The following is a 57671-nucleotide window of genomic DNA, read 5'->3' on the forward strand; positions in this document are numbered from 1 at the left end:
TGAAAAATGTCGGGGGACGGGCGGAGTAACCGCGGATAGCGGTTCGCATGTGTCTCATCGGCATGCGTCAACAATGATGAAATTATCGCTTCAGCGCCTTTTATATCTTATCGAATTTTTTCGAGTGGAGTCCGCCGTGTCACTTACGCTTTGGCAACAGTGTCTTGCCCGCCTGCAGGATGAGCTACCTGCCACAGAATTCAGCATGTGGATACGCCCGTTACAGGCCGAACTGAATGACAATACGCTGGCCTTGTATGCACCAAACCGTTTTGTACTCGATTGGGTTCGGGATAAATACCTGAATAATATCAACGCCTTGCTTAATGATTTTTGCGGGGTAAATGTACCGTTGCTGCGGTTTGAGGTGGGCAGTAAGCCCGTCGCGCAGACCATCAGCCAGCCGGTAATGGCCAGTGCTCATGCCAGCACACCGGGTATCATCAGCCGTCCTGCGCCTATGCGTCCCAGTTGGGACAATATGCCGGCACCGGCAGAGCTGTCTTATCGCTCGAATGTGAACACCAAGCATAATTTTGACAACTTCGTTGAGGGTAAATCGAATCAGCTGGCACGTGCGGCGGCACGTCAGGTCGCAGATAACCCCGGCGGAGCCTATAACCCCTTGTTCCTGTATGGCGGTACAGGCCTGGGTAAAACGCACCTGCTGCATGCGGTGGGTAACGGCATTATGGCGCGCAAGCCAAACGCGAAAGTGGTGTATATGCACTCTGAGCGTTTTGTGCAGGATATGGTAAAGGCGTTGCAGAACAACGCCATCGAAGAGTTTAAGCGTTACTATCGTTCGGTCGATGCGCTGCTGATCGATGATATTCAGTTCTTTGCCAATAAAGAGCGTTCGCAGGAAGAGTTTTTCCACACCTTTAATGCGCTGCTGGAAGGTAACCAGCAGATCATTTTGACCTCGGATCGTTATCCTAAAGAGATCAACGGGGTGGAGGATCGTCTGAAATCACGCTTCGGCTGGGGCCTGACGGTGGCGATCGAGCCGCCAGAGCTGGAAACCCGCGTGGCGATCCTGATGAAGAAAGCCGATGAAAATGACATTCGCCTGCCTGGCGAGGTCGCGTTCTTTATTGCCAAACGACTGCGTTCAAACGTACGTGAACTGGAAGGCGCGCTGAACCGCGTGATCGCCAACGCCAACTTTACCGGTCGTGCCATCACCATTGATTTTGTACGTGAAGCGCTACGCGATCTGCTGGCATTGCAGGAGAAGCTGGTCACTATTGATAATATTCAGAAGACGGTCGCTGAATATTATAAAATCAAAGTGGCCGATCTGCTGTCGAAGCGGCGTTCCCGCTCCGTCGCCCGTCCGCGCCAGATGGCGATGGCGATGGCCAAGGAACTGACCAACCACAGCCTGCCGGAAATCGGTGATGCTTTCGGGGGTCGTGACCACACCACGGTGCTACATGCCTGCCGTAAAATCGAGCAGTTGCGTGAAGAAAGTCACGACATTAAAGAAGATTTCTCTAATCTAATCAGAACATTATCTTCCTGACTATGAAATTTATTGTAGAACGTGAGCATTTACTCAAACCCTTACAGCAAGTGAGTAGCCCGTTAGGCGGGCGTCCGACGTTGCCCATTCTCGGTAACCTGCTGCTGCAGGTGACGGAGGGCACGCTGCTGCTGACCGGTACCGATTTAGAAATGGAAATGGTCGCCCGTGTTGCGCTGACGCAGGATCATGAACCGGGTGCCACCACCGTTCCCGCGCGTAAATTCTTTGATATCTGTCGTGGTCTGCCGGAAGGCGCAGAGATCACGGTGATCCTGGACGGTGAGAGAATGCTGGTGCGCTCCGGCCGCAGCCGCTTCTCGCTCTCCACGCTGCCCGCCAGCGACTTCCCGAACCTGGACGACTGGCAGAGCGAGGTGGAATTCACGTTGCCGCAGGCCACGATGAAGCGCCTGATCGAAGCGACACAGTTTTCCATGGCCCATCAGGATGTGCGGTACTACCTGAACGGCATGCTGTTTGAAACCGAAGGCGAAGAGCTGCGCACCGTGGCCACCGACGGTCACCGTCTGGCGGTATGTTCCATGCCGGTCGGACAATCGCTGCCCAGTCATTCGGTGATCGTGCCGCGTAAAGGGGTCATTGAACTGGTACGTCTGCTGGACGGCGGCGATACCCCGTTACAGGTGCAGATTGGCAGTAATAACATCCGGGCTCACGTGGGCGATTTTATCTTCACGTCCAAGCTCGTAGATGGCCGTTTCCCTGATTATCGCCGCGTGTTGCCGAAAAATCCCGATAAAACCCTCGATGCAGGCTGCGATCTGCTGAAACAGGCCTTTGCCCGTGCGGCGATCCTCTCAAATGAGAAGTTCCGCGGCGTTCGCCTCTATATCAGCGAAAATCAGCTGAAAATCACGGCGAATAACCCGGAGCAGGAAGAGGCTGAAGAAATTCTGGATGTCACCTACGGCGGCACCGACCTCGAAATCGGCTTTAACGTCAGCTACGTGCTGGATGTACTGAATGCACTGAAGTGCGAGAATGTGCGTCTGCTGCTGACGGACTCGGTGTCCAGCGTGCAGATCGAAGATGCGGCCAGCCAGTCAGCGGCCTACGTCGTCATGCCGATGAGATTGTAATTTATCGGGCTAACGTGCTTGCCATTCTGGGATGGGGCAGTGCTCAAAATCCTCACGTACTTTGTGTACGCTCCGGTTTTTGCGCGCTGGCCGCACCCAAACTGTCTGCGCCGTTGACGCCCTGTTTTATCGTCAAGAAAAGACATGGCGTGGTTATATCCTCGCCTGTTTTGGGATTTCGTCTGCTATGGCTTTAACCCGCCTGCTTATCAAAGACTTCCGTAATATTGAAAACGCGGACCTGACGCTGGCCCCCGGGTTTAACTTTCTGGTGGGGCCCAATGGCAGCGGTAAAACCAGCGTGCTGGAAGCCATTTATACCCTTGGTCACGGTCGGGCCTTCCGCAGCCTGCAGGCGGGCAGGGTGATCCGTCATGAGCAGGACGCTTTTGTGCTTCACGGGCGCATCGCCGGGAGTGAGCGCGAAGTATCAGTCGGCCTGACCAAAAACCGTGCCGGTGACAGCCGCGTGCGGGTGGACGGCAGCGACGGGCATAAGGTGGCCGAGCTGGCACAGATGCTGCCGATGCAGCTGATTACGCCAGAAGGGTTTACCCTGCTCAACGGTGGACCAAAATACCGTCGGGCCTATATCGACTGGGGGTGTTTTCATAACGAGCCCGGTTTTTTCAGTGCCTGGAGCAACCTTAAGCGGCTGCTCAAGCAGCGTAACGCGGCGCTGCGCCAGGTTTCACGCTATCAGCAAATTCGGGCATGGGATCAGGAACTGGCTCCGCTGGCCGAGCAGATAAGCCGCTGGCGGGCGGACTATAGCGCAGCGATTGCGGCCGACATTAATGCCACTTGTGCGCAGTTTCTGCCCGAGTTTCAACTCAGCTTCTCTTTCCAGCGTGGCTGGGATAAAGAGAGCGACTATGCCGAGCTGCTCGAACGTAACTTTGAGCGCGATCGTGCACTGACTTACACCGCCAGCGGCCCCCATAAAGCCGATTTCCGCATTCGTGCGGAGGGGACGCCGGTAGAAGATTTGCTGTCACGCGGCCAGTTAAAGCTGCTGATGTGCGCCCTGAGGCTGGCGCAGGGTGAGTTTCTCACCCGACAGAACGGGCGACGTTGCCTGTATCTGATAGATGATTTTGCCTCTGAGCTGGATGAAACGCGCCGCCACCTGCTGGCAGCGCGCTTAAAAGCCACTCAGGCCCAGGTTTTTGTCAGTGCCATTGCACCGGAGCATGTCTTCGATATGACTGACGAAAAGGGCAAGATGTTCAACGTAGAACAAGGTAAAATAGCGGTTCAACCTGAAGATTAAACGAGCGAGAAAAGTTGATGTCGAATTCTTATGACTCCTCCAGTATCAAAGTTCTGAAAGGGCTCGATGCTGTACGCAAACGCCCGGGTATGTATATCGGCGATACGGATGACGGTACCGGTCTGCATCACATGGTATTTGAGGTCGTGGATAACGCCATTGACGAAGCGCTCGCCGGTCACTGTTCCGATATTCTTGTCACTATTCATGCCGATAACTCTGTTTCCGTTGTGGATGATGGCCGTGGTATTCCGACCGGTATTCACGAAGAAGAAGGCATCTCAGCCGCTGAAGTGATCATGACCGTGCTACACGCCGGCGGTAAGTTCGACGATAACTCTTATAAAGTCTCCGGCGGCCTGCACGGCGTGGGCGTGTCAGTGGTGAACGCCCTGTCGGAAAAACTGGAGCTGACCATTCGTCGCGAAGGGAAAGTTCACCAGCAGACTTACGTCCACGGCGTGCCACAGGCCCCGCTGAGCGTGAGCGGTGAAACTGACCTGACGGGAACGCGCGTGCGTTTCTGGCCCAGCCATCAGACGTTCACTAATGTCGTGGAGTTCGAGTACGAAATCCTGGCAAAGCGCCTGCGTGAGCTGTCGTTCCTGAACTCCGGCGTTTCGATTAAGCTGGAAGATAAGCGCGACGGTAAAAGCGACCATTACCACTATGAAGGTGGTATCAAGGCGTTTGTTGAGTACCTCAACAAGAACAAAACCCCGATCCACCCGAATGTGTTCTATTTCTCAACCGAGAAAGACGGCATTGGTGTGGAAGTGGCGCTGCAGTGGAACGATGGTTTCCAGGAAAATATCTACTGCTTTACCAACAACATCCCACAGCGGGATGGGGGCACGCACCTCGTTGGTTTCCGTACCGCGATGACCCGTACCCTGAATGCCTACATGGATAAAGAAGGCTACAGCAAGAAAGCCAAAGTCAGCGCCACCGGTGACGACGCGCGTGAAGGCCTGATTGCTGTGGTGTCGGTGAAAGTGCCGGATCCGAAATTCTCTTCACAGACCAAAGATAAACTGGTCTCTTCTGAAGTGAAAACCGCCGTTGAGCAGCAGATGAACGAGCTGCTGGCAGAATACCTGCTGGAAAACCCGACCGATGCCAAAATCGTCGTCGGTAAAATCATTGATGCGGCCCGCGCCCGTGAAGCGGCCCGTCGTGCACGTGAAATGACCCGCCGTAAAGGCGCGCTGGATCTGGCAGGCCTGCCGGGCAAACTGGCGGACTGCCAGGAGCGTGATCCGGCTCTGTCCGAAATTTACCTGGTGGAAGGGGACTCTGCGGGCGGCTCTGCCAAGCAGGGGCGTAACCGTAAAAACCAGGCCATCCTGCCGCTGAAGGGTAAAATCCTCAACGTCGAGAAGGCGCGCTTTGACAAGATGCTCGCGTCGCAGGAAGTCGCTACGCTGATCACCGCGCTGGGCTGTGGTATCGGTCGTGATGAGTACAACCCCGACAAACTGCGCTATCACAGCATCATTATCATGACCGATGCCGACGTGGATGGCTCGCATATCCGTACCCTGCTGCTGACCTTCTTCTACCGTCAGATGCCAGAAATCATTGAGCGTGGTCATGTCTATATTGCCCAGCCACCGCTGTACAAGGTGAAAAAAGGCAAGCAGGAGCAGTATATTAAAGACGACGATGCGATGGATCAGTACCAGATCGCCATCGCGCTGGACGGTGCCACGCTGCATGCGAACGCCAGCGCCCCGGCCCTTGGCGGTAAGCCACTGGAAGATCTGGTGTCTGAGTTCAACAGCACGCGCAAGATGATCAAGCGCATGGAGCGCCGTTACCCGGTGGCCTTGCTGAATGCGCTGGTCTACAACCCGACCCTGAGCGATTTGACCGCCGAAGCGCCGGTACAGAGCTGGATGGATGTGCTGGTGAAGTATCTGAACGACAACGACCAGCACGGCAGCACCTACAGCGGTCTGGTACGCGAAAATCTGGAGCTGCATATCTTTGAGCCGGTACTGCGTATCAAAACCCACGGCGTGGATACCGATTATCCGCTCGACAGCGAGTTTATGCTCGGCGGCGAATACCGTAAGCTCTGCGCGCTGGGTGAGAAGCTGCGTGGCCTGATCGAAGAAGACGCGTTCATCGAACGTGGCGAGCGTCGTCAGCCGATTGCCAGCTTTGAGCAGGCGATGGAGTGGCTGGTTAAAGAGTCACGCCGTGGCCTGACGGTTCAGCGTTATAAAGGTCTGGGCGAGATGAACCCGGATCAGCTGTGGGAAACCACCATGGATCCGGACAGCCGCCGTATGCTGCGCGTGACCATCAAAGATGCCGTGGCCGCCGACCAGCTGTTCACCACCCTGATGGGGGATGCGGTAGAGCCCCGTCGTGCCTTTATTGAAGAGAACGCCCTGCGCGCGGCAAACATCGATATCTGATGCCAGGCGTGACCGCTTAACGGTCGTTCCACAGTAAATAGCAGACCTCCGGGTCTGCTTTTTTTTTGCTTTTTGGTTTCCCTTCCGTTTGCTTCCGTTTTTCCCCGCGTGCTATGACCGCTATCACTTTTAAACCTTTCATGCTCACTTAGTCTCTTAAACAGTAAGAGGTGACTATGTATCTGGAACAACGGCGTAACCACATCCTCGACTATCTCGACCAGTATGAAACCCTGAGTGTGGCCTGGCTGGCGGGGACGTTTTCCGTATCGAAAGAAACTATCCGTAGTGACCTGGCCGCGCTGGCTGTGCAGGGATTGATCCAACGCTGCCACGGCGGTGCGATGGTGATACGTCGCAATTTGCAGGCAAAACTGATTACGGAAACGGGCGGTAATTTTCAAGTGTTATTACAGCGCCTGGAGGAGCAGCGCTCAGCGCCACGTCACCCCCGAAGGACGCAGGGGCGAGTGTGTATTCTCGGTTCATTTAACGTTGATATTGTGGCCAAAGTGGCGCGTTTTCCCAAAGGCGGTGAGTCGCTGCTGGCGCTGGGCAGTACGCTAGGGCCGGGAGGCAAAGGAGCAAACCAGGCGATGGCCGCCAGCCGGGCTGGTGCCAGAGTGCACTTTGTCTCCAAGGTTGGCACGGACCAGTTCAGCCAGTTTGCTTTCGATCACCTGTCGGCATCGGATATTCATTCTTTCAGGTTGTACCAGAGTGATGTGGAGCCAACGGGTAACGCGATCATCTACGTCTCTCAGCAGGATGGTGAAAACATGATTGCCATCTATTCCGGTGCCAATAAGACCCTGACGGACGGGGAAGTGGCAGAGATGACCCATGAACTGGCAGGTTCTGACGTACTACTGGTGCAGTTAGAAAACAACTTTTCCGCGACGCTGAATGCGATGAAGCTGGCGAACACGCTGGGCGTGCGGGTGATTATGAATCCGGCGCCGTTCTCTGAAGATGCACTGGCCTGCCTGCAGTATGTGGACGTGTTGACCCCAAATGAAACTGAAGCCTCGTTGCTTTCAGGGGTGGAAGTCAGCGATCTCGACAGCGCCAAAGAAGCCGCGCAGGCGATTGTCCGGCAGGGGGCAAAGCGGGTAATTATCACCCTGAGTTCACGCGGGGCGCTGATCCTCGATAACGGTCAGTTTCAGCATATTGCTGCTTTTCCGGCACTCAGCGTGGATACCACCGGGGCTGGAGATGCCTTTAACGGGGCCTTCGCTGCGGCCGTGGCGAACGGGCAAACCATTGCGCAGGCGGCCACCTATGCCGCCGCGTTTGCTTCACTGGCGGTAGAGCGCGAAGGGGCATGCAATATGCCCGATCACCCACAAGTGGTCGCGCGTCTGGCGCAACGCTAAATACAACTGACTTTCATGCAGCCTTGCTGCCTCAGGAGAACCAAATGAAGAAGATAGAAGGCATTGTTCCGGTTATGTTGACGCCGTTTACCGATGACAACCAAATCGACTATCCCGGCCTGGAACGGCTGATTAACTGGTATCTGGCACAGGGTGTGGATGCGCTATTTGCCGTCTGCCAGTCCAGCGAGATGCAGTTCCTGACACTGAAAGAGCGCGTGGATTTGGCGAAGTTTGTCGTGGAGAACGTGCAGGGGCGCGTACCGGTTATTGCTTCCGGCCATATCAGTGATGCGCTGGATGCACAGATTGAAGAACTGAGCGCAATGGCGGATACCGGTATTGATGCTCTGGTGCTGGTGACTAACCACCTGGATCCGAAAAATGAAGGGAGCGACAGATTTTTCTCCACGCTGAACGCTCTGCTGGAAGTTCTGCCGGCCAGTATGCCGCTGGGGCTCTACGAGTGCCCGGCACCTTATCGCCGCCTGCTGACCGATGAAGAGTTCAGCTTCTGTGCCAACAGCGGACGTTTTGTGGTACTGAAAGATGTCAGCTGTGATTTGCCTACCGTACAGCGCCGCGTGAAGCTTGCAGAAGGCACCCCGTTCAACATTATCAATGCCAATGCCGCCATTGCCTGGCCTGCCATCCAGTCCGGTTCAAAGGGCTTCAGCGGTGTATTCACCAACTTTCATCCTGAGCTGTACCACTGGCTTTACCATCATGGTGCTGCGCAACCGGAAAAAGCGCAGGAGCTGTCGTTATTCCTGTCACTCTCTGCGGTAACCGAAACCCTCGGCTACCCGAAAAACGCCAAAATTTATCACCAGCAGCTCGGCACGTTCGACAGTGAATTCTGCCGGGTGAATAAAGATAACGTGCTGGAAAAATTCTGGGGCCTCGGCGTATTGCTGGATCAAATCCAGCAAGGCACTGCGCTGTGGCAAAAGAAAATCGCGGGCTAACCTTCGCGCCGGGCGGCCCTGTCAGGGGCTGCCCGCTGTACCCCACAACCCGCTAAACAAATAACAAAAACTCGTTCGATGCGAGTGAAAACGGGACGACAACCATGATTTTTTGCGATCGCAACGACTGGGCGAGGGAACGTCATACCCTGCATCCGGTCATTAACCAGGCTCTGGAATGGATTGCAGCAACGGATTTTTCCGCGCTGGAACCCGGTAAGTTCGACATCCTTCCTGAGAACAAAATGTTTTGTCTGTACCAGACGATGGACACCGTCCCGGCCAGCGATATGCGTGCCGAGTCGCATTTTCAGTACGTCGACATTCAGTATCTGCTCTCCGGTGAAGAGACGATCGGTGTGGCGCGTGCCCACCCGAGCCACAGGGTGGTAGAAGACCGTGCCGAACAACACGATATTGTGTTTTATCACCAGACCCATAATGAATCGATGATTGCGCTGGAAGCCGACACCTTTGTGGTGCTGTTTCCTCATGATGTTCATCGCCCCTGTTGCCAGACCCATGGCGTTTCCCACCTGCGAAAAGCGGTGATCAAAATCCACCTGAGTCTGTTTACTGACGAGAAAACATCATGAAAGACACCTCTGTAACTGCCTCTGGCGCGCAGCCACTCACCGCCAACCCGCCGCAGATCTCCCGTCTGCGCTGGGGCATTATTCTGATCCTGCTGCTGGCTGCGGTGGTGAATTACCTTGACCGTGCCAACCTCAGTATCGCCAATACCACTATTGCTGCCGAATTTGGCTTCTCGCAAACCGAGATGGGATTGCTGCTTTCCGCATTCCTCTGGCCTTATGCGCTGGCAAATCTCCCCGCTGGCTGGCTGGTGGATAAATTTGGCCCGAAACGCATGTTCTCCTGGGCGCTGGGGCTCTGGTCGGGCTTTACCTTCCTCGCTGCCTTTGTGAACAGCTATTCGGTGTTTTATGGCCTGCGTATGTTGCTGGGGATTTCAGAATCGCCGTTCTTCACCTCCGGCATCAAAATCACCCATCGCTGGTTTGGTGATAAAGAACGTGGCCTGCCCACCTCAATCATTAATACCGGCTCGCAGATTGCCAACGCCATTGCACCGCCCATCCTTACCGTGCTGCTGTTAAGCTTCGGCTGGCGCGGTATGTTTATGGCGATTGGGCTAATGGGCATTCCCCTGATGCTGGCCTGGTGGAAATTCTACCGTGACCCGGACGCACGAGAAGATGCGCTGATCCATGCTGGTCACCGTAGCGTCACGGCCGCGGGCGACGCTGCGGTGAAAACCAGCTGGGGGGCGTTGTTCAGGCACCGTACTACCTGGTTTATGGTGATCGGTAACTTTTCAATTATGTTCACTATCTGGGTTTATCTCACCTGGCTGCCAAGCTATCTGGAGAAATCACTCGGTTTCAGCCTGAAGCAGACTGGCTGGATCGCGTCGATTCCCTTTTTTGCGGGTATTCTCGGCGTGCTGGTGGGCGGAATGTTATCCGACAGGCTGGTGCGCCGCGGGATGAAAGCGATCCATGCGCGTAAAATCCCGATTGTGGCAGGTGCTGCGCTGGCGGCCTGCTTTGTGGCCCCCATCCCCTTTGTGGACAGCACGCCGCTGGCGATTGTGCTGCTGTCGCTGGGGTATTTCTGCTCGCAGATGCCGCAGGGGGCTATCTGGACGCTGGCCACCGATATTGCCCCGAAAGATCAGGTGGCATCGCTGGGGGCGATCCAGAACTTCGGCGGTTTCCTTGGGGCTGCGATGGCACCGATTGTCACCGGGGTGATCCTGGATATGACCGGTAAGTTTACCAACGTTTTCCTTCTCGGGGCCGGGTTGCTGATGCTGGGCGCGATCAGCTACGGCTTCTTTGTTAACAAACCGCTGGCGACACAACGCTGACCGGGGCGTGCCGCCGTTGATACCGTCATCAGACTGGTCATCGTTAGCTGAATCGCGCTAGCATGGGGACAAATGGTTAGCTAACGAGGATGGTATGGCGATTAAACTGATTGCGATTGATATGGACGGCACGTTGCTTAATCCGCAGCACGAAATTTCTCCGCGCGTGAAGCAGGCGATCCAGGCCGCACGTGATAACGGTGTCGCGGTGGTACTGGCGACGGGACGTCCGTTTATCGGTATCCAGCGCTACCTGGCGGAGCTGGGCTTACAGCAGGAAGGTCAGTACTGCATCAGCAATAATGGCGCGCTGGTACAAAAGGCCGACACCGGTGAATGTGTAGCAGAAGTGGCGGTCAGCTTTGACGACTATCTTTACTATGAGCAGATGGCGCGCGATCTCGGCGTGCATTTCCAGGCGCTGACACAGACCCATCTGTACACGGCGAATAAAGATATCAGCCGTTATACCATTCATGAAGCCAGTCTGACGGGGATTCCCTTGCGCTACCGCCCGGTAGAGGAGATGGACGCCGCCATGACCTTCCCGAAAATCATGATGATTGATGAGCCGGAGCTGCTGGATGCCGCCATCGCGCGCATTCCGGCGGAAGCCCGTGCGCGTAATACCCTGCTGAAAAGCTCGCCTTACTTCCTGGAAATTCTTAACAAAGAGGTCAACAAAGGCGCGGGCGTGAAAGCCCTGGCTGACCGTCTTGGGCTGCAGCGTGAGGAGGTGATGGCGCTGGGCGACCAGGAAAACGATCTGGCGATGCTGGAATTTGCCGGAACAGGGGTGGCGATGGGCAACGGCATTGACGCGGTTAAAGCCATCGCGCAGTTTGTGACCGCGTCTAACGCTGAAGATGGTGTGGCCGTGGCTATCGAGAAGTACGTTCTGTAATTTTTGCCCTGCCTCTCAGACGGCGGATACCCTTCGTCCGCCGAATGCATTACCCTTAACAAAACCGTGCTAAGGGTTCTCACGATGAAAGAAAAACAGCTCACTTTCGCTCCGCGCCATCACCAGTTGACCAATATTAACGTCTGGACCGCCGACAGCCAGTGGCTGGCCTATGATGTTCGTCCCAGCGGGGCGTCCTTTACGGGATTGACGATTGAGCGGGTTAATGCGCACAGCGGCGTGACGGAAGTGCTGTATCAGGCACGTGACGGTGCCCATGTCGGTGTCGTGACCGTCAGCCCGGATCTGCCTGCCCGTTACGTCTGCATTCACGGACCGGAACACCCCGACAGCCAGTGGAAGTATGATTTCCACCATCGCCGCGGCGTGATCGTTCAGTACGGCGTCGCGGAGAACCTGGATGCCTGCGATATCACGCCCCCTTATACCCCCGGTGCGCTGCGTGGAGGATCTCATGTACACGTTTTCAGCCCGGACGGTTCACGCCTGAGCTTTACCTATAACGATCATGTCATGCATGAGTGGGATGTGAGACAGGATTTGCGCAATGTGGGGGTGGCCGTGCCGCTGCACGCGGTGTGTCCACCCAGGCACCATCCCCGCGAATATGATGGCAGCCACTACTGTGTGCTGGTCAGCCGAACCACGGCCAGCCCACGGCCGGGCAGCGATGAGATTAACCGGGCCTACGAAGAGGGTTGGGTGGGTCAGCAGGGTTACCGGCGTGCCGACGGCAGCCAGCAGCGCTGGGCGCTGGCCTTTATGGGCGACACGCTGTCGGCTGGCGGGGAAAAAGTCACCGAGGTGTTTATCGTTGACCTGCCGGAAAGCAATGCGGCGTTTGCTATTGCAGGTGATGCGCCGCTGGAAGGCAGTGAAACCCGACTGCCGGCTCCGCCCCGGGGGGTGCAGCAGCGGCGTCTGACCTTTACCACCGATCGCCGTTTCCCAGGTCTGGCCGCCGCACCACGCCACTGGCTGCGGAGTTCACCGGATGGCAGCGTTATTGCCTTTCTGATGAAAGATGATGCCGGCGTGGTGCAGTTGTGGACAATCTCCCCTCTGGGCGGTGAACCGCGGCAGGTGACACGGGGCGACAGCGATATTCAGTCCGCCTTTAGCTGGCATCCTGACGGGCACCAGCTGGCGTTTGTGATGGACAATAGCATCACCCTCTGTGATGCCAGAAGTGGCGCGTTGCGACGCATCACCGCGCGCAGCGCTGTCGCTCCGGTGGCCGATGCAGTGGTGTTTTCTCCTGATGGCCGCTCGGTAGCGTATCTGCGTGACTGTGGCGAATTCCGACAGATATTTACGGCGCAGGCGAATTAGCCACGTCCGGAGCGATGGTCTGCCGCATAATCTCGTTGGTGTGATTCTTCTGCTCGCTGCGGCGCACGCGATCGCGCGGTGAGTCAGTATCCCCGGCGCGGTAATAGTCTACCGGCAGCAGTAACGTATCCAGTACGGCAGAAAAAGGCAGGTCGATCAGGGCCAGTGGCTTTATTACCCAACTACTTTCTTTGTTCGTCAGGACGCTGGCGCTGGCGCGCGTACCGGAGTAATAGCCTTCACTGGGGCCGCTGTGCGTCATCACGCTTGAGCAACCGCTGGCGCTGGCGAGGGAAACACAGGCAACCAACCCGGCAATATGGCACTTCTTCAAAGCTTTCATCTCGATAATCCCTTCAGTCATGGCAAGCCTGGCTGAGACTCATTGCCGGCGTGCAGGTCACTCTGTGGTGACTGACACGATGGCCCGGCGAACTCATCCCTGAGTGTATGTCATTACGTGCTTTCAGGTAGAAAAATCGTCATATACCCCTTGAAAGCATGGTGTCCATCACCATTTTATTTTTACGGTCAGTGAAACCTGTGCCGACAGGGCAGTCTTTTCTGATCCGGCGACCCGTCCATGATGGAGGGCCGTTAACATTGACTTATAACTCGCTGACAATCAGGAGCTTAACATGCGTAATTTCGACCTTGCCCCACTTTACCGTTCATCCATTGGTTTTGACCGCCTGATCAACCTGCTGGAATCCAGTCAGAGCCAGAGCAACAACAACGGCGGCTATCCTCCGTATAATGTTGAGCTGGTGGGTGAAAATAACTACCGCATTACGATTGCTGTTGCCGGTTTTGCTGAAAATGAGTTGGAGATCACCTCCCACGATAATCTTCTCAGCGTGCGTGGATCGCACCCGGACGAACAGCAGGAGCGCACCTATCTCTATCAGGGGATCGCGGAGCGTAACTTCGAACGTAAATTCCAGTTAGCCGAACACGTTCATGTTCGTGATGCAAAACTGGAAAACGGTTTACTTTACATCGATCTTGAGCGCGTCGTTCCTGAAGCGAATAAACCGCGTCGTATCGAAATTATCAAGTAAGACTGCGTGTTAGTCGGGCCGCCAGCAGACGCTGGCGGCCTTAAAATGACTCACGGTGTGCCCGCTCAACTTCTTCTGCCAGAATGCTAATCCCCTGCTCAATCTTATCGCTGTCCGGCACGTAGTTCATTCGCATACACTGATGCGTGTGTGGCCACGCCTGTTCCAGCCCCGGGAAAAAGAAATGCCCCGGCACCATCAGCACCCCCCGTTTTTTCAGCCGCTGATACAGCACTTCAGTGGTGATCGGCAGATCTTTAAACCAGAGCCAGAGGAAAATTGCCCCTTCAGGCTTATGGATCAGACAGCGGTCGGGGGATAAATAGCGGCGGATCACGGCAATGGTCTGCGTCACGCGCTGCTGATAAAACGGCTTAATCACGTCTTCCGACAGTCGCAACAGGTCGCCGCGCTGGATCATCTCATTGGCGATGGCGGGCCCAACGCTACCGGGTGCCAGACTGATAATGCCGTTCATATTACTGACAGCGGAAATCACCTTCTCATCAGCAATAATGATGCCGCAGCGCGCACCCGGCAGGCCAAGCTTCGACAGGCTCATGCACAGAATAATATTTGGATTCCACAGCGGACGTGCTTCGCTGAAGATAATTCCCGGGAAGGGGACGCCGTAGGCGTTGTCGATCAGCAGCGGGATATCATGCTGCTGTGCCAGCGCATCCAGCTTGAGCAGTTCGTCATCGGTGATCACATTCCCGGTCGGATTGGTCGGCCGCGACACGCAGATCAGACCGGTGTCTTCACCGATATGCAGATGTTCAAAGTCCACATGATATTTGAACTGGCCTTCCGGCAGCATTTCAATATTGGGTCGCGTCGAGACAAACAGGTCTTCATCCAGACCGGCATCGGCGTAACCCAGGTATTCAGGAGCCAGCGGGAACAGGACGCGCTTTTTGCTGCCGTCAGCGCGGTAGCCGGCATACAGGTTGAACAGGTAGAAGAAGGCGCTCTGGCTGCCGTTGGTCAGGGCAATATTTTCCGGGGCGATGTCCCAGCCAAGCTGGTCGCGCAGCAGGGCCGACAGGGAGTCCAGCAGTGTCGTTTTACCCCGTGGGCCGTCATAGTTGCACAACGCTTCTGCCAGCTTGCCTTCATCATGCATCTGCTGAAGCAACTGCTGAAAATAGTCGTTCATAGCCGGGATCTGCGCGGGATTGCCACCGCCCAGCATCACGGTGCCCGGCGTACGTAAACCCTGCCCCATATCTTCCATCAGGCGTGAAATGCCTGTATGGCGCGTAAATTTGTCACCAAATGCCGAAAAGCTCATACCCTGTTAATCACTTGTTATTTACAACGGGTGTCCACCTTAACGCCAGCACTTGTACGATGCAATCTTCAGGGGAGCGCGATAGCATTTGTTCATGGCGGCGAGGTTGGCGGATATCTGCCGACCGGGTCGCGTGTCAGAAGCTGAATCGTTTAAAGGTAATAGCCCTGCCTCGTGCCTGGCATCACATCCGTTAATGTATCCACCGTGATTAAGGGCAAAATTTAGTGATTTACTGCACGTTTAATGGAGTAAAAAACGCCAATAGGCCAGTCGGTGATGGCTATCACGTTTTTATCCTGCGCTGGTTTGTAGTCTGTTCCTCGATCAAGCTTAATCAATTCAGCTAAAGGATAAGAACCATGAAAAAAACGCTTCTGGCAGGGGTAATAATGGCGGTGATTAGCGGTCAGGCAGCAGCACAAAGCTGGTTGCTGACAGATGCTGAAACCAGTACGGAAAAGGGAAACTGGCAGGTAAGCAGCCAGCAGCTGAAGCTGGGAGGGGAAAGCTTCAGCATCGAGCAGAAAGTGCTGCACGGCGGCAAGCAGGAAGGGTCAAAAGTGCTGACCATTACCAGTAAAAATGGCCTGACTATCAGCCTGAGCCCGACGCGCGGCATGGATCTGCTTAAAGTCACCGGACATGGCGTTCGTCTGGGCTGGGATTCGCCGGTGAAGGAAGTGGTCAATCCGGCGAATATCAATCTGGAAAGCCGTAACGGCCTGGGCTGGCTGGAAGGGTTCAATGAGATGATGGTGCGCTGCGGCTTCGAGTGGACCGGCCACCCGGTGACTAAAGACGGCATGATCTACACGCTGCACGGGAAAGCGGGCAACACCCCGGCGTCGAAAGTGGAAGTGATTGTCGATGACAAAGCCCCGCATGAAATCCGCATTCGCGGCCTGCTGAAAGAGACCACCTTTAAAAAAGCGAACCTCGAAACCTGGACCGAGCTGCGCTATGTCCCGGGCTCCGATGCCTTTACCGTTCATGATGTGCTGACCAACCAGGCCGATTATCCTCACGACTATCAGATTATCTATCACAGCAATTTCGGTACGCCGATCCTGGAAAAAGATGCCCGCTTTATTGCCCCGCTGAAATCCGTTTCACCGTTTAATGACTACGCCAAAAAAGGGCTGGATGGCTGGAATGTTTACGGCGCGCCAACCAAAGACTTCGATGAGATGGTATTTAACCTGACGCCGAAAGCCGACAGCAACGGCAAAACCGTGGCCGCGGTGATCAACAGCAAAGGGGATAAAGGCGCATCGATTGAGTTTGACACCCACCAGCTTCCGCTGCTGACCATGTGGAAAAATACCGACACCCTGAAACAGGGCTATGTAACGGGGATTGAGCCCGGTACGAACTATGCCTATCCGGTCACTATCGAGAAAGAACAGGGGCGCGTGAAACAGTTGCAGGCAGGACAGAGTACTGAATTTACGCTGACCTATACGCTGCTGAAAGATGCCAGCGCGGTACAGAAGGTCGAACAGCGTGTGAAACAGATCCAGGGGGATGACACCGTCGCCATCGACGAAACGCCTATCGCCAAAGAATAATCGTCGCCGCCAGGCAGGGGTTGACCGCATTTCCGGTCAACCCGCAACCGGGCAGGGCCGATCGTCAATACGACCGGCCCTGCAGAACGACAGCTGTGGTTAACGCGGATTAACGCAGTTCTTTTCTACCCTGCCGTTTAGCGCGGCAATCAGGTTATCAACGGCATCTTTCGCCATCCCGTAGCGCGTTTCATGGGTCGCGGAGCCAATATGCGGCAGCGCCACCACGTTACGCAGCTGCAGCAGTTCAGAGTTCACCGGCAGGGGTTCCTGCTCAAACACATCCAGCCCGGCGGCGTGGATCGTCCCGTCTTTCAGCGCGGCAATCAGCGCCTGCTCGTCCACCACCGGACCGCGTCCGGCGTTAATCAGCACCGCACTTTTCTTCATTTTCGCCAGCTGGTCACCACCGATCAGGTGGTGCGTCTGTTCGGTCAGTGGCAGGCTGATACAGAGAAAGTCGGACTCGGCCAGTAGCTGATCGAGGTCACAGTACTGCGCATCAAAGCGCTGCTCGGCTTCCGTATGATGTTTACGGGCGTTGTAGAGGATGGGCATGCCAAAGCCAAGATGTGCGCGTTGTGCCAGCGCCAGGCCGATGCGGCCCATGCCGAGGATCCCCAGCTTCTTATGGTGGACATCAATGCCGTACCAGTCAGGAGCAATACTTTTTTGCCACTCTCCCGCTTTAACGCGTTCCGCCATCTCGACCACGCGGCGGGCAGAACTCAGCACCAGTGCCATCATGGTATCCGCCACGGTTTCGGTCAGCACCGTCGGGGTATGCATCAACAGGACACCACGCTCGTTGAGCGCCGCCACGTCAAAATTGTCGTAGCCGACGGAAACGGTTGAGGCAACGCGCAACTCAGGCATATGCTGCAAAAACGCAGCATCCACTTTACCACCGGAGCCCAGAATACCTTTGGCCTGACGAAACGTGACGGCATGAGCCGCGAGGGTTTCCGGGCTTAAATCTTTCACCTCGGTCACGCTGAAATGCTCATCCAGACGTGCGCGCAAATCGTCAGGTAACGATTTATACAGCACTACAGAAGGTTTCATATGCTCTTCCTATTTCCTTTATTTCATTAACAGAGTGGCACGTCTCCCCAACGAAAACCGCCTCTGTTTCAGAGGCGGAAGCCGCTATTTCGAGGAGAGAGCGCCATCAGGCAGCGGCGACTGCTTATTCTGCGCGGGCTTTACGATAAGCGTCAGCCAGACGGAGACCAGTAAGGCGCTGCCCATAAAAATATACGACGCGGACGGGCTGCCGGTGGCACCGTTCAGGTAACCCACCACCCAGGAACCGAGGAAGGAGCCCAGCGCCCCCATGGCATTAATCAGCGCCATGGCGCCGCCGGCAACGTTACGCGGCAGCATTTCCGGGATAATGGCAAAGAACGGGCCATAAGGGGCATACATCGCCGCCCCGGCGATCACCAGCAGCGCATAGGACAGCCAGAAATTACCCGGCCCCACCAAATATGAGCCTAAAAAGGCCATGGCACCAATCAGCAGTAACGGCCAGACAAACAATTTACGGTTTTGTAACTTATCCGAAGCCCAGGAGACAACAATCATCGCTATCGTGGCGGCCAGATAAGGTACGGCCGACAGCCAGCCCGCTTCCACCATACCCATCTGTGTGCCGTTACGCAGAATGGAGGGCAGCCACAGCACAAAGCCGTATACGCCGATGCTCCAGGTAAAATACTGGGCGCACAGGATAATGACGTTTCGTGACTTAAAGGCTTCGGCATAGTTACGAACGGCTTTCAGGTTCTCCTGCTCTTTCTGTAACTGCGCCTGCAGGGCGGCTTTTTCGGCATCGCTCAGCCATTTGGCCTGCGCCGGTTTATCCTGCACCAGGAACCACCACGCTACCGCCCAGATCACCGCCGGGAAGCCTTCAATAATAAACATTTCACGCCAGCCAAAGGCGTTGATCAGATAACCGGACACCACTGACATCCACAGGACGGTCACCGGGTTACCGAGGATCAGGAAGGTGTTGGCGCGCGAACGTTCCGATTTGGTAAACCAGTTGCTGATGTAGATCAGCATCGCCGGCATCACCGCGGCTTCCACCACGCCGAGCGTAAAGCGGATGGCGGCCAGCATCGGAATATTACTGACCATCCCGGTCAGCGTGGCGCAGATACCCCATAAAATCAGGCACCAGAACACCAGCTTTTTAACGCTGCGGCGCTCGGCGTAGATTGCCCCCGGGATCTGGAAGAAGAAGTAGCCGAGAAAGAACAGGGCGCCCAGTAACGAAGAGACGCCTTTGGTGATGCCAAGGTCTTCGTTGATCCCGGCGGCAGAGGCAAAGCTGAAGTTGGCACGGTCAAGGTACGCCAGGCTGTAAGTGATAAACACGATGGGCATGATGTACCACCAGCGTTTAGGCGCGATTGTCTGATTTTTCATAAGTCTGATCCTCGGTGGCCGCATTCTTTAGTAGGGATCGATGCGGTTTGTTTTTTTCCGGGTCGTGACGGCGTCAGAAGTCACCCAGCGCAGCGCGCGTCGGTAATCCTTCGCTGTCACCGATCGCCTGAATGGCCAGTGAACCAATTTTGTTACCGCGCAGTATCGCTGCCGGTAGCGTTTTGCCTTCCAGTAAGGCGCTGATGACGCCGACGGCAAAGCCGTCACCGGCACCGACGGTGTCCACGACATTATCCGTTCTGATCGCCGCCACCTGGCCGCTGTCGCCGTCAGCCGTTTTGTACCAGGCGCCGTCACTGCCGGTCTTGATCACCACCGCTTTCACGCCCATCGCCAGGTAAAAATCGGCAATGGCTTCCGGCTGCGAATAACCGGTCAGGATCTGGCCCTCTTTGATGCCCGGCAGCACCCAGTCGGCATACTGCGCCAGACCGTTCAACTGCCTGACCATCTCCGCTTCGCTGGACCACAGTACCGGACGCAGATTCGGGTCGAAGGAGAGGGTTTTTCCCGCCTTTTTCATCGCCTGCGCGGCCTGCTGTAACAGTGCAAGCGACGTGTCGGAGAGCGCCGCCGCTACGCCGCTCAGGTGCAGGTGACGTGCCGAAGCGAAATATTCCGGATTAAAATCCTCGCCGGAAAGGTGGCTGGCGGCTGAGCCCTTACGGAAATACTCCACCTGCGGATCGGAGCCATCGTCGACTTTCGATTTCAGCTGAAAGCCGGTCGGGTAACGGGCATCAACTGTCACCTGACGGCGATCCACGCCCTCCAGATCCAGCTGCTGGCAGGTAAATCGTCCGAAGGAGTCATCGCCGATGCGGCTGACCCAGCCAACATTCAGGCCCAGGCGGGCCAGGCCAATGGCGACATTCAGCTCAGCCCCGGCGATGCGCTTGCTGAACCGGCCGGCACTGGCGAGATCGCCGCACTCTGCGGCCACGAACATCGCCATCGCTTCGCCGATGGTGACCACATCCAGGGGGCGGGTAGTTGCAGTACTCATGATCTACTCCTCACGCAGCAGGTCGACATAGTGGCGGGTCACCGCCACCAGATCCGGGCCTTCCAGCGGAAATTCAATAGCACGCGGAACGTCAGCGGGCAGCAGGGCCAGCGTGTCACGCCACAGATTATCAGCCTCATCCAGCGCCACGGCGCGCCAGCCTTCATCCTGCCGCACGGCGGCCTTCACATGGATATAGCTGACATAACGATTCAGGCGCGCGGCGGCCTCCAGCGGTTTATCGCCCACCCACAGCCAGTTGCCCATATCAAAGGTCATACCGTTGCAGGTGCGGCTTTCTCCACAGGCGTGGAAAAAGCGATCGAGCGCGGCCAGTTTCCCGCAATCGGTCTGATCGTTTTCCACCACCAGATGCACTTTTTTCCCGGCGAGCTTACTGCGCAACGCCTGGCAGGGAAAACGCGGGTCATAATGTCCCAGCGCATATTTTATTAACTGGGCATTAAGCTGTTCCGCTTCGGCAAAGTGCTGGTCGAGACGGGGATTAAGCGAACCATCTGCCATAAACAACGCTTCCGGTACGGAATAGAACGCCACCAGCCCGACGTGACGGATAGCCTCCGCCATCACGGGCAGCGAGGCGAGTTCATGCTCTGTCATCAGCTCGCGGCGGATTTCCACGCCGTCCGCCCCTGCAGCGGCAATAACCGGCAGCAGCGCCTGCTGGCCACCCATGGCTTTAACCTGCTGTTGCCCGTAGGCAGCGGTGACGACGATGATTTCTCTTTTCATACATCCTTCCTGCATCACTGTTCTGTTAAAAACGTTAGATGGAACCGGTTCCAAAAGATAGCAACAGAAGTGGAATTTATGATCGCGCTCACGATGTGCACAATTAGTGGCAGGGAAAGGTCTTAAAAAGAGAGGGAATGAAGGGTTGTCACCAACGGAGTAAGAAAAGCCTGCCGGCGTATAGGGCAGGCCTGAAAAATATTACGGTACGAGTTTTTGCGTTGATCCGCGCACGATCAGTTCACCGCTGAAAACCTGTTCATGCCGGGGCTGGTCATCGCCTGCAATACGTTTCAGAACCTGCTCCAGGGCGGCATAACCTATCTGCCACGTAGGCTGCTTCAGCGTGGTGATCCCGACGCCGGCCAGCTCCGCCCACTCCAGTTCGTCAAAGCCCAGCAGCCCAATCTGCTCACCCCAGTTCAGATTCAGGCGGCGCAGCGCGCGGGCAACCTGTAACGTCAGCGCCCCGTTCACCACCATCACGGCGCAGGGGATGCCGCGATGACGCTGGTAAAAGTCGCTCAGTACTGCATCCAGACGCGTGGGGTCGCTGAGGGAAATCTCGGCCTGTTCCGCCACCAGCTCAGGCTGCTGTGCCATACGCTGGCGAAAGCTGTGTACGCGCTCCAGCCGGGTGTTGACCAGTCCCAGCGGCTCGCTGATAAACAACAGCGCCCGGTAACCCTGTTCAAGCAGGTGCTCTGTGGACAGCACGGCGGCAGCATGGTTATCCAGCCCTACTACATCACATTCAAACTCGGGAATTTTACGGTCAATCAGCGTCATTGGCAGCAGTGACTGCTGAAGCTGGTTCAGTGCCTCCTCACGCATGCCGACTGCATTGACCACAATGCCTTCCACCTGATAGCTGTTGAGCAGATTGAGATAGTGTTTTTCAAGGTCAACTTCGTTATTGGTATTACACATCAGCAGGGTAAAGCCGTGGGCGCGGCAGGCGGCTTCAATGCCGCTTAACACATTAACGGAATAGGGGTTGGTAATGTCGGCAATGATCAGACCAATCAGCCTGGTGCGTCCGCGTTTCAGGCCGCGTGCCATCTGGCTGGGACGATAGTTCAGCGCGGCGATCGCCTGCTCAATGCGCGTTTTCAGGTCGGCGGAAAGCGCGTTCAGTTCGCCATTCAGATAGCGTGAAACGCTGGTTTTTCCGGTGCTTGCGGCTTTCGCAACATCGCTGATAGTGGCTTTGACGGCCTTACGGTTCATGGTGTTCCCAGATGGTGAAGATGGCGCGAGACTATCACAACTTACCCGCGACGGCAGCATCAGGGCAGTTTTAGCTCCGGCTGCCACAGCACCTGCAGCGTGGCGACATCGTGGCCCTCAATCAGCTTCTGAGCCATAGCAGCCACCTGCTGACCGACGTCGGGACGCGTTGCCTGAACAATACTGGCGACCGGATCGGAGACCACCGAATCGGCGGGCAGGCCATCGTAAACCACCAGCACAATTTGTTGCGGACCCGTGAGCCGGCCTGCTTCCCGTAGCGCAATTGCGGCACCATCGCCGAGCATATTACAGTCGGTGACGATGACCTGGGGTTGCGGATGCTGTGCCAGCATCTGTCGGGTCAGACGGTAGCCTTCCCGACGGGTAGGTTCCACCTGCCAGCATGCGTTATTGACCAGACCGCGTTGTGCCAGTGCATCAAGAAACCCCTGTCGCCGCTGATCAACGAAAGTCTGATCGTGATGACTGCCCAGCCAGGCAAAACGCTGTAAACCGCAACCGGCATAATGGTTGACCGCCAGCGCCGGGCCGGCATGGTTATCAAAATCGAACCAGGCGTAAGGCTGATCCAGATCGCTGCGCCCCAGCGCCAGGAACGGGAAGCCCAGCCGCTGTAGCGTGATCAGGCGGCTGTCCTGCCGTGCGGTATGGGCGACGATCAGGGCATCCACACAGTGGGTGCGCAGCATTCGCTGCATGCCGCGATGATCATCGTGGGTTTCATCGGCGATGATGAGCAGGTCAATATCAAACCGCGCAAGCGATTGCGCGGTGGCCCCCATCATTTCGACGAAGCTGATATCGTTAAAGGGTAACGGTGTGACAGGAAACAGCAGACCCACGGCATTGGTCCGCCCGGTTTTCAGGCGACGCGCGACCGCGTTAGGCCGATATCCGATACGTCGGGCTTCCTGTTCAATACGCAGGCGGGTTTCCTGTGCCACATCATCATAGCCATTAAGGGCACGACTGATGGTGGTAACAGAGAGCCCAAGAGTGCTGGCAATAGCTTTAAGTGACATATTTACAGAGGGTGATCAATTTGTGCGCAGGTTAGCACAGATCCTACATGCTCACTATGATGCGGCGAAATTATTCGGAAAAACAGGAATAATCGCCCCGGCACAGACAGGCCGGGGCGGGTGTATTACAGCGGGCTGAGGGTGATCTCAACGCGACGGTTTTGCGCTTTGCCTTCCGCAGTGCTGTTGGAGGCGATAGGGTTATCCGGACCCATGCCGCTGGTACGAACGCGGCTGGCGGCGACGCCCTGGGTAATCAGCGCGCTACCCACGCCGTCCGCACGCTGCTGTGAAAGGGTCATATTCAGCTGACGGCTGCCGCTGCTGTCGGTGTAACCGACAACGTTCACTGCCGTTTTTGGATACTCTTTCAATACCATCGCCACGCCGGTGAGGGTGTTGGCACCCGCCGGTTTCAGCGTGCTGCTGCTGCTGTCAAAGGTGACATTGTTCGGCATGTTCAGCACGATATTATCGCCATTACGCGTTACGCTCACGCCCGTGCCTTTCATTTTGTCACGCAGCTTCGCTTCCTGTACATCCATGTAATACCCGGCTCCACCGCCCAGTGCAGCCCCGGCAGCCGCACCAATCAGTGCACCTTTACCCCGGTCTTTCTTGGAAGAGGAGAGCATCCCTACCCCTGCACCCAGCGCCGCGCCAATACCCGCGCCAATGCCGGATTTACCTGCTTCGCGCTCTCCGGTGTAAGGGTTGGTGGTACAACCTGCCACGCTCAGGGTGCCGCACAGCACCAGAGCCAGTGTGATGACGCGTTTTTTCATTGGGGGTTCCTTCTCATTGCAGCATCTGGACAACGTTGCCCATAAATGCGGCCATTATGCCGCTGAAATATGGAGGAAATACCCAGGCTTATTCTCAATTTTGTAAGCGAAAGCTACTTGTTGTTATCAGGATGACAAAAGCACGCCGTGGTATGCTCGCTGATCAGCCCACAGGCCTGCATAAACGAGTAGCAGGTTGTGGAGCCGACAAATTTGAATCCGCGCTTTTTAAGGGCTTTAGACAGGGCATCTGAGGTCGCGCTGGTGGTCGGGGCCGCCCGATAGTCCTCGAAACGGCTGATCTGTGTCTGATGCTCAACGAAGCTCCAGATAAAGGTGTTAAACGGTTCACCTGCGGCTTCCATCGCCAGCAGGGCATGTGCATTGGCCATAATGGCGGCGATTTTTCCCCGGTGACGGATGATCCCGCTGTCCTGCATCAGACGTTCGATATCCTCTTCATCCATGGCGGCAACGGCCCGGACATCAAAATGATGAAAAAGGCGGCGGTAGTTTTCGCGTTTTTTTAATACCGTTAACCACGACAGTCCGGCAACCTGGCCTTCCAGGCAGAGCATTTCAAACAGCGACCGGCTGTCTGTCAGTGGAACGCCCCACTCTTCATCGTGGTAGGCAATATAGAGAGGATCCTGTGAAACCCAGCCGCAGCGTTGCATCGTCAATGTTCCTTATCCGAAGGGGATGCCATGGTAGCGTTAAACTCCGCCTCTGCGCCAGAGGCCCTTTCGGCGCTAGCGGAACATATCTTCATCGCGCAGCAGATGTTCATTACCGCGACGGCGGGTGAAGCCGCAGCGATCAAAATACTCCAGGATCTGCACCGCCAGCTTGCGCCCGATCCCGAGCTGGTCACGAAAATCGCCGGCGCTGGTACTCTGCTGCTGTACTGCCCGCTGGCGGATGATGTCAGCAAAGCGCATAAGGCAGCCATGACTGTAATAACGGTCTTTTACGATGGCGGTGATCTCGCCGCTCTGCGCCGCCTTGCGTAACAGCTGCCGCATCTGCTCTTCGTCACAGTCATGTTTTAAGGCCATGTCGCGCACCCACCATGCGCCGGTGGTAAACAGTGGTTGGATCTGTAACCAGATCGCTTTCTCCCGGTCATCAAAACGGATAGAGAAATCGGGCAGATGCAGCCAGCCACGGTTATTCATCAGTTTGTTACTGCTCATTAACCCGTCGATTAAGCTAAAGACCAGTGATTCAGGCAGCGTCGGTAACGCCATACGGCGGAGGCGGTCACGGCCAATACCTGGCCGATCGTTATGATTGTTGTGGTAGTTTCCCAGCGCGACCAGCAGGTCGTTCTGCCACTCTCTGGCCTTTACCTGAGGGCACAGATACCCGCCTTCAACAGCAGGCATTACCGCCGTCAGCACATCAGACAGGGCCTGGTCCGTCATTTGCAGCAGCCACCCCAACGCCTGAGGGGTGAAGGGGTGCTGTTGCAGTAGCAGTCGCACTTTTTCTGCCGCATCCCGTGCGTGTTCCCGCTGCTGCAGCCAGGCAATAAATTCCGGCTGACGCCTTCCGCGCTTCGGTGGCGTCAGCAGCAGCACCCTTGCTGCGCCCAGTGTCTCCCGCGCGCTGATGTCGCGCAGGATCAGCCGGTCTTCATCGGTCAGCCACAGCGGTTTATCGAGGTGTAATTCGGCCAGGTTATCCTGCAGTAATGCGATGCGGCCGGTAACATGGCTGGCCGCGTGATGCAGATGCAGCGTCTGCCCCTGGCGTAGCGGCTGGCGCAGCGTCAGGGCGACTATGGCCCGATCGCACGGCTGCACGGGGGGGGCGGTCAGCAGCCAGTCGCCCCGGCCAATCTCATCCTTTTCCACGCCGCCGGTGAGGTTCAGCGCAATGCGCTGGCCGGAATGGGCGTGCTCCGTAGGCTGGTTTTGCGCGTGCAGGTTGCGCACCCGCACCCGCTTGTTCATTCCCGTCAGCCAGAGCGAATCGCCGGTGTGTACATCCCCGGACAGCGCGGTGCCGGTGACCACTACGCCAGCCCCTTTAACGTTGAAGACACGATCGATAGCCAGGCGGAAAGTACGGCCGGTTTTCGCCCGTGGGGCAGGAAGATGGCGCAGATGGTCGCTCAGTTCGGCAATACCGGCACCGCTCTGCGTGCTGGTGGTGAACAGGGTGAGGTTTTCCCAACCCGACTGGCGCACCAGCTCGCGGATCTGCTGCGCAACGGTGTCACACTGCGCCGGGTCTACGTTGTCACATTTGGTCACCGCGACGGTCAGTGAAGGTTGTCCGCTGAGTTGCAGGATCGCCAGGTGCTCGCGGGTCTGCGGCATAATGCCATCATCGGCAGCGACGACCAGCAGGGCATGATCGATACCGCCGATGCCACTCACCATATTATTGAGAAACTTCTCGTGGCCGGGGACGTCAATGAAGCCGATGACCTCTCCGTCGGATCGTGGCAGCCAGGCATAGCCAAGATCAATGCTCATTCCCCGGGCTTTTTCTTCCGGTAAACGGTCAGTGTTAGCGCCAGTAATGGCCTGAAGCAGAGAGGTTTTTCCGTGGTCAACATGGCCCGCCGTGGCAATAATCATGTCGTCATCATCCTGATAAAGAGAGTGTCATCTTCCAGTGTCCGCAGGTCAAACCACAGACTGCCATTATAAATACGGCCGATCACCGGCACCTCACCGGCACGCAGCCTGGCGGCCAGCGCCATCAGCGTCCCACCGCTGTCGTCCAGCGGGGTAAGGGTGAGGGCGACGGAAGGGAGTCGTTCAACCGGCAGAGAGCCACTGCCAATTTGAGACAGGCATTCCGCGGTACTGACCCTGAACGAACCCGCCAGCGCTGCCGCCAGCGGCGGTAACAGGCGCTGGGCCTGAAGGGCGATGTCGGACTGTGGGCGGGTCAGTAGCCTCAGTGTGGGAAGCCGGTTCGCTAACTGTTCCGGGTGAAGATAGAGCTGTAACGTTGCTTCCAGCGCGGCCAGCGTCATCTTATCCACCCGCAGCGCCCGTTTCAGCGGGTGCTGCTGCAGCCGGTCAATCAGCGCTTTTTTGCCCACAATGATGCCCGCCTGTGGCCCGCCGAGCAGTTTATCTCCGGAGAAGCTGACCAGGCTGACGCCAGCGGCAATCAGCTCCCGGGGCATCGGCTCCTTCGGCAGGCCGTAGTGGCTGAGGTCAATGAGCGAACCGCTGCCCAGATCGCTGATGACCGGCAGGTTAAGCTCGTCGCCCAGCGCCACCAGTTCGGCCTCGCTCACCGCTTTGGTAAAACCCTGTACCTGATAATTGCTGGTGTGTACCTTCATCAGCAGCGCGGTCTGTTCCGTCACGGCGGCGCGGTAGTCCTTCAGATGGGTACGATTTGTGGTGCCGACTTCGCGCAGCCTGCAGCCTGCCTGTGTCATTACATCGGGGATACGAAATGAGCCGCCGATCTCCACCAGTTCGCCGCGTGATACCACCGCTTCTTTTCCCGGGGCCAGCGCAGCCAGCATCAGCAGGACCGCCGCCGCATTGTTATTAACGATACAGGCATCTTCCGCACCGGTCAGCTGACAGAGCAGGTCGGCCAGCGCCCGATCGCGGTGCCCGCGACCGGCTTCATCCAGAGCATACTCCAGGGTCACCGGCTGGCGCATCACCCGGGTGACGGCGGCGACAGCGGACTCCGCCAGCACGGCCCGGCCAAGGTTAGTATGCAGCAGGGTGCCGCTCAGGTTCAGCACCGGCAACAGGCCGCTACGCCCGACTTTTTCAAGATGCAGGTGGGTATGGTGGGCCCAGTCCGAGCACCAGTCGGGGAGATGCTGATGCTGACGGATATGCTCTCTCGCCTGTTTTTGTAACTGACGGAGCAGTGTCACCACCTGCTCATGGCCCCAGCGTTCACTCAGGGCCTGAAATTCTGCCTGGCGCAGCAGGCGATCAATGGAGGGAAGTTGGCTGAACAGTGTCTTCATTAAGGGGCTCAGTTAGCGGGCGGTTCCGTACGGGCAAAGCTGTCACGCTGGAACAGGGTGGTAGCCAGTGCCACCAGCGTGGGCCGGTTCACATTCCAGGCGGGTGCTACGCGGCGATAATTGAGGTAACCCAGCGTGCAGGCGGTGGCGATATCGGCCAGGGTGATCTGCGGGCTGTTCAGCCATTTTCCCTGCGCAGCCGCCGCTTCGAGTGCATCCAGCCCACGCTGGATTTTATCGCGCTGACGCAGCATTTCACTGGCAGACTGCTGGTCCGGCGCTTTCTGCTGTTCGCGAACGATCAGCAGTGCGGCATCGCAGACGCCATCCGCCAGCGCCTCCAGCTGGCGAACTTCAAGCTGGGCGCGCGGGTCAACGGGCAGAAAGGCAGGGTCGATATGCTGGAGCTCAAGCCAGGCGGCGATAATCGACGAGTTATACCAGACCTCTCCGTCATCACTGACCAGCGCAGGAACCTTGCCCAGCGGAGTATAGTCCTTCACATGGCTGCCTTCATGCCACGGGGATTCGTTGATGAACTCGAAAGTCATGCCTTTTTCCAGCAGCATCACCGAAATTTTACGCACATACGGACTGGTGTAATTACCGATAAGCTTCATCGTCTAGTCTCCCGGGAATAAAAATGGATTCAGACTGCTGCGGGCGAAGCCTTCCTGCTCCATGCGCGCATCAAGAATTAATGAGGCGAGGTCGTCAGCCACCGGTTCGACCGCCGGGTCCTTTTCCTGATAGAGCATCTTCAGGTAGGTGCCGCAGTCACCGCAGCTTTCTGCCTTGATGGCTGCCGTTTCATTATCCAGTGACCAGTAGTGCAAGTCCTGGGTCTGTTCGCAGTTACTGCATTTGGCGCGAACCACATGCCATTCGCTTTCACACAGGTTGCAGTGCAGATAACGCAGCCCGTCTTTGTGGTTGCCCATATGGATCACGCTGGACACCGGCACACTGGCACAGACCGGGCAGAACTGACGCTGTTCACCGGCTTCCGCCCGGGCTTTGCCGGGGATCAGCGCGGCCATCTGCGCCCAGTACAGGGATAATGCCGCCCAGATAAACGGGGATTTATCGCTGCTGACCTGGGCAAACTCACTGGCAAACAGCGCGCTGGCCATGGCTTCCAGCTCGGCGGAGGAGGCTTTTTCCAGATTTTCCAGCACTGCCAGCGCCTGACCGGTCATTTCAGGTTTAAGTTCAGCGATCAGGGAATGCAGCAGGCGCTGCCAGTGGTTGTCGCGCGGCAGGGTATTGATATCCAGCGGAGGTTTGCCGAGACGGGCGCTTTCCTCCAGCCGGGCGTACAGATCCTTTTCTAACGGATGGTCGTAGAGCACGATCTCCTGAGCGGTCGCAATGACTGCCGCAAAGCGCAGATAGTCACCCAGGGGGTTCTTTTCTGCCAGCTGCCGTAAACGGGCGGCGCGGCGGCTGTAAAGCTGCTTCAGCCTGGGGAAAAGTAACGGCGGAATACTCGCCGCCGTTGTCGGGTCGCTTTTCTCCAGCCTGTCCTGCGGGATAATGCGAATAGTCATCAGGGACCTTTTTCCTGTTGTTTTTGCTGGTTTTGCTGCTCTCGCACGCTACGATACCAGCGCGGGTGATGCTTTTTAGCCCAGGTTGCGGTGACCCAGCCTTCGACCATCGCCGTTATCGTGCCTTTGATCCAGAGCGCGGCGTAGACGTGTACCATAATCACCACGATCAGAACCACCGCCGCCACCGAATGCACCACCAGCGCTCCCCGTATCAGGGGAATGCTGAAGAGGGGGGCAAAGTAAGGACGCCAGATCACCACGCCGCTGGCCAGCAGCAGAATTAAGCTGATGATAGCTGCCCAGAATACGCACTTCTGACCGAAATTATAGCGCCCGGTGTCGCCGGCCTCCTCGTTTTGAACAATTTTATGAATATTTTTTGCCCACACTACGTCCTGCCTGTCGAAAAGATTGTGTCGCCAGTAGCGGAAAAACATCAACAGAAAGGCAGCGAACATCACTACACCGACAAAAGGATGCAGGATGCGCGCCAGTTGCGGCGTACCGAGGATGTGCATCAGCCAGTTAAACGAGGGGAAGAAAAACCCCAGTCCGCTGACGGCCGCCAGGATAAAACAGAGCACTACCAGCCAGTGATTAAGACGTTCAGGCGCGCTGTAGCGCTGAATACGCTGATGGGGTTTCATCGATCATCCTCCTGATGTTCATCCTCTTCGGCCCGGTTCGGGCCGACCCCGACATAGTGGAATACCGAGGCGGCAAAGGTAGCGGCAAAGCCAAACGCAGCCAGTGGTTTCCAGATACCTTTCCAGAAGGTGACGGCCGGACTGATGGCCGGATCCTGCGGCAATCCGTGATACAACGTGGGCCGGTCAGCATGATGCAGCACATACATGACGTGTGTGCCGCCCACGCCTTGCGGATCGTACAGGCCGGCATGGTCATAGCCGCGTCCTTTCAGTTCCCCGACGCGCTCTGCCGCCACCTGCTTCATCGCCTCTTTACTGCCAAAGTAAATCGCACCGGTGGGGCAGGTTTTCACGCAGGCCGGTTCCTGACCAACGTTAACCCGGTCGACGCACAGGGTACATTTGTACACCCGGTTATCCTGCGGGTTAAGACGCGGCACATTGAACGGGCAGCCGGCAATGCAGTACCCGCAGCCGATACACTGTTCAGACTGGAAGTCGACGATACCGTTGGCATACTGAATGATCGCGCCCTCTGACGGGCAGGCTTTCAGACAGCCTGGGTCAGCACAGTGCATACAGCCATCTTTGCGGATCAGCCACGCCAGCCGGCCGTTTTCCTCCACTTCAGAAAAGCGCATCACGGTCCAGGATTTGGCGGTCAGATCGGCGGGGTTGTCGTATACCCCGACGTTAGTCCCGATTTCATCGCGGATGTCGTTCCATTCGGAGCAGGCCACCTGGCAGGCTTTACAGCCGATGCAGGTGGTCACGTCGATCAGTTTGGCCACCTCCTGCTGGTGGTCGCGGGCCTGCGGGGGAGGGGTCAGGTCATTGGTTGCCGAACGGCGAATGATGTCCTGTGATTGATAAGCCATCGTTTACACCTTCTCCACGTTAACCAGGAACGCCTTGAACTCTGGCGTCTGCGTATTGGCATCACCGACGAAAGGCGTCAGCGTATTGGCGAGGAAGCCTTTCTTCGCCGCGCCGAGGAAGCCCCAGTGGATCGGAATTCCAATGGTATCGACCGGTTTACCATTCACGGTCAGCGTCTGCAGGCGTTTGGTCACCACTGCTTTCGCTTTGATGTAGCCGCGATTCGAACTGACCTTCACCGTATCGCCGTGCCCGATGCCCAGCCTGTCCGCCAGCGCTTCTCCGATTTCAATAAACTGTTCCGGCTGGGCGATGGCGTTCAGCCGCGCGTGCTTGGTCCAGTAATGGAAATGTTCGGTAAGCCGGTAAGTGGTGCCGACATACGGGAACTGCGGTGCCTGTCCCATGTTATTCAGATCGTCGGTGAACACCCGTGCTGCCGGATTGGAGATCACCGACGGATGCAGCGGGTTAGTGCCAATCGGCGTTTCAAACGGCTCGTAATGCTCCGGGAACGGCCCTTCCGCCATTTTATCCAGCGCAAACAGTCGCCCCATGCCTTCAGGCTGCATGATGAACGGTCCGGCATCGCTGCCCGGTGGTGCATTACCATAGTCGGGAATGTCCTGACCGGTCCATTTGGCACCGTCCCAGTGCAGTAGCTGGCGTTTCGGATCCCAGGGGTGACCCTGCGGGTCGGCAGAGGCGCGATTGTAGAGAATGCGGCGGTTCAGCGGCCACGCCCAGCTCCAGGCTGGGGTATTCCCCAGCCCGGAAGGATCGCTGTTATCGCGTCGGGCCATCTGATTGCCTTCCGGAGTCCAGCTTCCGGCGAAGATCCAGCAGCCGCTGGCGGTGCTGCCGTCGCTGCGCAGCTGGGCAAAGCTGCTCAACTGCTGGCCTTTTTTCACCAGGATTTCGCCCTGATCGTCCCGCAGGTCATGCAGCGCCCGGCCGTTACTTTCCCTCGCGACTTCCTCCGACGCCGGTGCATCAGGTGTCTGATAATCCCAGCTCATGTTCAGCACCGCCTCCGGCAGCGCACCGCCCTCCCGGGCATACAGCTCGCGCAGGCGGAGGTAGATCCCGGCCAGGATCTCGCCGTCATTCCGCGCTTCACCCGGTCCGTCAGCTCCTTTCCAGTGCCACTGCAGCCAGCGCGCCGAGTTGACAATGGAGCCGTTCTCTTCCGCAAAGCAGGTGGACGGAAGACGGAAGACTTCCGTGCCGATTTGTGACGGATCGGCGCGGTTGAACTCGCCGTGGTTTTCCCAGAAACTCGCCGTTTCGGTGGTGAGCGGATCGATAGTGACGAGGAATTTTAGCTTCGCCAGCGACTCCGCTACCTTTTGCTTGTGCGGGAATGACGCCAGCGGGTTAAAGCCCTGGCAGAGGTAGCCGTTGACCTCGCCCCGGTGCATCATGTCGAAATACTGCAGCACGTCGTAGCCTTTATCCCACTTCGGTAACCAGTCAAACCCCCAGCTGTTTTCCGGCCGGGCGTGGTCGCCATAGAACGCCTTCATCATGCTGATAAAGAACTTCGGATAGTTGCTCCAGTAGTTGACCTGGCCGGGCAGCAGCGCTTTTGGCGTGTTGGCGGCAAGGTAGTGCTCGAGATCGGCCTGTTTTTCGGAGGGCAGCGTCATATAGCCCGGCAGGCTCTGTGACAGCAGGCCAAGATCGGTCAGCCCCTGGATATTGGAGTGGCCGCGCAGGGCGTTAATGCCGCCGCCCGCCATGCCCATATTGCCCAGCAGCAGTTGGATCATCGCCATGGTGCGGATGTTCTGCGCCCCCACGGAGTGCTGCGTCCAGCCCAGTGCGTAGAGGAACGAGGCGGTCCGGTCCGGTGCGCTGGTCTCGGCCAGCAGTTCGCAGACGTGCAGGAAGTCTTTTTGCGGGGTACCGCAGATATTTTCCACCACTTCTGCGGTGTAGCGGCTGACGTGGTGTGACAGCAGGTTATAAACACAGCGTGGGTGGGCGAGCGTGGGATCGCGTCGGGCAAAGCCCTGCTCATCCAGCTCATAGTGCCAGCTGGTTTTATCGTAGCTGCGCGTTTCAGGGTCATAGCCACTGAACAGGCCGTCATCGAAGCTGAAATCTTCCCGCACGATCAGGCTGGCGTTGGTGTAAGCCGAGACGTACTGATGCTGAATTTTGCCTTTTTCGAGCAGATAGCGCAGCACGCCCGACAGGAAGGTAATGTCGGTGCCGGAACGAATGGGCGTGTAAAAATCCGCCACCGATGCCGTACGCGTAAAGCGCGGATCGATAACGATCAGTTTTGCGTTGTTATGGATTTTGGCTTCCATCGCCCAGCGGAATCCTACCGGATGCGCTTCAGCGGCGTTGCCACCCATCACGACGACCAGATTCGCATTGCGGATGTCGACCCAGTGATTGGTCATCGCACCGCGACCGAACGTTGGAGCAAGACTTGCTACCGTAGGTCCGTGTCAGACGCGCGCCTGGTTGTCGACGGCAAGCATACCGAGCGACCGGGTCATTTTCTGCGTTAAGTAGCCGGTTTCATTGCTGGAAGCCGAGGCGCAGAGCATCCCGGTCGTAAGCCAGCGATTGACGGTCACGCCCTCTTTATTCTGTGCTACGAAGTGCGCATCGCGGTCATCTTTCATCAGCCTGGCGATGCGGTTAAAGGCATCATCCCAGCTGATACGCTGCCATTTATCGCTACCGGCCGCGCGATATTCCGGGTACTGCAGGCGGCTTTCGCTGTGAATAAAGTCGAGCAGCCCGGCCCCTTTCGGGCACAGTGCACCGCGACTTACCGGATGGTCGGGATCGCCTTCAATATGGAAAATGCGTTCTTTCACATTCTTTGCCCCATCACCCATGCTGTACATCAGCAGGCCGCAGCCTACCGAGCAATAGGTACAGGTATTCCGGGTTTCACGGGCACGTAACAGCTTGTACTGACGGCTTTCCGCCAGCGCTACGCCGGGCGTAAAACCGAGAGCGGCGGCGGTGGTGCCTGCCATTCCTCCCGCACAAATTTTAAAGAATCGTCTTCTGCTGACTTTCATCACGTCATTCCTGGTTCGACATTGGTCATTTATTTTGCCCCGCTCAACTGAGAGGTTCACAATAAGCGCAGGTACTTTTTAGCGTTTACGATGTGAAATAATACCACAAGATTAATGTGGTTGATGAGGCGAGTGGGATTCATTGAGCGACGAACAGCACAAAACAGAAGACAGCCTGCCGCCGGTCGCCGGCTTACGTCAGATTGCGGTCTGGCAGCGCGATGCACTGGATGACCCCCGGGCAGACTGGCTGGCTGAAGAAGTGCCGGTGGCGCTGGTGTACAACGGTATCTCACATGTTGTGATGATGGCGACGCCGAAAGACCTGGAGGCCTTTGCCACAGGCTTCTCCCTGTCGGAAGGTATTATTGCCTCACCTGCGGATATCTTCGGTATTGACGTGGTGCCGGGGTGTCAGGGGATTGAGGTGCAGGTTGAACTGTCCAGCCGCCGCTTTATGGCTTTAAAAGAGCAACGCCGGGCGATGGCCGGACGAACTGGCTGCGGCGTTTGCGGCGTGGAGCAACTGGCTGAGATCGGTAAACCGGTTCAGCCGCTGCCGTTTACGCAGCGCTTCGATCTCCGCCAGCTCGACAGCGCGCTGCGCCAGCTTAAGGATTTTCAGCCGGTAGGCCAGCTGACCGGCTGTACTCATGCTGCCGCCTGGGTCACGCCAGCGGGAGGACTGAGTCTGGGCTGTGAAGATGTGGGCCGCCATGTGGCGCTGGATAAACTACTGGGGCTGCGTAGTCAGGCACCAAAAGCGCCAGGCGCGGTGCTGGTCTCCAGCCGGGCCAGCTATGAGATGGTGCAGAAGTCCGCGATGTGCGGCGTGGAGATCCTGTTTGCCGTGTCTGCCGCTACGCAGCTGGCGGTGGAGGTGGCCGAACGCTGCAACCTGACGCTGGTGGGCTTCAGCAAACCGGGGCGCGCCACGATCTATACGCACCCGCAGCGGCTGTTTTAAGCCAGCAGCACCTGCGGGATTGCCGTGGCCAGCGCAGCAAATGCTGCAAGGCTTTCCGCGCCGCTGTCGGTCACCAGCGTGCTGATCTGTTGCAGGCTGGCATAGCTGATGCGGCTGGTGTGGCCGAGCTTGGTGTGGTCGGCCAGTACGATTAGCCGTCCGGCCTGCTCGCGCATCGCGCGGGCGATCGCCGCCTCATGCGGCTGAAAACTGCTGGCACCCTGCCTGGCGTCCAGCGCCACCGGGGACAACAGCGCCACATCGGCACGATAGCGGTAGATCTCACCCACTGTCAGCTCGCCACGCGTCTCCTTTGCCCCGGCCAGCATGTTGCCGCCCAGCAGGATCACCTGATTGTTCAGCGATTCGTGTTCTTCCGCTGCGCACAGCATTAATGCAGCGTTGAGGCTGTTGGTGATAATCGTCAGGCCGGACATGGAGCGTAACTCTTCCGCCAGCATGGTGGTGGTGCTGCCCGCATCAAGAAACACTGTCTGACCGGACTGCAGCAGCTGCGCCGCCACGCGGGCGATGGCGCGTTTCTCTTTTGCCATCACGGCGCTGCGCACGGTCAGCGGCGGTTCCGGTGTGGCACCCGGCGCCATCAGGCCACCGTGTACACGGCGTGCCAGGCCCTGGGCTTCCAACTCAATAATGTCGCGGCGCGCGGTCTCCCGTGAGATCCCCAGTTCTTTTATGATCCGTTCGGTACTGACCTGGCCGAGCGTGCTGAGCAGCGCACGAATGCGGTGTAAGCGTGTTTCCTGCAACATGATTCCGATCCCCTGGCTCTCTCTGGGGCATAGCCTAACCGACAATGCGCCACTCTGCATGTGTATTTTATTGTGTTTGTGTATTTTGTTGCATTTGGTGAAAAAGTTGCCATGATAAGTAGCAGAAACCCCTGACTGCCTGCCACCGGGCAACCTTCAATTTTGCAACGGGAGTGATCATGGCTACACGTTCAACCATCATGGATACCAACAGTTTCCGCGCCGAACATGCCGACGGCCTGAGCGCTGACGTACGCAAGCTGACCGACAAGCGTAGCAGGGTGCTGGGTGAGTCATATCGTCTTTTCTACCGCAAGCCGGTGCATCTGGTGCGTGGTCAGGGCCAGTATCTGTGGGATGCCGCCGGTGATAAATACCTTGATGTGTATAATAACGTTGCCAGTATTGGCCACTGCCATCCGGCAGTGACGGATGCGGTGTACCGGCAGATGCAGCAGCTGAACACCCACACCCGCTACCTGCATGAAGCGATTCTTGACTACTCGGAACAGCTGTTAGCCACCGCTCCGGCAGAGATCGACCGTGCCATGTATATGTGCACCGGTTCAGAGGCCAATGACCTGGCGATCCGCGTGGCGCGTGCTTTCAGCGGCGGTAGCGGAATTATCGTCACCCAGGAGTCCTATCACGGCACCAGCGATCTGACCTCGGGCGTGTCTCCGGCGCTGGGCAGTGGACAGCCGCTGGCTGCGACCACCCGTCTGGTGCTGCCACCAGATCGTTACCGCGTTGATGCTCCCGATCTCGGTGCCTGGTTTGCCGCTGAAATTCAGAGGCAGATCGATGATATGGCCGCACATGGCATCAAATTTGCCGGTTTCCTTGCGGATTCCATCTTCTCCTCCGACGGTGTACTGCCCGGGCCAAAAGGTTTCCTTCGTCAGGCGATTGACGTGGTGCATAAGAATGGCGGCATCTTTATTGCCGATGAAGTGCAGCCGGGCTTTGCCCGGACGGGGGAGGCGTTCTGGGGCTTTGCCCGCCATGGCGTGGTACCGGATGTGATCACCACCGGCAAGCCAATGGGCAACGGCATCCCGGTTTCCGGCCTGCTGGCAAAAAGCGACGTGCTGGCGGCCTTCAGCGATGATATCCCTTACTTCAATACCTTTGGTGGTAATCCGGTGGCCATGGCCGCCGCGCAGGCGGTACTGAACGTGATTAACACTGAGGGGCTACAGGAACACAGCCGCGTGGTGGGAGCGAAACTGCTGGCGGAACTGTCGATGCTGAAAGAGAAATATGCGTGCGTGGGCGATGTGCGTGGGGCCGGTCTGTTTATCGGGTTCGAACTGGTGAAAGATAAATCCAGTAAAACCCCGGATAAGCAGCTGGCGCTGGATGTCACCGAGATGCTGCGTGAAAACCACGTACTGACCTCTGTGGCAGGTCCGTATGGCAACGTGCTGAAACTGCGCCCGCCGCTGGCATTTCAGGCGAGCGATATCGACTGGCTGGTGGGGGCACTGGACAAATCACTGGCGGCGCTGGGGCGTTAACATGCCGGGCCGGTCGGAAAAAAGGAGGTCCCTGCTGGTCGTTTCATTCCGCGATAACGGGAATAATCCCTTAGATCATTTCGTTGTAACCTGAGGGGGATTGGATATAACCACCCGTTCCCGCCGGGCTTGCTGTATAACCTTATCAACGTCGGGGCATTGATAACCCTTTTCCCGATCATTTATTTAACTATAATGATCCGACTGCTTACGCGGTGCTGAACAGCGAGCGCCGCCCATAATCTGAATGGAGACGATGAACATGAGTTATTCACTGCCATCCCTGCCTTATGCGTATGACGCACTGGAACCGCATTTTGACAAGCAGACCATGGAAATTCACCACACTAAGCACCATCAGGCTTATGTGAACAACGCCAACGCTGCGCTGGAAGGCACCGAGTTTGCCAACCTGCCGGTGGAAGAACTGATCGCGAAACTGGATCAGCTGCCTGCGGACAAAAAAGGCCCACTGCGTAACAACGCGGGCGGTCATGCTAACCACAGCTTCTTCTGGAAAGGCCTGAAAACCGGCACCTCTCTGGGCGGCGACCTGAAAGCAGCCATCGAGAAAGATTTCGGCAGCGTTGATGCGTTCAAAGCAGAATTTGAAAAAGCGGCCACCACCCGTTTCGGTTCTGGCTGGGCGTGGCTGGTTAAAAAAGGCGACAAGCTGGCGGTTGTCTCAACGGCAAACCAGGACAGCCCGCTGATGGGCGAAGCGATTTCTGGCGCATCCGGAACCCCGATCATCGGCCTGGATGTGTGGGAACACGCCTACTACCTGAAATACCAGAACAAACGCCCTGACTACATCAAGGCGTTCTGGGACGTGGTTAACTGGGATGTGGCTGCCGAGAACTTTAAAGCAGCGAAGTAATCCTGAGCGGGCGGGCAAACCTTAAAAGAGGTCTGCCCCGGAAAACCGCCCCTGTTCTGATAAACCGGCGACCTGTTCGCCGGTTTTTTTATGCCCGTGCGGCAGCAGACCTTTCTGACAGGCAGCATAACTGTCTTGTATCTGGCCAGAACCCCTCTCTTTTCCACTGGTTATCTTCCTGTGACCAGCGCTTCCCCCTGTAGTGTATGGACATCTGGATGGCTAATATTATTATGTGTTAGCTTATACCCTTTCGGTCGTTGCCTGCCGTGACAATCCATTAAAAAATGCAGCGCACCCCTTTATTTATTGAGCCTGAGAAAACACGCCCATGACCGCGATAAATCGCCTTGAAATGCGCCAGATCTCCATCGCTTTTGGCGGTTTTGCGGCGCTTAAGTCCGTCGATCTGACGCTGGACGGGCATTCCATTCATGCCCTGACTGGTGCTAACGGTGCCGGAAAATCCACGCTGATGGCGGTACTGTCGGGCGCTTACGATCATTACAGCGGCGAGATCCTGCTGGACGGTCAGCCAGTGAGTATCCGTTCCCCGCGCGATGCCAAACAGCTGGGTATTCACCTGGTACAACAGGAAGTCGATGTGGCGCTGGTCGCCGGCCTGACGGTGGCAGAAAACATCATGCTGGATCGGCTGGCGGAAGGGGGGCAGCTCTATCGCTGGGGCGAAATGCGCCGCCAGGCGCGTGCACTGCTGGCGCAGCTGGATGTGCAGATAGACGTCAGACGCAAGGTGGAGCAATGCACGCTGGCGGAAAAACAGCAGATTTTGCTGGCCCGTGCTCTGTCACATCACTGTCGTTTTCTGATCCTTGATGAGCCCACTGCGCCCCTGGATCAGCATGAAAGTGAAAAGCTGTTTGCCGTGGTTCGTCAGCTGCAGGATCAGGGTATTGGCGTGGTGTTTATCTCACATCGCATTAATGAGCTGAGCGCAATTTGCGACCGGCTGACCGTCCTGCGCGACGGCGCACTGATTGAAAGCGGCCCGATGCAGGGACTGAGCGGCGAACAGATCGTCGAGAAGATGCTCGGGCACCAGCTTGATGATATTTATCCCCCGCCGCGTCCACCGTTCAGTGAGGAGACGCTGCTGCATATTGCCGGGCTGCATGATGAACATCTGCTGAAAGATATCACCCTGACGCTGCGTAAGGGGGAGATCCTCGGGATTGCCGGACTGGCCGGTGCGGGAAAAACCGAACTGTGCAAAGCGCTGTTCGGTGCCAGTAAAAGCCGGGTTCAACAGGGCGAACTGCACGGTAAACCGTGGAAGCCGTCATCGCCTCATGCGGCAGTCGACAACCGTATGGCGCTGATCCCGGAGGAGCGCCGCAAAGAAGGCATCTTTATTGACGAGTCCGTGGTGATGAATCTCAGCGTGACGGCCGATAACAGCTTTTCGCGCTGGAGCCTGTTTGGTCATCGTCAGGCATGGCGCTGGGCAGAAGAGGTCATCGGCAGGCTAGGGATCCGCACCACCGGCCCCCGGCAGATGCTGCGCCGCCTGTCGGGAGGGAATCAGCAAAAGGTGGCGATTGGTAAATGGTTGCGTAATAACGCCGACGTACTGATTTTTGATGAGCCGACCAAAGGCGTGGATATCAAGGCCAAAACTGACCTGTTCGATCTGATCGACGGGCTGGCCCGCCAGGGAAAAGGGGTGATTTATGCCTCCGGCGAATTTTCTGAACTGGTTGGCCTGTGTGACCGTATCTGCGTGCTGTGGGACGGACGCATTGTGGCGGAAATGGCGGCCAGTGATGTTGATGAAGAGACACTTTTATTATATTCCACCGGAGGAATGCCTGCGTGAGCAGCAAAGAAATTTCCCAGAAGGCGGCACCGACCGCCAGAAACCAGCTGTTCGATTTTCTCTATAAATGGGGAATGTTGCTGACGGTCGTCGCGCTGATCGCCGGCTTTGGCCTGGCCTCGGACAGCTTCCTTGAGCCGACCAATATCATCAATATCTTACGCTCAATTGCCATTGTTACCGTTATCGCCATTGGCGTGTCGATCTCGCTGACGATCGGTGGTTTTGATCTGTCAGTGGGCTCTACGGCATCGCTGGCGAACTCGCTGGTGATCTCGCTGTTCGTCTGGTACGGCTTCGGTCCGACCCAGGCTATTGCCCTGACGCTGTTGCTCTGCACCCTGGTCGGGCTGTTTAACGCCTTTATGATCGTCGTCCTGAAAATCCCTGACATGCTGGCGACCCTTGCCAGCCTGTTTGTGGTGCAGGGCGTGGCGATGACCTACAGCTTTGGCGGCTCAATTACCGAAAATATGGTTCTGCCGAGCGGAGATATGGCGGAAGGCACGATCCCCGCAGTGTTCTCACTGCTCGGCCAGGTGCCGATTATTGTCATCGTGATGCTCGCGGTGACGGTGGTGGCACAGCTGCTGCTGTCGCTGACCAAGCATGGCCGCCGGATGTATGCCATTGGTGGTAACCCGGAAGCCGCGAGGCTGTCGGGCATCCGCACCACGCGCTATCGGGTGCTGGCTTACGTGATCTCTGCGCTGCTGGCAGGGCTGGGCGGTATTCTGCTGGCGTCGCGTATTGGTTCTTCACAGGTGAACGCCGGTGGCGGGTATCTGATGGATGCGGTGGCAGCGGCCTGGATTGGCCTGTCGCTGGCGGGAGCGGGAAAACCCAACGCGCTGGGCACACTGCTGGGTGCCGTGATCCTGGGGGTATTACAAAATGGCCTGGTGATGCTGTCCGTACCGTATTACGCGATGGACATTATTAAAGGCCTGGTGCTGGCGGTGGCGCTGGCAATTACTTACGTTCAGCGCCGCGAGGCGTAACATTTCAGACAGGGTATTATAATGAAAAAAATCACCACATCGCTGCTGGCTCTGAGCCTGCTGACGGCAGTACCTGCTTTTGCTGCGGGCACCGCTGTACCGGCGGCTATCGCCAACCATGAAGGTCCGGTACGCATTGCGGTGATCCGCAATCTCGGGTCTGACGATAACACCACACAGTTTGTGGCCGGTGCTATTCAGGAAGGGCGCAAGCTGGGCTTTAAAGTCAGTACCTTCCTCAGCAACGGTGACGACGCGCGTTTCCAGGATTTTGTTAATCAGGCCATCAGCCAGAAATATGACGGCATCATCCTGTCGCACGGCAAAGATCCCTACGCTACCGATCTGGTGAAACGTATTACCGACGCCGGTATTAAAGTCTCGGTGTTCGATACGCCGGTGAATAAACCGATTGAGGGGGTGACCGTGACCGCGCAGGACGATGCGTCGCTGGCGCAGCTCTCGCTCGACCAACTGGTGAAAGATACCCACGGTAAAGCGAATATCGTCAAGCTCTGGGTAGCGGGCTTCCCGGCCATGGAACGCCGCCAGGTGGTGTACGAGAAAGTCCTGAAAGCCAATCCGGGCATCCATCAGCTGGAATCCATCGGTGCAGTTTCCTCTGACGTGCAGGGTGACACGGCGAATAAGATCGGCGCTATTCTGGCAAAATACCCAAAAGGCAAGATTGATGCCATCTGGGGTTCATGGGATGCCTTTGCTCAGGGCGCGTATAAAGCCCTGCAGGAAAATGGCCGTACCGAGATTAAGCTGTACAGCATCGACGTGTCCAACCAGGATCTGCAGCTGATGCATGAGAAGAACAGCCCGTGGAAGCAGACTGTGGCTGTCGACAGCAAGCTGATTGGGGCAACCAATATGCGCCTGGTGGCAAACAAGATTGGGGGTGAAAGCACCCCGGCAACCTATCAGTTTACCGCCTCTGCTATTTCGCAGGAGCAGCTGGCCACCCAGAGTGGGGCCGTTAACGTGGCGAATCTGAATAAAATCATTCCGGGCTGGGGCACATCCAGTGACTTCGTGGCGCCGTGGTTTGCCACTCTGGAAGCCAAATACGCGAAAAAGTAATGATCGCCGCACCAGTCTGAAGTGAACGGCCTGTCCGCATAAGCGACCAGGCCGTTTGTTTTTGGCTCATTGTGCAATACAGACATACAGCGGTGATGTGTTATCAGAAATCAGCAGCGCATTGTTGCTGAACCGGGAAATTTTGAGTATTAAAGCGTTACTCCTTATGAAGGCATCATAGAAAATATCGTCAGGGGCCGTATCGATACCCCTGGCAATGTTGTTTACGTACTCTAACTCCAGAACATGATTTTCCGGATGATAGCGTGTGTTCATCATCAGTGTTCTGTCTAATATGAAGCGTCCCTTATCTGTTGATAACTGTCCGGAGAAGCCGATGGCAAGCCGCTGACTGCCAAGCGTCGTCAGACTCACGCTTCCCTCCATTGTCACTCTGGAATCGGGTATTTGAAGATCGAAATGCACGTTTCCTTTACAGAACAGGGTCAGCTGATTTTTATCTAAAGAGGTTTCACTCCCAAATATATTGGTAAAGTAAATGAATATAAAAAGAAGTATTGCCCCGCAGGTTAACATTATTTTTTTCATGGTTTTTTTAGCGTAGCTGAAAGATAATTTTCACAGTTTTCTATCTTATTGTCAGTGCGTGGGTAACACTGAGAGATAAAAGCGACTTTTTGTTCGTAATCCTTTTCGGGAAAAAAGTTGGTGAATCGAAAGTTAATAGTGCTTTTTTTATTCAGACAGTTTATCCCCTGCTCTTTAATGAGCCTTTTTAATGTTTTTAATTTTTCATCTGTAAAGTTGCGTGGGTTTTGAGATAAATCGACTAGCTGGCACAAATTGATAAAGTGACCAGATTTTATTTTTGTGTTAAATAAGTAAGTGACTACCATTACGGAAGCTAAAATAAAAGCAATGCTCAACAATGCAGGCAGTAATATTTTTTTAATGTACGGGGCTATGGCATTTTTGAGGGGGGTGAATGCGAAATTCATGCCCTTTTTTTTATTGATGCCAGTAATAGTACTCTTGTCTTCTGAGGGTGTTACTCGGGCCAGCGTGATGTCAGCTTCCAGTCTGAATCCTTTTTTAGGGACAGTATAAATAATATTTTCATTAAGGCCAAGCTGAGAAAAGGTTTTTCTCAGAAAACTAATATGGTTACTTAAATTACTTCCTGATGGCCTAAGGCCATGTGCTTCCCACACGCTTTTAAGTAATTCTTCGCGTGAGAGCGTTTTACCACAATGAGTAATCAACTCAGACAAAAGTCTTGAGCTTGGCCTGGACAGTTGCACAATAGAATTATGATTATCAATAAGGTTCAGTGATCCATTCAGCGCATCGAAATGAATGATCTGATTAATGAAATAGTCCATTTTTATTTTTCAGTAAGAATCCATTATCTATTATGTAAGTATCTTAATCGACAGCGGCTACGTCAACGTTTACACGATGAGCTTAAACTGCGAAGGTCATGGGATGAATATTTTTATTTTTTATTATTAATTTCAAGATAAGATTAATTGTTGCAGAAAAAACGCTTAATACTGGCACGAAGCCTCCCCTGGTTTAGATTTATATTCTTTAATTTTATTAATTCATAGCATTTAGTTTTGCAATTATTTAATAATTGATATTAAGTTTTGTTTTGAAATTCTCCGTACTATCATGTCGTCACTGTGATTTTGCAGCACTTATTTTTTTAGATATTTTATACGGCAGGAGCCGGTCATACCCTAAGGAGAAAAATATGAGTGGATCCACGAAGATGAGCATTCAACGCAGAGCCGTTGTAGAGAAAGTAATCACAGCATTGAATGACTTTTTTGAAGAAAATAATGCGAAAAACGCTTCTTCATCAGTACTTGCCAGTACCAGAGATGTTGCTAACCGTTCAGAGTTAAGCATTTATAATGCCCGGCATATTTTAATAAGGCTTGAGAAGGAGGGGGTGATCACCTCGATCAAAAAAGAAAAGAGTAAAAGCCTATTCTGGAATAAAACAGATAACTTCAAGCTGTAATGGTATTTTCTATGGTTTATCGTTTATCCACCGAACGGTGGATAAACCATTGTTGTTATTGTCATCAAAATGGATATGAGGAATACTTACTTTCATCATACTATCGTTAATGCGGATTAACCGTATCTTTATCAGAATAGGATTCTGAAATTCTTAGGGTGTACACCATGGTGGCATTCGGCGGTATTTTTGGCGGCATACCTTTATCCTTATAGGCCAGTTCAGGCGGTACCACAATGGTGATGGAACCGTGATTTCTTAGCTTGCTTAATGCTTCTTTAAAGACAGGAGGATAGTCGGCTAAAGGCTGAGTCAGCACCGTTCCTTTAGCATCCATATCGGTGATCACATCGCCATTCGTCAGGCTCTCTTTTACAACCACGTCCAGTGTGCCATTTTTGGGTAATGGCGAATCACCAATATAATCAATATGGTACCAGAATCCGGTAGGTGACTTCTGTGTGCCTTTCATCTTTGTAAAACGCTGCAAATACTCTTTCGTTGTTTTATCCAGGCGAGTAGTCCTTTTTTCATGATCTTTTTCAACACGCTGGCTGACTTCTTTTAACGTCTTCCGTAATATATCGGTTGACAGCTTCGCCTGGCCCTGGAAAGCATCGACTATTCCTGCAAGGACGATAGTCTGATCGTTCGACGTGCCCCAGTTCAGATTTTCTGCCTGCATCTGCAAAATTTCATCCCCGAGCGACATACCGATAGCATAAGCCTCGCGGGACTCTTTTTTATTCAGTTTTTCCGGGGTGAGGGCGGGCAGCGAATTTCCGGGTTTCACCTCTTTCTGTTGTTTTTCGCTCGCGGCGAGTTTCGCTAATGCATCGTCAAGTTTCGCCTGTAGCGCAGCGAGTTTTTCATCATTGATACGGCGGGTGTCGACTTGTTGATTATTGTCGTTAGCAGCCGGTGTATCAGTTTTTGAGGCACCATAGAGTTGAGTCTGGTCCAGCTTCGACTGAAGTGATTTCACCATAAGCTGGCTTTCAGCTAATTGTTCAGGTGTTGGTCGGGCGGTAAGTTGCGATTCAAGTTTCGCCTTATCGGTTTCAAGTCTCGATTTTGACTGCTGCGCTTCCAGTAACTTTGCTTTTAGCTCCTGAATCTGCGGCGTTTCTTCAGCTAACACCTGCTGTGAACGGGTCTGTTTTTCCGTCATCGCCTGCAGTTCGGTCTTAATATTATTCCTTTCAGTGGTAAGGTTTTCGAAATCCTTCCCTTGGGCAGACAGATGATCTTCCAGCTTCGTAATCTGTTGCTGATATTGGGTAACCTGCTGTTGAAGTTCAGCTTCACGTCTACCGGCATCATTTTCTTTACTCTTGCTGGCAGTTTTAAGCTGCTCACGCAGTGACGTTACTTCAAGCTGTGCATTATTCAGTTTTTCATTGAGCGCCTGAAGCTGCGTTTTACCCTCGGCAAAGGTCTGCTGCTCACGGGCATTTTTCTCGGTCAGCGTCTGCAGTTCGGTCTGAATAGCGGTTTTTTCCGCCGTAATTGTATCGACATCTTTGCTTCTGGCAGAGAGACGCCCTTCTAACTCCTCGGCTTTGCGGCGATAATCCTCAACCTGCTGCTGAAGTGCGGCCTCATTAACGCTGGCGTCGCTATGCTTATCATCGCCGGCTTTGCTGAGCTGGTTATGTAGCGCCGTTATCTGGCCCTGAGCGTCGTTCAGTTTCTGATTCAATGCTTCCAGGGTTTTTTTATCGTCAGCAAATTTCTGCTGCTCGCGGGTATTTTTCTCAGTCAGCCTTTGTACCTCTGCCTGAATAGTCTCCTTTTCGGCGGTGACTTTTGCGACATCCTGGCCTCGTGCAGAGAGGTCATCCTTTAACGTCGCAATCTGTTGCTGGTATTGCTCAATCTGCTGTTGGAGTTCGGCTTCACGAGCTCCTGCATCATTATCCTTGCTCAGGCTGACGGTCTTGAGTTGGTTACGCAGCGCCGTTATCTCGAGCTGTGCGTCACTCTGCTGTTTTTTAAGCTGAGTTAATTTCTCCACCAGGGCTTTATCCCCAGGTGTCAGGCTGAAGAGTTTGCGTAAATCGCCCACCATATCCAGCATCGCCTGCTTATCCGCCGGATTGAAATGCGGAGCATCGTCAGCCTCGACTGGCTGCTTTAAGGTGGTCACCGACTGTTGTAAGGCCGCAATTTGCTTCTCGAGCTGGCTGATATCTTTATTTTTTTGGGCGATTTTCAGTTCTTGCCCGGCAATAATATTCTGCAATGTCGTCAGTCGGTTACGATCGGCGTAGGCGACCGGCGGATTAACCACGGGCGGGCGGCTGGGTTTAACCGACACCTCCTGCCTGGCAGGGTGAGGAGAAGAATGTTTTGAGGAAGTCGCAGGTTTAATGTGCTCCGCATAAGTTGTAGCAAACTGCAGAACGGCGGGTTCTTCCGCCTCTGCGGCACAGGCGCGATTATTCGTTGCGATGAGACAAGCCACCAATAAGGTGGCGGCTGACAAAGCAAAGGGCAGAGGGTTTTTTTCCATCATTAACGTGCTTCACCTTTACTGACCAGGCTATCCATCAAGGTTTGTGCAATGCGTGAACAGAGTTGATTCGCACGATAGTGATAGAGCGAATCAACCGTGTCCTGAGTATTCGGATCGATATTTTTACGCAGGCCGTTGTACTGCGCTGCACTTTTCATCAGATAATCAAATGTGCCATGAAATTTTTTATATTCAGGCTGGCTTACGGACTGTAGTGCTTCAAGCTGTGCCTGACATATTTTCAGCTTTTCACTTTCTTCAATGTATTTAACACTGTGTGTATTGGCATTGGCATTGGCATTGGCAATTTCACTGGTATTTGCACTTTCACTTGTACTGAGATCTTGCGGCTGAGGTGTGACGCGAACAGAATGCGGTGTTTGCTGACAGCCACAAACGAGAAAAATTAAGGGCAAGGTTATCCCATTGATTAGTCGTCTTAATGAAGCTTTGGAGATTGTTATCATAGGTAACTCTAAAATAGGTATTTTATAAGTGATCATTTACATGAGCTGATGAAATCATGTAGATATCGTATGACAGAACACAATCATGTCTTTCCAACATTAATGGAGCGGTTCGACTTTCCGTAGAGACTCACACCAACCTTCCTGAATCAGCCAGTAATTCAGTTCCGCAGGGCGAACCATATTGAGCTTCGTCATAATGTTTCGCTTATGTGCGCTAACCGTTTTTTCACTAATATTAAGGAAACGTGCCACGCCACCATTGCTGATACCACGGGCCAGATAACGAAGGATCTCGGTTTCCCGCCTTGTCAGGTTATGGTGAAAGCGGTTCGAGCAGGGTTGAACAAGAATGTTCCGTAAGTTTTGCAGCTGTTCCATCTGACTGGTGATGAGGGATAACGTGCTCTCAACAGGCTGATCGCGGTAGATAGTGGCATAATGATTAATGTCTGACGTTTTCGTCTTGATATGGCTGTCAACATCTTCACGATCTTTGATGACAAAGATGCAAATGGGGCGCATTGACATACGGCGATTCAGATAATGAATATTGGCAACTGACAGAGATTCCTCTGCCAGGAAAATCATTTTTGACCGACCGTTAAAGATACAATCTGTAAATTCGGTATGGATACCGCGGCCGGAAAAATCTTCAGAAATACACTTCGCTAACCCGTCAACATAAAAACGATTAGCGTCATTAATGACGATAGTGATGTTATTCTTTCTCATAATTCATTACCTGAAGTTATCCTTAACCAGGGCGCCATTATCGCGTCCTTTGGGCCTGTCTCCGTACTTCTGAACAGCGTGTCTATGATACATTATATTGAAAAAGTAACATTAACGGTATCTATGTTCTAGTGATTATCTTATTGCGATATTTATATCTGTTTTTTATCATTATCGCGAGTTGATAAATCGCAATTGAGAATTAACGTCTTTTTTTCGATACTTAATATCGGTTTAATTTATCTGGCGATAATAATATTTGAAAGTGTCAGCTGGTGTAATTTTTTTTAACCGGATTAATTTTCTGGAAGAGGTGTGAAAAGTGAGGGTAGGGGTAATTTGTTGTTTTTGCAGAGTAAGGAAGAGTCTAAGAAAAAGTTATTAATTGCTTTTCTTTTTGCACACAAACAGGGGAAGGGAATTCAGGATAAGATGATTTTGTAATAAAAAACAGGATGCTTGCATCCTGTTTTTTATCGAAAAATCTGCGTTTAGAACGCTGTTTTAGCGAAGCCGGTCATCTCTTTCAGGCCCATCTCACGGCCCAGAGCCGTCGTTGGATGCACCACCACAATACCGCGCACGCTTTTTTTCAGTGCTCCCATGTTCGCCTGCTCTTTCTTGGTGATCGGGCGACTGAAAGGCAGTTTCTGCAGTGCCTGTGCTTCTTTACTCAGTTTCTCGGCACGCACGCCACGCAGACGTTCGATTTCTGCTTCTAACTTGTCTTTTTCTTTCAGCAGTTCACCCAGCTTTTCACTTTCACCGGATGCCAGCAACACCGGCTCTTTGTGATTAAGGGCATCCAGCTTGTCACTAAGATCTTTGATTTCTGACTGTACTTGTTCTTTCATCACGATTGACCATTAAATTGATTCATTACTGCAAAGGATACACGAAAGCGAAGCAAAGAGGGAAAAGGGCAGGTTACTTTTTGAAAGCCTGCTTCAGACTGATACGTGAGATCAGCGCGGTCAGCGACAGCACCATTGTGGAACGCACCACCTGTTGATAACGCTGCTGTTGCATGGCACGCAGCTCTGCATCTTCACTGGCGAGATCAGGACGCGGGGGCAGGCCACTGACGCAGTGCAATTCATCAAAGGGGCCGAGAATTTCGTCATCAGTAAACCGATACTCGTTGCCGTCATGGTTCAGCTCTTCCCGCAGGGCCATCAGCAGTTCGCAGTCTTCATATTCACTGCGGTTTATCATTCCTAAACCGTAAATAAGCTTTAGCCGCACTGACAGCTCGCCCAGAGGACCATCGCCAAGCAAGAGCGGCTCCACGGCGTATTTAACAGCGTAATCATCCTTACGAAACACCTGCACCACCAGTATATTGACTGCCTCTGCCAGCAGTTCAACGGCAGCGATAAGAAAGCTTCTTACCGATCGTCCGGCATTCAGGCGTTCGAGCACCCGATTTTCAAAAGCCTGTGGTTGTTCCATGAGTGCCTGCATATCATTCATATGGCGTAAAAACGCCTGCGCGGGCACAGCGGCGATGCTGTGCCCTGGTTGTTCGTCCCTGAGGAGCGCTTGCGCCGACATTATGCCATAGCGTTCCAGGCCTTCACTACTGCCTTAACCACATCGCTGTCGCTATCCAGGCCGGAGATCTGTGCGAGGGTTGTCGCCACATCCTGTTTTTCCAGCAGAGCAGTCAGTTCCTGCGCCTGCGGATCCTGATCGCTGCGGTAGTGCAACGCGGCGGCAATCCCGGTGACCAGGTGGTTGTGTGGCAGTTGGTATTCCAGCGTACCCAGAAGAGGCTTGATCAGACGATCGCCCGCACTGAGTTTACGCAAGGGCTGACGACCCACTCGTTCAACGTCATCCTTCAGATAAGGATTTTCAAAGCGGCCCAGGATTTTCTGGATGTAGCTGGCATGTTTCACCGCATCAAAATCATATCGTTTGATCAGTACCGCTCCGCTCTCTTCCATCGCCCCCTGCACGATGGTGCGGATTTTCTCATCCAGAATGGCATCGCGTATGGTCTGGTGCCCCGCCAGCTGGCCGAGGTAAGCGGTAATGGCATGGCCGGTATTCAGGGTAAAGAGTTTGCGCTCAACGAAAGCCATCAGGTTGTCCGTCAGTTCCATTCCTGGAATGGAAGGCAGGTCGCCTTTGAACTGCGTTTTGTCGACAATCCATTCGCTGAAGGTTTCCACCGTCACCGCCAGTGGATCGCTGTTGCCCGCTGCAGAGGGAGGCACGATGCGATCCACGGCGGAATCAACGAAGCCAACATGTTCTTCCACCCAGGCATGATACTGCTCTGGTAGTGCTTTCAGCACGTGCCCTTTTAGCTGCGTTGTACCGCGTACCATATTCTCGCAGGCAATAATATTCAGCGGGCGGGGGTTCGCGCTATCACAGCGTTTGGTCAGCCCGCTGGCAATGCTGGTAGCAATCCGCTCCAGGATCTGTGGGCCAACCGCCGTGGTTACAATATCCACCTCTGCGACCAGAGTCATGATCTCATCACTGGTGCTGTTCACGGCATTGACGCCTTTGACGATCTCGACCTTTTCCTGCTCACCGACGACCTGCACCGGATACTCCCCCCGGGCATTGAGTGCATCCAGTACCCCCTGGTTGACGTCAGCAAACGTCAGCTGAATACCGGCATCAGCCAGCAGTTTGCCGATAAAGCCACGGCCGATATTACCGGCGCCAAAATGTAATGCTTTCATAATTATTCCCGTATCAATGAGGTCAGGGTCAGACATGTCCCGACCAAAAAAAGGCCGGGCATGCCCAGCCCTTCACAGAGGTGCGTTCGTTAAACCGGCTTACGTGCGGGGTTTACCAGACAGAAGCTCAAGGACTTCCTGCACATCGGTGGTGGTCGCCAGACGGGCGATCACGCTGTCATCGTCCAGTGCATTCGTCAGGCTGGTAATCACCTGAATATGCTCGTTGTTACGTGCAGCAATACCAATCACCAGGCGAGCGATGTCGTCCGGCTCTTCGCCGAAGTGTACGCCGGCCGGATACTGACAGAACACCACACCGGTTTTCAGCACGCGGTCTTTCGCTTCCACCGTGCCGTGGGGAACGGCAATGGATTCTCCAAGGTACGTCGGCGTCAGCTTTTCACGTTCCAGCATGGCTTCAACGTATTCCGGCTCCACGTAGCCCCCTTTCACCAGTTGCTCACCGGCAAAACGGATAGCCTGTTCTTTACTGTCAGCATGATTGCCAAGGAAAATATTGGCGGCACTCAGTTTGAACAGATGATCCTGACCGTCATCAAAGCTGTCACTCAGCGCGCTGCTGACTTTTTCCCGGTGACCGGCGCTGCGTCCGGCTTCCACCAGGCGAGCCGTCAGATCGTTATACAGTCCGCTGTCGAGGAAGTTGGTCAGTGAGATGTGCTGGGCATGAGGCGCCTGGCGCATCGCACGTTCAGTCAGGTCACGGTGGGTAATGACCAGGTCAACGTCGCCTGGCAGACTGTTAATGGCCGTATTCGTCACGGAAATCAGCGTCAGACCGGCATCGTTAACTTTTTTACGCAGTACGCCGGCACCCATGGCACTGGAACCCATTCCGGCATCGCAGGCGACAATAATTTTGCGCACGTGGCTCAGGTCGCCGTGCAGGCCATCAGCCGCAGGCGTCCCAGACTGACCTTTAGACTGTGCTTTCATTTCCTGCACACGGCGGGAAGCGGCTTCGATATCGTCATCTTCTTTCACTTTGCTGGTTTTCAGCAGAATGGCAGAAACGACGAAGGAGACGGCAAAGGCAGCAAAGATGGCGGCTATGTTCGCGAAGTAAGCGCCTTTTGGCGTCATGGCCAGTACCGCAAGGATAGAACCTGGAGAGGCCGGAGACACCAGGCCACCGTTCAGCAGCGTCAGGGTAAAGACACCGGTCATCCCACCGAGGATCACCGCCAGAATCAGGCGCGGGTTCATCAGCACGTACGGGAAGTAGATTTCGTGGATACCGCCGAGGAAATGGATAATCGCAGCGCCACCGGCAGACTGCTTCGCATTACCACGACCGAAGAACATATAGGCCATCAGCACGCCCATACCCGGACCCGGGTTCGCTTCGATCAGGAAGAAGATGGATTTACCGGCTTCACTGGCCTGCTGGATACCCAGCGGTGAGAAAATACCGTGGTTAATGGCATTATTGAGGAACAGGATTTTCGCCGGTTCGACGAAGATAGAGGTCAGTGGTAGCAGATTGTTCTGCACCATCAGGTTCACACCCGCCGCAAGAATATGGGACAGGCCTTCAACCAGGGGACCAATCGCAAGGAAGGCGAGGATAGCCAACAACATGCCGATGATACCGGCAGAGAAGTTGTTCACCAGCATTTCAAAGCCGCTTTTGATTTTACCCTCTACCATGCGGTCGAAGGTTTTAATCGCCCAGCCGCCCAGCGGGCCCGCAATCATTGAGCCGAGGAACATTGGCATATCAGCACCAACAATCACGCCCATGGTGGTGATGGCTCCCACCACGCCGCCGCGATCGCCGCCGACCAGACGGCCACCGGTATAACCGATCAGTAACGGCAGCAGGTAAGTGATCATTGGGCCAACCAGCTTCGCCATCGTTTCGTTTGGCAGCCATCCGGTTGGAATAAACAGCGCGGTGATAATACCCCAGGCGATAAACGCGCCAATGTTTGGCATTACCATATTACTCAGAAAACGACCAAAGTTTTGAACTTTGATCTTGATATCTGATGAGGACATATAAAACACCCCTTATGAGTACGCGCCGACAAATAAGAGAGCGCGTTGATTTTTGTTTTAGACCTGACTGTGTGAAGCCACCCGTATCACTGTATGCAGGCGGACTCTATCACGCGAATTTGACGCTGCGTAGGTGTCGGAATATGTGTGATCAATATCACGTTTTGTGGGCGATTAAAGGGGGGTAATGAGTGATGTAGATCACAAATATGCAGGCATCATCAAAATAACGCTGAAAAAATAGCCGGATAAGCTCATGTTTTGTGATTGAAATCACCTTTTCATTTTGTTGATTTGTTCTGTTTTTGTGATGTAAATCACAAGTTATTTTCAGCATAAAAACGTCAGATCACACTTTCCTCAATGGTCTTTCACTTTCCTTATCCTGCAACTCACTCAACGTCGGTAGCGAAGGGAAACACTGTAAAGCGAACGAATAAGCATTTGCCTTAAGTTATGGCTTTAATACGATTATATTAACAGCAGCATTCTATTAGTCTTAGCTCGCCGATAATATCGATCGGTAACGGATTTCATTTTAAATACAAGGGAGAATCATGACTATTCGTGAACTGAATATGGAAGAAGTGACATCTGTCAGCGGTGCAAATTTAAACCGTGTTGATTTTATTCAATATATGAAAGGTGTTGAGCAAATGGCCAATCTGTATGCTGCCGTGAACCCGGCATATGCAGGTAAAGACTGGCATTATATTGCTGCCGTTGAGCCTGGCCTGATGGGGGGCACGAGCCAGCTGATTGATATGTTTGGCTACGCTGGCAAAGAAAGCCTGGCTAACTGGGCACGTGATTACGCCTGAGTTAAGATTGTGCAAGAAGGGCCACGTTGTGGCCCTTTTTTTATTTCTGTGCGCTTATCAGCGATTGGCATTCAGTACGCTTTGCGCCTGGGTCAGTGCCCTGGCATTAGCGCTGAGATTACTCATCAGTGCGTTATATTGCGTGGCTTGCGCCTGGCTCGGGAACTGGATCGCCGAGCCGCTAAAGCTCACGTTCGCCCCCTGCTGCTGCAGGAAGTCGCCGGTCTGAACGGCATCCTGGCTCAGCGCCTGGAGCGCAGGAAGAAGAGGGGCCAGCGTTGTGGCTGGCTGAGTGACAACCGTGGTGTAGACGTTGTCATAGACCGTTTTCAAATCAGACGGCTGCTTCAGTGCGGCCTTGCTGCTGTCGGCCTGCGTTTTTGCTGCCTGTATTTGCTGAGTCAGCACGCCCAGCGAGCCACTTGCCTGACGCAGTGCATCACGGCGCGTCAGATAATCCTGTGGCGTGCGGATGGCGGACAGTTCTTCCACGACGGGCTTGAGCCCGGAATCCACGGCGCGGTTTACCTGCTGTGAAAAACCAAAAAGAATGGCGTAGTCGCTAACGTAGGGGCCGAATTTCTGCTTCTGGTCTTCACTCAGGCTTGGCAGATGTTCACCGCTACGCATGACGGTGTTTTGCAGAAAATCGATAAACGCTTTGCGCTGATCGGCTTCATTATCGCCACAGCCGGTAAGCTGTAACACCATGAACAGCGCCATAAAAGGCACCAGCAAACGGGTCCAGATGCGTGATGATCCTGTCATCATAAGAAATTAACTCCTGTTAACAAAGACTTATTGGTTTTATTCAAACAACAAATGTTGCGTAAAGAATAGTCGAAATCAGTTTTGATGGATAGCGATGTCTGTGTAACTTATTTTTTCGTTGTATTTAACCGGCCAGGTTTTCCGCAAGTTGAAAAAATAAACAAAAAATATGATCCAGATCTCTCAAAATGATCTAATACTTATGATCCTGGCTTTCCCCTGTGCTGCCCCAAAAAGCGTCCCAGTGGCTGTTGTATGCCAGCATTGAGAATCTGGGTATAAGGTTCTTTCCCTCTGGTTGTTCACGTTTAGTGAGTTTTTGAGGAGTGCTTATGGAGACTAAAGATCCGATGTCTGAACTGCTTTCCAGTCTGGAGCAGATTGTTCTGACCCATAATGTTATGCATACCCTGCCAGCCATGAAAAGTGAAGTGGCACCGCCTGAGCCAAAAAGAGTTCGGGAAATTACCGGTATGCAGATTGCTGAGTTTGCCCAGGCACTGGGTGTCAGTGTTTCTTCGGTGAAAAGCTGGGAAGCGAAACGCACCAAGCCGTCTGGTAGCGCGCAGAAGTTAATGCAGTTGATTCACTCGAATCCGTGCCTCAGCAGACAGCTGCTGGGATGACAGAAAAAACCCGCCAACGGCGGGTTTTGTATTTTCGGGGAGCGGTGAATCATTTCCCGGCTTTCCTGCCAGTGGCAAAGCTTCAGCCTGCGTTCTTCCCGCAAACGATCGCAATGTGAATGACGGACGCCGGTGTTGCAGTGCGCCCGTCACGACATCACCTCACTGCAGCAGAGAGATATCCGCCACCTGCAGGAACAGCTCGCGCAGTTTCGCCAGCAGAGTCAGGCGGTTAATACGGATTTCTTTCTCTTCGGCATTGACCATCACATGCTCGAAGAAGTTATCCACCGCTTCACGCAGCTGTGCCAGCTCAATCAGCGCATCCTGGTAACGGCCTTCCGCGAAGAACGGCTGCAGTTTGCTGCTCAGTGCTGACACATAGGTCGCCAGCTTGATCTCTTCATTCTCTTTCAGCAGGGACGCCTGCACGCTGTCGTTCAGCGGCTCGGTGGCTTTAGCGAGAATATTCGAGACACGCTTGTTAGCGGCCGCCAGGCTGGCTGCCTGCTCCAGCGTACGGAAGTGCGATACTGCCTTCATCCGCGCATCGAAGTCTGCCGGGCGCGTTGGGCGGCGGGCCAGCACGGCCTGAATGGTGTCGACGCTGTGGCCCTCTTCCTGGTACCAGGTGCGGAAACGGCCGAGCATAAAGTCGATCACTTCATCCACTGCTTTGGCGTTAGACAGCTTGCTGCCATACAGGCGCACGGCTTCTTCCGTCAGGGTTTGCAGATCCAGCGACAGGTTTTTCTCAACGATGATGCGCAGCACGCCCAGTGCAGCACGGCGCAGAGCAAACGGGTCTTTATCGCCTTTCGGATGCTGACCAATACCGAAGATCCCTGCCAGGGTATCCATCTTGTCAGCAATCGCCAGCGCGCAGGCCACCGGGTTGGACGGCAGCTGATCGCCGGCAAAGCGCGGCTGATACTGCTCGTTCAGCGCCACGGCCACGTCTTCCGCTTCGCCGTCGTGACGCGCATAGTGCATGCCCATCACGCCCTGGGTGTCGGTGAACTCAAACACCATGTTGGTCATCAGGTCGCATTTGGACAGCAGGCCCGCGCGGGTAGCATGATTCACATCTGCCCCAATCTGCGCGGCAATCCAGCCAGCCAGCGCCTGAATACGGTCGGTCTTGTCACGCAGGGTGCCCAGTTCTTTCTGGAACAACACGGTTTCCAGACGCGGCAGGTTATCTTCCAGACGGCGCTTACGGTCACTGTTGAAGAAGAACTCGGCGTCGGCGAGGCGTGGGCGGACCACTTTCTCGTTGCCGGAGATAATCTGCTGCGGATCTTTTGACTCGATATTGGTGACGAAGATAAAGTTCGGCAGCAGGTTGCCCGCTTTGTCGTACACCGGGAAGTATTTCTGGTCGCCCTTCATGGTGTACACCAGCGCTTCGGCCGGCACCGCGAGGAACTTCTCTTCAAACTTCGCCGTCAGCACCACCGGCCACTCCACCAGGGAGGTCACTTCTTCCAGCAGGCTCTCGCTCAGGTCAGCCATGCCGCCAATCTTCGCGGCAGCTTCTTCGGCACCCGCTTTGATCAGCGCTTTACGCACTTCGAAGTCCGGCTGGACTTTGCCGCGCTCAACCATAATCTGCGGATACTGGTCGGCGCTGTCGATAGTGAACTCAGGTTCACCCATAAAGCGGTGGCCGCGGAGGGTACGCGCTGAATCAATACCGAGGATTTTCGCCGGGATCAGCTCATCACCCAGCAGCAGTGTCACGGTGTGAACCGGACGCACGAACTGCACGTCGGACGCGCCCCAGCGCATCAGTTTCGGGATCGGCAGCTTCGCCAGCGAAGTGGCAATCATCGCCGGCAGCAGGGCCTGGGCGCTTTCGCCGGTCACCTGAGCGCGATACAGCAGCCACTCGCCTTTGTCGGTGCTCAGGCGCTCGGCCTGGTCCACGGTGATACCACAGCCGCGGGCCCAGCCTTCAGCGGCTTTGCTCGGCACGCCATTGGCATCAAACGCGGCCTGGATTGCCGGGCCACGTTTTTCCACTTCGCGATCGGGCTGCGCTGCGGCCAGGTTCGCCACTTTCAGCGCCAGACGGCGCGGGGCCGCAAACCAGCTCACTTCGCCGTGGGCCAGGCCTGCAGCATCCAGTTCAGCGGTAAAATTGGCCGCAAAGGATTCCGCCAGGTTACGCAGGGCTTTTGGTGGCAGCTCTTCGGTGCCGATCTCCACCAGGAAGGTTTTTTCAGTCATGGCTGCCTCTTATTTCTTGTTATTGCACATCGGGAAGCCCAGTGCCTCGCGGGAGGCATAGTAGGCTTCAGCCACGGCTTTCGTCAGGGTGCGGATGCGCAGAATATAGCGCTGGCGCTCGGTGACGGAGATCGCTTTACGCGCATCCAGCAGGTTAAAGCTGTGTGCGGCCTTCAGAATACGTTCATAGGCAGGCAGCGGCAGCGGTTTTTCCAGCGCCAGCAGGCTCTGCGCTTCTTTCTCGTACTGCTCGAAGCAGGTAAACAGGAAGTCGACGTCAGCGTATTCGAAGTTATAGGTAGACTGCTCCACTTCGTTCTGGTGGAACACGTCGCCGTAGGTAGTTTTACCCAGCGGGCCGTCGCTCCAGACCAGATCGTAGACGCTGTCCACGCCCTGAATGTACATCGCCAGGCGCTCGAGACCGTAAGTGATCTCGCCGGTCACTGGCTTACACTCCAGGCCGCCAACCTGCTGGAAGTAGGTGAACTGCGTCACTTCCATGCCGTTCAGCCACACTTCCCAGCCCAGACCCCAGGCACCCAGCGTTGGGTTTTCCCAGTTATCTTCCACAAAGCGGATATCGT

Annotated in this window: 51 protein-coding genes (1 of these 51 running past the window's edge); 21 read left to right on the top strand and 30 right to left on the bottom strand. The window is 55.0% G+C overall.

Translation table 11 applies throughout. The features are described from left to right. The first annotated feature begins 136 nt into the window (after positions 1–136). From dnaA to K6L24_RS00050, 10 genes are all read left to right on the top strand, one after another. On the top strand, positions 137–1528 hold the full coding sequence (gene dnaA / locus K6L24_RS00005) for a chromosomal replication initiator protein DnaA (RefSeq protein WP_062744139.1): 1392 nt from the start codon (positions 137–139) through the stop codon (positions 1526–1528). 2 nt (positions 1529–1530) lie between these two features. Further along, positions 1531–2631 carry a DNA polymerase III subunit beta gene (gene dnaN / locus K6L24_RS00010; protein ID WP_062744082.1) on the top strand — a complete coding sequence of 367 codons (1101 nt, stop codon included), beginning with the start codon at positions 1531–1533 and terminating at the stop codon, positions 2629–2631. A 187-nt stretch (positions 2632–2818) separates the two neighbouring features. Continuing rightward, positions 2819–3904: a DNA replication/repair protein RecF gene (gene recF / locus K6L24_RS00015; RefSeq protein WP_062744081.1), complete on the top strand. Its 1086-nt coding sequence runs from the start codon at positions 2819–2821 to the stop codon at positions 3902–3904. Between the two features lie 17 nt (positions 3905–3921). Next, positions 3922–6330 (top strand): DNA topoisomerase (ATP-hydrolyzing) subunit B, encoded by a 2409-nt coding sequence (gyrB, locus tag K6L24_RS00020; protein ID WP_062744080.1) that lies wholly within the window; start codon positions 3922–3924, stop codon positions 6328–6330. Between the two features lie 176 nt (positions 6331–6506). Then, positions 6507–7709 (top strand): PfkB family carbohydrate kinase, encoded by a 1203-nt coding sequence (locus K6L24_RS00025; RefSeq protein WP_137268973.1) that lies wholly within the window; start codon positions 6507–6509, stop codon positions 7707–7709. Between the two features lie 44 nt (positions 7710–7753). Continuing rightward, positions 7754–8677, top strand: coding sequence for a dihydrodipicolinate synthase family protein (locus K6L24_RS00030; protein WP_062744078.1), 924 nt, complete (start codon positions 7754–7756; stop codon positions 8675–8677). Between the two features lie 104 nt (positions 8678–8781). Beyond that, positions 8782–9273, top strand: a complete 492-nt coding sequence (locus K6L24_RS00035) for a NanQ anomerase/TabA/YiaL family protein (protein WP_222681818.1) — start codon at positions 8782–8784, stop codon at positions 9271–9273. Next, the gene (locus K6L24_RS00040; RefSeq protein ID WP_222681819.1) at positions 9270–10571 is read left to right on the top strand and encodes an MFS transporter; all 1302 of its coding nucleotides are present in this window, start codon (positions 9270–9272) and stop codon (positions 10569–10571) included. The genes K6L24_RS00035 and K6L24_RS00040 overlap by 4 nt, the downstream gene beginning before the upstream one ends. Positions 10572–10665: 94 nt before the next feature. Beyond that, on the top strand, positions 10666–11475 hold the full coding sequence (yidA, locus tag K6L24_RS00045; RefSeq protein WP_062744075.1) for a sugar-phosphatase: 810 nt from the start codon (positions 10666–10668) through the stop codon (positions 11473–11475). Between the two features lie 84 nt (positions 11476–11559). Further along, positions 11560–12828, top strand: coding sequence for a YidR family protein (locus K6L24_RS00050; protein WP_222681820.1), 1269 nt, complete (start codon positions 11560–11562; stop codon positions 12826–12828). On the opposite strand, the gene K6L24_RS00055 is transcribed toward K6L24_RS00050, so the two are convergent. Further along, entirely contained in the window at positions 12809–13171 is a 363-nt protein-coding gene (locus K6L24_RS00055) for a YceK/YidQ family lipoprotein (RefSeq protein WP_062744138.1), read from the bottom strand. The two genes, K6L24_RS00050 and K6L24_RS00055, sit on opposite strands and share 20 nt — an antisense overlap. Before the next feature lie 295 nt (positions 13172–13466). Here K6L24_RS00055 and ibpA point away from each other — a divergent pair, with 295 nt between their 5' ends. Continuing rightward, on the top strand, positions 13467–13889 hold the full coding sequence (gene ibpA / locus K6L24_RS00060) for a small heat shock chaperone IbpA (RefSeq protein WP_062744073.1): 423 nt from the start codon (positions 13467–13469) through the stop codon (positions 13887–13889). Positions 13890–13929: 40 nt separating this feature from the next. On the opposite strand, the gene K6L24_RS00065 is transcribed toward ibpA, so the two are convergent. Beyond that, positions 13930–15183, bottom strand: a complete 1254-nt coding sequence (locus K6L24_RS00065; protein WP_062744072.1) for a valine--pyruvate transaminase — start codon at positions 15181–15183, stop codon at positions 13930–13932. A 362-nt stretch (positions 15184–15545) separates the two neighbouring features. On the opposite strand from K6L24_RS00065, the gene K6L24_RS00070 reads away from it, so the two are divergent. Beyond that, complete coding sequence (locus tag K6L24_RS00070) at positions 15546–16754, top strand: aldose 1-epimerase family protein (protein WP_222681821.1); 1209 nt, start codon at positions 15546–15548, stop codon at positions 16752–16754. Between the two features lie 99 nt (positions 16755–16853). On the opposite strand, the gene ghrB is transcribed toward K6L24_RS00070, so the two are convergent. The 15 genes from ghrB to fdnG form a co-directional block, all read right to left on the bottom strand. Further along, on the bottom strand, positions 16854–17819 hold the full coding sequence (gene ghrB, locus K6L24_RS00075) for a glyoxylate/hydroxypyruvate reductase GhrB (RefSeq protein WP_222681822.1): 966 nt from the start codon (positions 17817–17819) through the stop codon (positions 16854–16856). Between the two features lie 84 nt (positions 17820–17903). Next, the gene (locus tag K6L24_RS00080; protein WP_062744069.1) at positions 17904–19190 is read right to left on the bottom strand and encodes an MFS transporter; all 1287 of its coding nucleotides are present in this window, start codon (positions 19188–19190) and stop codon (positions 17904–17906) included. A 73-nt stretch (positions 19191–19263) separates the two neighbouring features. Then, positions 19264–20217 (bottom strand): sugar kinase, encoded by a 954-nt coding sequence (locus K6L24_RS00085; protein ID WP_062744068.1) that lies wholly within the window; start codon positions 20215–20217, stop codon positions 19264–19266. 3 nt (positions 20218–20220) lie between these two features. Then, positions 20221–20970 (bottom strand): sugar phosphate isomerase/epimerase family protein, encoded by a 750-nt coding sequence (locus K6L24_RS00090; RefSeq protein ID WP_062744067.1) that lies wholly within the window; start codon positions 20968–20970, stop codon positions 20221–20223. Positions 20971–21171: 201 nt separating this feature from the next. Next, on the bottom strand, positions 21172–22200 hold the full coding sequence (locus K6L24_RS00095) for a LacI family DNA-binding transcriptional regulator (RefSeq protein ID WP_062744066.1): 1029 nt from the start codon (positions 22198–22200) through the stop codon (positions 21172–21174). A gap of 59 nt (positions 22201–22259) precedes the next feature. After that, the gene (locus K6L24_RS00100; protein WP_062744065.1) at positions 22260–23246 is read right to left on the bottom strand and encodes a LacI family DNA-binding transcriptional regulator; all 987 of its coding nucleotides are present in this window, start codon (positions 23244–23246) and stop codon (positions 22260–22262) included. Positions 23247–23371: 125 nt separating this feature from the next. Further along, positions 23372–24031, bottom strand: a complete 660-nt coding sequence (locus tag K6L24_RS00105) for an OmpA family lipoprotein (RefSeq protein ID WP_062744064.1) — start codon at positions 24029–24031, stop codon at positions 23372–23374. A gap of 113 nt (positions 24032–24144) precedes the next feature. Next, positions 24145–24708, bottom strand: coding sequence for a DNA-3-methyladenine glycosylase I (locus tag K6L24_RS00110; protein WP_062744063.1), 564 nt, complete (start codon positions 24706–24708; stop codon positions 24145–24147). A 75-nt stretch (positions 24709–24783) separates the two neighbouring features. Beyond that, on the bottom strand, positions 24784–26622 hold the full coding sequence (selB, locus tag K6L24_RS00115; protein ID WP_062744062.1) for a selenocysteine-specific translation elongation factor: 1839 nt from the start codon (positions 26620–26622) through the stop codon (positions 24784–24786). Further along, on the bottom strand, positions 26619–27998 hold the full coding sequence (selA, locus tag K6L24_RS00120; protein ID WP_420898685.1) for an L-seryl-tRNA(Sec) selenium transferase: 1380 nt from the start codon (positions 27996–27998) through the stop codon (positions 26619–26621). The genes selB and selA overlap by 4 nt, the downstream gene beginning before the upstream one ends. Before the next feature lie 8 nt (positions 27999–28006). Then, positions 28007–28618, bottom strand: a complete 612-nt coding sequence (locus K6L24_RS00125) for a glutathione S-transferase (RefSeq protein ID WP_062744060.1) — start codon at positions 28616–28618, stop codon at positions 28007–28009. A 3-nt stretch (positions 28619–28621) separates the two neighbouring features. Next, positions 28622–29548 (bottom strand): formate dehydrogenase accessory protein FdhE, encoded by a 927-nt coding sequence (gene fdhE / locus K6L24_RS00130; protein WP_062744059.1) that lies wholly within the window; start codon positions 29546–29548, stop codon positions 28622–28624. Then, complete coding sequence (gene fdoI / locus K6L24_RS00135) at positions 29548–30198, bottom strand: formate dehydrogenase cytochrome b556 subunit (RefSeq protein ID WP_062744058.1); 651 nt, start codon at positions 30196–30198, stop codon at positions 29548–29550. Before fdoI ends, fdhE begins: the two co-directional genes overlap by 1 nt. Then, positions 30195–31079, bottom strand: a complete 885-nt coding sequence (gene fdxH / locus K6L24_RS00140; RefSeq protein WP_222681823.1) for a formate dehydrogenase subunit beta — start codon at positions 31077–31079, stop codon at positions 30195–30197. The genes fdoI and fdxH overlap by 4 nt, the downstream gene beginning before the upstream one ends. A gap of 3 nt (positions 31080–31082) precedes the next feature. Then, positions 31083–34130: a formate dehydrogenase-N subunit alpha gene (gene fdnG, locus K6L24_RS00145; protein ID WP_222681824.1), complete on the bottom strand. Its 3048-nt coding sequence runs from the start codon at positions 34128–34130 to the stop codon at positions 31083–31085. A 175-nt stretch (positions 34131–34305) separates the two neighbouring features. Between fdnG and fdhD the strand changes: the two genes are divergently transcribed. After that, positions 34306–35097 carry a formate dehydrogenase accessory sulfurtransferase FdhD gene (gene fdhD / locus K6L24_RS00150; protein WP_245006743.1) on the top strand — a complete coding sequence of 264 codons (792 nt, stop codon included), beginning with the start codon at positions 34306–34308 and terminating at the stop codon, positions 35095–35097. Here fdhD and K6L24_RS00155 read toward each other — a convergent pair. Further along, on the bottom strand, positions 35094–35870 hold the full coding sequence (locus K6L24_RS00155) for a DeoR/GlpR family DNA-binding transcription regulator (protein ID WP_118665161.1): 777 nt from the start codon (positions 35868–35870) through the stop codon (positions 35094–35096). The two genes, fdhD and K6L24_RS00155, sit on opposite strands and share 4 nt — an antisense overlap. A 179-nt stretch (positions 35871–36049) precedes the next feature. On the opposite strand from K6L24_RS00155, the gene K6L24_RS00160 reads away from it, so the two are divergent. From K6L24_RS00160 to K6L24_RS00180, 5 genes are all read left to right on the top strand, one after another. Next, positions 36050–37390, top strand: coding sequence for an aspartate aminotransferase family protein (locus K6L24_RS00160; protein ID WP_222681825.1), 1341 nt, complete (start codon positions 36050–36052; stop codon positions 37388–37390). A gap of 262 nt (positions 37391–37652) precedes the next feature. Next, complete coding sequence (gene sodA / locus K6L24_RS00165) at positions 37653–38270, top strand: superoxide dismutase [Mn] (RefSeq protein ID WP_062744050.1); 618 nt, start codon at positions 37653–37655, stop codon at positions 38268–38270. 331 nt (positions 38271–38601) lie between these two features. Then, on the top strand, positions 38602–40107 hold the full coding sequence (locus tag K6L24_RS00170; RefSeq protein ID WP_222681826.1) for a sugar ABC transporter ATP-binding protein: 1506 nt from the start codon (positions 38602–38604) through the stop codon (positions 40105–40107). Beyond that, the gene (locus tag K6L24_RS00175; protein ID WP_062744048.1) at positions 40104–41108 is read left to right on the top strand and encodes an ABC transporter permease; all 1005 of its coding nucleotides are present in this window, start codon (positions 40104–40106) and stop codon (positions 41106–41108) included. Before K6L24_RS00170 ends, K6L24_RS00175 begins: the two co-directional genes overlap by 4 nt. A 21-nt stretch (positions 41109–41129) precedes the next feature. Then, the gene (locus tag K6L24_RS00180; protein ID WP_118665165.1) at positions 41130–42197 is read left to right on the top strand and encodes a sugar ABC transporter substrate-binding protein; all 1068 of its coding nucleotides are present in this window, start codon (positions 41130–41132) and stop codon (positions 42195–42197) included. Positions 42198–42263: 66 nt separating this feature from the next. Here the strand turns inward: K6L24_RS00180 and K6L24_RS00185 are convergent, their stop codons facing one another. Together K6L24_RS00185 and K6L24_RS00190 are read right to left on the bottom strand one after the other, a co-directional pair. Further along, positions 42264–42572: a FidL-like protein gene (locus K6L24_RS00185; protein ID WP_162900999.1), complete on the bottom strand. Its 309-nt coding sequence runs from the start codon at positions 42570–42572 to the stop codon at positions 42264–42266. A gap of 170 nt (positions 42573–42742) precedes the next feature. Further along, positions 42743–43540, bottom strand: a complete 798-nt coding sequence (locus K6L24_RS00190) for a winged helix-turn-helix domain-containing protein (RefSeq protein WP_222681827.1) — start codon at positions 43538–43540, stop codon at positions 42743–42745. Positions 43541–43914: 374 nt separating this feature from the next. Between K6L24_RS00190 and K6L24_RS00195 the strand changes: the two genes are divergently transcribed. Then, positions 43915–44187 (top strand): FaeA/PapI family transcriptional regulator, encoded by a 273-nt coding sequence (locus K6L24_RS00195; RefSeq protein ID WP_062744045.1) that lies wholly within the window; start codon positions 43915–43917, stop codon positions 44185–44187. Positions 44188–44293: 106 nt separating this feature from the next. Here the strand turns inward: K6L24_RS00195 and K6L24_RS00200 are convergent, their stop codons facing one another. The 7 genes from K6L24_RS00200 to K6L24_RS00230 form a co-directional block, all read right to left on the bottom strand. Then, entirely contained in the window at positions 44294–46705 is a 2412-nt protein-coding gene (locus K6L24_RS00200; protein WP_222681828.1) for an FKBP-type peptidyl-prolyl cis-trans isomerase N-terminal domain-containing protein, read from the bottom strand. Beyond that, positions 46705–47208 (bottom strand): hypothetical protein, encoded by a 504-nt coding sequence (locus tag K6L24_RS00205; protein ID WP_222681829.1) that lies wholly within the window; start codon positions 47206–47208, stop codon positions 46705–46707. Before K6L24_RS00205 ends, K6L24_RS00200 begins: the two co-directional genes overlap by 1 nt. Positions 47209–47271: 63 nt before the next feature. Then, positions 47272–47907, bottom strand: coding sequence for a response regulator transcription factor (locus K6L24_RS00210; RefSeq protein WP_062744042.1), 636 nt, complete (start codon positions 47905–47907; stop codon positions 47272–47274). 491 nt (positions 47908–48398) lie between these two features. Further along, positions 48399–48761, bottom strand: coding sequence for a YibL family ribosome-associated protein (locus K6L24_RS00215; RefSeq protein ID WP_062744041.1), 363 nt, complete (start codon positions 48759–48761; stop codon positions 48399–48401). A 73-nt stretch (positions 48762–48834) separates the two neighbouring features. After that, the gene (gene mtlR / locus K6L24_RS00220; protein ID WP_373279667.1) at positions 48835–49416 is read right to left on the bottom strand and encodes a mannitol operon repressor MtlR; all 582 of its coding nucleotides are present in this window, start codon (positions 49414–49416) and stop codon (positions 48835–48837) included. Positions 49417–49460: 44 nt separating this feature from the next. Then, the gene (gene mtlD / locus K6L24_RS00225) at positions 49461–50609 is read right to left on the bottom strand and encodes a mannitol-1-phosphate 5-dehydrogenase (protein WP_062744040.1); all 1149 of its coding nucleotides are present in this window, start codon (positions 50607–50609) and stop codon (positions 49461–49463) included. 99 nt (positions 50610–50708) lie between these two features. Further along, the gene (locus K6L24_RS00230) at positions 50709–52634 is read right to left on the bottom strand and encodes a PTS mannitol transporter subunit IICBA (RefSeq protein ID WP_118665173.1); all 1926 of its coding nucleotides are present in this window, start codon (positions 52632–52634) and stop codon (positions 50709–50711) included. Positions 52635–53191: 557 nt separating this feature from the next. Here K6L24_RS00230 and K6L24_RS00235 point away from each other — a divergent pair. Continuing rightward, positions 53192–53455, top strand: coding sequence for a hypothetical protein (locus tag K6L24_RS00235; RefSeq protein ID WP_062744038.1), 264 nt, complete (start codon positions 53192–53194; stop codon positions 53453–53455). Positions 53456–53512: 57 nt separating this feature from the next. Here the strand turns inward: K6L24_RS00235 and K6L24_RS00240 are convergent, their stop codons facing one another. After that, positions 53513–54226, bottom strand: a complete 714-nt coding sequence (locus K6L24_RS00240; RefSeq protein WP_137268957.1) for a DUF3053 domain-containing protein — start codon at positions 54224–54226, stop codon at positions 53513–53515. Between the two features lie 332 nt (positions 54227–54558). Here K6L24_RS00240 and K6L24_RS00245 point away from each other — a divergent pair, with 332 nt between their 5' ends. Next, positions 54559–54852, top strand: a complete 294-nt coding sequence (locus K6L24_RS00245) for an HTH-type transcriptional regulator (RefSeq protein ID WP_222681830.1) — start codon at positions 54559–54561, stop codon at positions 54850–54852. Positions 54853–55014: 162 nt separating this feature from the next. Here K6L24_RS00245 and glyS read toward each other — a convergent pair whose 3' ends face one another. Continuing rightward, positions 55015–57084, bottom strand: coding sequence for a glycine--tRNA ligase subunit beta (gene glyS, locus K6L24_RS00250; protein ID WP_062744035.1), 2070 nt, complete (start codon positions 57082–57084; stop codon positions 55015–55017). Positions 57085–57093: 9 nt separating this feature from the next. Further along, positions 57094–57671: the 3' portion of a glycine--tRNA ligase subunit alpha gene (gene glyQ / locus K6L24_RS00255; protein ID WP_012443081.1), read on the bottom strand. The gene runs 334 nt beyond the window's last position; only the last 578 of its 912 coding nucleotides appear in the window; its start codon lies beyond the right edge, outside the window; it ends in the stop codon at positions 57094–57096.

Origin of the sequence: Erwinia persicina (assembly GCF_019844095.1) — a bacterium.
GTDB lineage: Bacteria > Pseudomonadota > Gammaproteobacteria > Enterobacterales > Enterobacteriaceae > Erwinia > Erwinia persicina.

Excerpts from the sequence above, each read along its gene's own strand:
- K6L24_RS00215 (WP_062744041.1), bottom strand. The coding sequence starts at position 48,761 with ATGAAAGAACAAGTACAGTCAGAAATCAAAGATCTTAGTGACAAGCTG.
- K6L24_RS00025 (WP_137268973.1), top strand. The coding sequence starts at position 6,507 with ATGTATCTGGAACAACGGCGTAACCACATCCTCGACTATCTCGACCAG.
- K6L24_RS00100 (WP_062744065.1), bottom strand. The coding sequence starts at position 23,246 with ATGTCACTTAAAGCTATTGCCAGCACTCTTGGGCTCTCTGTTACCACC.
- dnaN (WP_062744082.1), top strand. The coding sequence starts at position 1,531 with ATGAAATTTATTGTAGAACGTGAGCATTTACTCAAACCCTTACAGCAA.
- K6L24_RS00160 (WP_222681825.1), top strand. The coding sequence starts at position 36,050 with ATGGCTACACGTTCAACCATCATGGATACCAACAGTTTCCGCGCCGAA.
- mtlD (WP_062744040.1), bottom strand. The coding sequence starts at position 50,609 with ATGAAAGCATTACATTTTGGCGCCGGTAATATCGGCCGTGGCTTTATC.
- K6L24_RS00105 (WP_062744064.1), bottom strand. The coding sequence starts at position 24,031 with ATGAAAAAACGCGTCATCACACTGGCTCTGGTGCTGTGCGGCACCCTG.
- K6L24_RS00080 (WP_062744069.1), bottom strand. The coding sequence starts at position 19,190 with ATGAAAAATCAGACAATCGCGCCTAAACGCTGGTGGTACATCATGCCC.
- K6L24_RS00230 (WP_118665173.1), bottom strand. The coding sequence starts at position 52,634 with ATGTCCTCATCAGATATCAAGATCAAAGTTCAAAACTTTGGTCGTTTT.
- K6L24_RS00180 (WP_118665165.1), top strand. The coding sequence starts at position 41,130 with ATGAAAAAAATCACCACATCGCTGCTGGCTCTGAGCCTGCTGACGGCA.
- K6L24_RS00195 (WP_062744045.1), top strand. The coding sequence starts at position 43,915 with ATGAGTGGATCCACGAAGATGAGCATTCAACGCAGAGCCGTTGTAGAG.
- selA (WP_420898685.1), bottom strand. The coding sequence starts at position 27,998 with ATGAAGACACTGTTCAGCCAACTTCCCTCCATTGATCGCCTGCTGCGC.
- fdxH (WP_222681823.1), bottom strand. The coding sequence starts at position 31,079 with ATGGCTTATCAATCACAGGACATCATTCGCCGTTCGGCAACCAATGAC.
- K6L24_RS00065 (WP_062744072.1), bottom strand. The coding sequence starts at position 15,183 with ATGAGCTTTTCGGCATTTGGTGACAAATTTACGCGCCATACAGGCATT.
- K6L24_RS00040 (WP_222681819.1), top strand. The coding sequence starts at position 9,270 with ATGAAAGACACCTCTGTAACTGCCTCTGGCGCGCAGCCACTCACCGCC.
- gyrB (WP_062744080.1), top strand. The coding sequence starts at position 3,922 with ATGTCGAATTCTTATGACTCCTCCAGTATCAAAGTTCTGAAAGGGCTC.
- K6L24_RS00070 (WP_222681821.1), top strand. The coding sequence starts at position 15,546 with ATGAAAAAAACGCTTCTGGCAGGGGTAATAATGGCGGTGATTAGCGGT.
- K6L24_RS00050 (WP_222681820.1), top strand. The coding sequence starts at position 11,560 with ATGAAAGAAAAACAGCTCACTTTCGCTCCGCGCCATCACCAGTTGACC.
- selB (WP_062744062.1), bottom strand. The coding sequence starts at position 26,622 with ATGATTATTGCCACGGCGGGCCATGTTGACCACGGAAAAACCTCTCTG.
- K6L24_RS00030 (WP_062744078.1), top strand. The coding sequence starts at position 7,754 with ATGAAGAAGATAGAAGGCATTGTTCCGGTTATGTTGACGCCGTTTACC.
- K6L24_RS00125 (WP_062744060.1), bottom strand. The coding sequence starts at position 28,618 with ATGAAGCTTATCGGTAATTACACCAGTCCGTATGTGCGTAAAATTTCG.
- K6L24_RS00235 (WP_062744038.1), top strand. The coding sequence starts at position 53,192 with ATGACTATTCGTGAACTGAATATGGAAGAAGTGACATCTGTCAGCGGT.
- K6L24_RS00090 (WP_062744067.1), bottom strand. The coding sequence starts at position 20,970 with ATGAAAAGAGAAATCATCGTCGTCACCGCTGCCTACGGGCAACAGCAG.
- K6L24_RS00205 (WP_222681829.1), bottom strand. The coding sequence starts at position 47,208 with ATGATCACTTATAAAATACCTATTTTAGAGTTACCTATGATAACAATC.
- K6L24_RS00035 (WP_222681818.1), top strand. The coding sequence starts at position 8,782 with ATGATTTTTTGCGATCGCAACGACTGGGCGAGGGAACGTCATACCCTG.
- K6L24_RS00055 (WP_062744138.1), bottom strand. The coding sequence starts at position 13,171 with ATGAAAGCTTTGAAGAAGTGCCATATTGCCGGGTTGGTTGCCTGTGTT.
- yidA (WP_062744075.1), top strand. The coding sequence starts at position 10,666 with ATGGCGATTAAACTGATTGCGATTGATATGGACGGCACGTTGCTTAAT.
- K6L24_RS00210 (WP_062744042.1), bottom strand. The coding sequence starts at position 47,907 with ATGAGAAAGAATAACATCACTATCGTCATTAATGACGCTAATCGTTTT.
- recF (WP_062744081.1), top strand. The coding sequence starts at position 2,819 with ATGGCTTTAACCCGCCTGCTTATCAAAGACTTCCGTAATATTGAAAAC.
- sodA (WP_062744050.1), top strand. The coding sequence starts at position 37,653 with ATGAGTTATTCACTGCCATCCCTGCCTTATGCGTATGACGCACTGGAA.
- fdhE (WP_062744059.1), bottom strand. The coding sequence starts at position 29,548 with ATGACTATTCGCATTATCCCGCAGGACAGGCTGGAGAAAAGCGACCCG.
- K6L24_RS00245 (WP_222681830.1), top strand. The coding sequence starts at position 54,559 with ATGGAGACTAAAGATCCGATGTCTGAACTGCTTTCCAGTCTGGAGCAG.
- ghrB (WP_222681822.1), bottom strand. The coding sequence starts at position 17,819 with ATGAAACCTTCTGTAGTGCTGTATAAATCGTTACCTGACGATTTGCGC.
- K6L24_RS00155 (WP_118665161.1), bottom strand. The coding sequence starts at position 35,870 with ATGTTGCAGGAAACACGCTTACACCGCATTCGTGCGCTGCTCAGCACG.
- K6L24_RS00170 (WP_222681826.1), top strand. The coding sequence starts at position 38,602 with ATGACCGCGATAAATCGCCTTGAAATGCGCCAGATCTCCATCGCTTTT.
- ibpA (WP_062744073.1), top strand. The coding sequence starts at position 13,467 with ATGCGTAATTTCGACCTTGCCCCACTTTACCGTTCATCCATTGGTTTT.
- K6L24_RS00110 (WP_062744063.1), bottom strand. The coding sequence starts at position 24,708 with ATGCAACGCTGCGGCTGGGTTTCACAGGATCCTCTCTATATTGCCTAC.
- K6L24_RS00240 (WP_137268957.1), bottom strand. The coding sequence starts at position 54,226 with ATGATGACAGGATCATCACGCATCTGGACCCGTTTGCTGGTGCCTTTT.
- K6L24_RS00095 (WP_062744066.1), bottom strand. The coding sequence starts at position 22,200 with ATGAACCGTAAGGCCGTCAAAGCCACTATCAGCGATGTTGCGAAAGCC.
- K6L24_RS00085 (WP_062744068.1), bottom strand. The coding sequence starts at position 20,217 with ATGAGTACTGCAACTACCCGCCCCCTGGATGTGGTCACCATCGGCGAA.
- K6L24_RS00190 (WP_222681827.1), bottom strand. The coding sequence starts at position 43,540 with ATGGACTATTTCATTAATCAGATCATTCATTTCGATGCGCTGAATGGA.
- K6L24_RS00200 (WP_222681828.1), bottom strand. The coding sequence starts at position 46,705 with ATGATGGAAAAAAACCCTCTGCCCTTTGCTTTGTCAGCCGCCACCTTA.
- glyS (WP_062744035.1), bottom strand. The coding sequence starts at position 57,084 with ATGACTGAAAAAACCTTCCTGGTGGAGATCGGCACCGAAGAGCTGCCA.
- fdoI (WP_062744058.1), bottom strand. The coding sequence starts at position 30,198 with ATGAAACCCCATCAGCGTATTCAGCGCTACAGCGCGCCTGAACGTCTT.